This is a genomic window from Nocardiopsis alkaliphila YIM 80379 (genome assembly GCF_000341005.1).
GTDB classification, from domain to species: Bacteria; Actinomycetota; Actinomycetes; order Streptosporangiales; family Streptosporangiaceae; genus Nocardiopsis; species Nocardiopsis alkaliphila.
On sequence record NZ_ANBD01000058.1, the window covers coordinates 1 to 50563 of the forward strand.

A 50563-nucleotide genomic window follows, 5' to 3' on the forward strand; every position below is an offset into this window, starting at 1 on the left:
TTTGACATAGAAGCGTCATCGCGGAAGAGGGCGGAAGAAAAGACGCCGGGGGTGTCAGGGCCCAGGCCCAGGCCGATATCGGAGCCGGCCACGGCGGGGACGTGCCCGGCCACCCATCCCTACCTGGTCCGGGCTTGTCGTTGCTCTGCCGACGCCCACGGGGACGCGCCCACCGATTCCCACCAGACGGACGGGCAGGCATCCGGCCGCCCAGCGGCCGGACGGGGCCCGAAGGGGCCGGGCCAAGCCCAGAGGCCGGAAAGGGCCAGCCGAAGGCCGGCCCCGAAGGGCCCTGCCCCCCGACCACACCTTCCCCGTTTCCCGATAGCCGCCAACCCGCCGCCCGCACCGCATGAGTCAAGGCCACCAGCCCAGCGACCACAGCAACTCAACATCGCCTTGACGCGTGCGGGGCGGGCGGCCACCATCACGCGGCCGGGAAAGGGGGAAAACCCACCCCAAACCCGCCCGACAACCCCAACCCCCATCCCACCCAACGCGCCCCGACCCCACCTCCAGCCCCCTCGAACCCCACCCGAGGTGAGCGCACCCTCCTGTGTGGTCACGACTCAGGACAGGGCGTGGCCCGAGCGTGTACGGGCACGCCGAACGGCGGCCCGGAGGGGGTTTCCTCCGGGCCGCCGAGCGGGCCTTCGTTACGCGGGGATCAGCCGCCGTGCGGGCAGGAGTCCCGGTAGTCGGAGAAGTCGGTGCCGAAGCCGGTCCTGGGCGGCGGGCACAGGAACTGCTCGTAGCGTTCATCCTCGTCCACGAAGCGCTTCAGCCAGGAGATGCTGTACTTGGCGATGGTGGTGTTGGAGACGTTGGGCGCGAAGTGGCTCGCACCGCGCAGTTCCAGGTAGGCCCGGTCCAGCGAGCTGGGCAGACTCTCGTACATCGGAATGGAGTGCAAGCGGACCGACGCGGTCACGTCGTTCTCCGCACCGATGATCAGCGTGGGGGTCTGCAGGTTGGACCACCTCTTGCTGGTGTGCCACGGGGTGAGCGGGATCGCCGCACGGAGTTCGGGGCGAGCGTCGGCCGCGGCGAGCGTGCCGCCACCGCCCATGGAGTGGCCCATGACGGCCAGACGGTCGCCGTCCACACGGTCGGTGACGCTGCTGTCCTCTACCAGGTAGTCGAGCGCCGCCTCGATCTGACGGCCACGGCTGTTCGGCTGGTCGTAACGGGTGTTGGTGTCGATGGTGAACACCACGAAGCCCTGGGAGGCGATGCGGTGTCCGTACCAGGACATGGACGACTGGCTCGCCGTGTAACCGGGGGCGATGACCACACCACCGAAGGTGCCTTCACTGGTGTCGGTCGGGTAGTAGATCGTTCCGCCGCCGAAGCCACGAGCCCTCAGTGACGAGACGCTGGTGGTGTCCGTATCGAAGTGCCCACGGATCGCGGTGACACTGCGCTCGGTCGGGTCCGGACCGCGCTCGTAGGGGCTGGAGGCCTGGGCGGGGGCGACGGTGGCGCCCGCGCCGAACAGGGCCAGACCCACCACCAGGGCGGATTTCACGGCGACCGCGGACACCCAGGAGCGAGCCCGGGATCCAGAGCGGGTCCGCTCAGCGGGGATGGGGGACGGGGGAGAGTCGGTTCGCACGTCTTTTCCCTTTCTCGTGCAGCGGGAATCCGCGTTCCTTGGGGAGGTCGCGGATCGGGGGTTTCCCGGGAAAAGGACTTTCGGGGAAATCGGCCTTCCCTTTGTCACTCTTCGGGACGTGGGTTCGACTATGAGGTCGAATGTGTGAACGCGCATCCGTTGAACCACCAGTGTCCGCGTATGCCCAGTTGAATGGCTTTGTCGTGTTTCCAAAGGTCGAGCTTCGGGCATGGCGGAACACGACAGGGACCACCCGGCGGAGAGCTCATCAACGGGGGTGAGGACGATGCCAGGATCAAGCGAGCTTCCGGACACGCTGCGTCGGTCGCCGAAAAAGGCCCAGCGCACCTGGATCAAGGCGCATGACAGCGCCGTCGACCAGTACGGGGAGGGGGAACGCGCCCACCGGGTCGCCTTCTCCGCGCTCAAGCACGAGTTCGAGAAGGTCGGTGACCATTGGGAGGCCAAGGAGTCCAAGGGCCCCTCGGACGCTCAGGCGAAGAACCCGAGCGCCGGCCGTCGACCGGGGCCGGAGCGGCCCACGGCCGGTGGGGTCGACGCCAACGCCAGCAAGGAGCACCTCTACAAGCGTGCCCAACAACTGGACATTCCCGGACGTTCGCGGATGAACAAGGATGAATTGGTGGATGCGCTGAAGAAGGAGAGCCGGACCCGGACCTCACGGGCCCGGAGCTCCCACTGAGCTCGTCCGACAAGGTAAAGGGCGGCGCACGACTCTCTCCGTGCGCCGCCCTTTACCGTGCGTGCGTCCACCGGTGTGGGCGTCAGCTGCCCTGGATCTCGCCCCCGGTCGGAGTGAGGACCTCGCCCGTGTAGTAGGACGAGAGTCGGTCGCTCGCGAAGAACACGTACGAGGGTGCGATCTCGTCCGGGTCGGCGGCTCGCCCCATGGGCGCCTGCTTCCCGAACCCTTCCGCGCCCTTCTCCCCGAGTGTGGAAGGGATCAGCGGAGTCCACACCGGCCCCGGGGCCACACAGTTGACCCTGATGTCGCGCCCTCTCAACGCCTGGGACAGTGACAAGGACAGGTTCATGACGGCCGACTTGCTCGCGGCGTAGTCGGTCATGGTGTCGTTGCCCCGCAGGCCATTGATGGACCCCGTGATGATGATCGAGCCCCCGTTCGGCATGTGCGGGAGTGCCTCACGAACGGTCCAGAACACTCCCATCACGTTGACGTCGAAGGTCCGCCGCAACTGTTCGGTGGTCAGGTCGGTGAATTCCTCGACCGGTCGCTGCGTGGCGGCGTGCTCCACCAGGACGTCGATACCGCCGAGCCGTTCGACGGCTCGCTCCACCAGATGAACGCAGTCCGCCTCCTTGGCCAGGTCGCCTCGGACCCCCAGGCCTTGGCGGCCCTCGGCCTGGATCAGGTCCGCCGTGTGCTGGGCCTCGGCGTCCTCGCTCAGATAGCCGAACACCACGTCGGCCCCCTCCTTGGCGAAGGCCACGGCCACGGCGCGACCGATTCCGGAGTCACCCCCGGTGATCAAGGCTCTGCGCCCCTGGAGCAGGCCCCTCCCCTCGTAGTCGCGCATCTCGTCGCGAGGCTGTGGGTCCATGGGCTCGGTTCGCCCGGGGTGCGGCTGACTCTGTGCCGGCGGTCGTGTGTCGTTCATGTCGCCTCCTCTCCATTGGGCGCCCTGCCCGATCGATGGGGGGAGCACACACGCGGACGATCTCCCCGGACCGATCCTTTGCCGTGGCGGAGCATTCCATGCCGGGTGTGTTTTTCTCTCGCCGGCGTTTCCGTATACGCGGCCTCGGTCAGGGCAGCACGTGGAGGAGGTACTCATGCGAGTCGGCTACAAGCTCTTCGCCGAGGGCTACGGGCCTCGGGAAATCGTGGAACAGGCGGTACGCGCCGAGCAGGTGGGTTTCGACTTCGTCGAGATCAGCGACCACTTCCACCCCTGGCTGTTCAGTCACCAGCATTCCGGGTTCGTGTGGTCCATGCTGGCCGCCATCGCCGAGCGGACCGAACGGATCGAGATCGTCACCGGTGTGACCTGCCCGTTTTTGCGGATCCATCCGGCGATCATCGCGCAGGCGGCCGCGACCACGGCGTTGCTCTGCGGTGAACGTTTCACCCTGGGGGTCGGGGCGGGGGAACGTCTCAACGAACACGTGGTGGGGCGTGGCTGGCCCAACGTGACCACACGCCACGAGATGTTGCGTGAAGCGATCGAGATCATGCGTCTGCTGTGGTCCGGTGGCTACCACTCCTACAAGGGCGAACACCTGGTTCTGGAGGACGCCCGGGTGTTCGACCTTCCCGAGCGGCCACCGAAGGTGGTGGTGGCCGCCGGCGGGGAGAAATCGGCCCGCTTCGCCGCCCGGTACGGTGATGGGCTCTTTGGGACCGAACCCAGCACCACGCTCACCGAGACCTATCGTGCTCAGGGCGCCAACGGTCCTTGTTACGGGGAGGTGCCCTTGGCCTGGGCGGCCGACGACGGCACGGCGCTGGAATCGGCGCGGGAGATGTTCCGTTTCGCCCTCACCGGTTGGAAGGTCCAGTCGGAGCTGCCCAACCCGGTGAACTTCGAGGCGGCGACCGCCCTGTTCAGCCGGGACGCCATGGCCGACGTGTTCGGCTACGGCCCTGATCCGGGGCGTCACCTGGAGGTGGTCCGTCAGTTCGTCTCGGCCGGCTTCGACCACTTGGCCCTCATCAACGCCGGCCCCGATCCGGAGGGTTTCTTCACCTTCTTCGAGAACGAGCTGGCCGATCCCATTCGCAACATGACGCCGGTGCCCGAGGCCCCTTGAGAGGCTTTTCGCCGGTCCCGCTATCGCTGTCGGCATCATCCGGCCCGGCGGCCCCACCTCCTGGCGGGGCCGCCTCACCGATGCAGCCCGCGCCACCAGCTGAGCAGGCGCCCGAGCAGGTCCTCGGGGGGTTCTTCCTCCTCCGCCAGGGCCGGGACCTGTTCCATCTGCCTTTCCTGTGGGGGAAGCGGGTCGTGGGTACGGCCAGGTCGGAAGGCGACCGGTAGTTCCCGCAGCCCTCGCAGGAACGGTGAACTCACCAGTCGAAGCTCCTCCGGTGGCACGGCCAGGCGTAGGCCGCTGAGCCGCTCTTGGAGCACGCTCACCCCGGTCGACGCGATCAAACGACCCAGTGAACGGGCGGGGCAACTGTGCGGTCCCGCCCCGAACACCAGGTGGGCGCGGCGTCCGCTGGCCAGCCCGGTGTCGGGGTCGGAATGCCCCCGCACGGCCGGGTCACGGTGTGCCGCGTCGATCCCCACGAACAGGGCGTCCCCGGTACGGATCCGTGCGCCACCGATCCGCATGTCCTGGAGAGCGATCCGGCCGGCCAAGACCTGGAAGGGCGTGTCGGTCCACATGACGTGATCGAGAAGGTCTTGAGTGGACAGGAGCGCGTCGGTGTGGGTGGAGCGAATGCGGTCGTCGGTGAGCAACGTGCGCATGGTGTTGCCGATGAGGTGGGTAGTGGGTATGTGGCCGGCGCTGATGATGAGGGCGGCCGTGTAGGCGACCTCGCTCGGGCTCAGTTCCGAGGAATGCCTGAGCATCCAGGTGGCCAGATCGTGGCCGGGGTTCTCCGCTTTGCGTGCGACCAGACCGGCGAAGTACTGCTGCATGCGTTCGAGCGCTTCCTCGGCGCGCGCGGCGTTCTCCCCGAAGACGGTCGCGGTGAGGTCCCCGAGCATGTGACCGTAACCGTCGGGCAGGCCGAAGAGGCGGTTGATCACCAGGACCGGAAGCGGGCCGGCGAACTCGGCGACCAGATCGGTTTCGCCCCGGGTCACGAACGTGTCGACCAGTTCGTCGGCGATCCCACGCACGGTCCGGGCCATGGCGGTCATGTCGATCCTGGCCACGCCGTCCATGATGGGTGCGCGCAGCCGGGCGTGTTCCTCACCGTCGGCGAACAGCGCGCTGGGCAGCCAGGACATCATCGGGAGGGTCTTGGCCAGATCGACACGTCCCTCCACGGCCTCCCGCCAGCGCCGGGTGTCTCGGGAGAACAGGTGCGTCTGTTGGAGGGCGGTGAGATTCTCCTGGTAGTCGAGCAGGAGCCAGGCGCGGACCCCGGGTTCGAGTTCGACCGGGGCGATGGGGCCGTGCCGTTCACGGAGCCGTCCCCACAGGTCGTCCCGCCCTCTGGGCGTGGTCCCGTACAGGCGGACGACGTCGTCCGGGTGGTCTTGGTCGGGAGGGGAGACGGTGTTCTCCCCGTCGGATCGGATCGTGGTCATCAGGGGCGCGGACTACCGGGAATGAGGGTTCACGGGCCGCTTCCCTCCCTTCGAGAAGACGTGATGCTGCCGTGGTGATGTGAAGGGGAGGCGGGCCCTGCGGGAAAGGGGAAGTGCTCGGGGATGGGTCACCGCGGTTGTGGCATTCTAGTTCCGATCCCGATCTTTTTTCAACAGCACGATATTCTTTCGCCCTTTTGATAATGGAAAGGGGGAAAGAATATTCGGTTGGGTGATTCCGCCGTTTTCGGCTCGCTGAGCCGCTCCGGTGGTGGGTACGAGCGCCCCCCCGGGAGCCCCGGAGGCCCTCGGATTGTCACCGGTGCTCCCTAGTGTTCTCTTTGTGAGCGATCGATGGAGTACCGACGAAGTCTGGGCTCTGGCGCCTGACCCCTCTTCCCGTAAGGCCGCCTTGAAGGTGGCCAAGATCGGTTCCTGGCCCGAGCGCGGCACGATCCCCGCCGAGGGCGGCGGCGACTCCGCCGTCTGGGGTGAGTGCAAGGGGAGTGGAGCCAAGCCATACCTGGCCGCCGTACACCTGGACGGAGGTCGAGGGCCTGCCTATAAGTGCAGCTGTCCCAGCCGCAAGATCCCCTGTAAGCACGTCTTGGCGCTGCTCGTCCTGTGGGCTCAGGACTCGGTCTCCGAACGCGAGGACCGGCCGGAATGGGTCACCAAGTGGCTCTTTGGGCGCCAGGCCCGCGCCGAACGCGCCGCCACCGGTGCCCCCGCCGCCGTCGACCCGGAAAAGGCCGCGGCCACCCTGCGAGCCAGGGAGGAGTCGGTGGGCAGGGGGGTCGAGGAACTACGGGTGTGGCTCCACGATCAGGTCGACGCCGGTCTGGCCGAAGTGCCCCGACTGGGCTACGAACACTGGGACCGGATGGCCAAACGCCTGGTGGACGCCAAGGCCGCCGGAGCGGCCACCCTGGTCACCCAGCTGCCCCAACGGGGCGGCGACGACCACTGGCCCGACCTCCTCCTGGAGCGCCTCGCCATGCTCCACCTACTGGTCGACGGCTATCTCGCCAGGGACGAGGTCGACGAGCGGACCCGCGCCGTGCTGCGTTCCCGGGTCGGTATCAGCATCCGATCGGAGGAGGTCCTCGCCTCCGGTGAACGGGTCCGTGATACCTGGCGGGTCCTGGGTCATCGGGACGGTCTCACCCCCGACGGCATGCGCGTGCGCAGGACGTGGCTGCGCGGAATCGACACCGGACGCCCGGCCCTGTCCCTGACCTACGCCCAACCCTCCCAGACTCCACAGAGCCCGTTCCGCTCCGGAACCGAGGTCGAGGGGGAGCTCGCCTTCCACCCCGACGGACGAAGGGCGGTCCGGGCCGGACGAATGACCGAACGTCCCCTCTCCCGGCCGGCGGGCGAAACCATCGCCCAGGCCTTGGACACCTACGCCGAGGCCTTGGCCATCGACCCGTGGCTGGACACCTGGCCCGTGGTGCTGGCCGACGCCGTTCCCGCCCGTGATGGCGGCTGGTACCTGGCCGACCGCGATGGGGCCGCACTGCCCCTGGAGCCCGGTGACCTGTGGCGGCTGCTCGCGATTACCGGCGGCGGGCCCACCACCGTGATCGCCGAATGGTCTCCCAGGACCGGCCTGGCCCCCATGACGCTGTGGGACGACGAAGGAAAGGCCATCACCCTGTGACCCCCCACGAGCCCACCGACCGAGCCCCTCAATGGGAGCGGTTGGTGTCCACCGCCCTGGTCGGCACCGCCCGACGAACCATCACCACCCCTCCCGGTCTGCCCGAACGCACGGAGAGCGCCGCAGCGCTGCTCGACCTGGCCGCCTTGGACACGGTCCGGACCCGAGCCGGATACACCGAGCACACCGCGACCCCCATCGCCTCGGATGAGCCCGACCCTCGCCCCGAGGTCGGTGAGGCCGCCACCCACCGGCTCGACCTCGTCCTCGACCACCGGTCCGAACTCCTGCCCGAATGGCTGGGCCTGGTCGTGCGCAGTGGCCGCAGGGTGCCCCACAGCAGGCTCCCCGACCTGCTCGAACGTGCCGCTCGGGACAGTGTTCTACGACCCGCGGTGGCCGCGGCCACGGGGACACGGGCCACCTGGCTGGCCGGTTTCAACAAGGCGTGGGCCTTCGTGACCGCCGAACCCCTGCCGGGCGACGTCTTCGTCGACGAGGATTGGGAGAAGGGCACCTTCGGGCAGCGCCGTCGCGCCCTGTTCGCCCTGCGCGCCCAGAACCCCGCCAAGGCCCACGAACTACTGGCCAAGACCTGGCCGCACGAAAGAAAGGGTGAGGTTCGACGCGGGCTCTTGGACGCCCTCGAACCCCATTTGGAGGTCGAGGACGCGCCCCTGCTCGACACCGCCCTCGACGATCGCAACGCCAACGTTCGCGGCAGAGCCCTGGCACTGATCACCCGCCTGTCCGACAGCGCACACGCGCACCGGCTCCGTGCCCACCTGCGGGAACACCTGCGCGTCGCCCCCGACGCCCCACGGCCGATCGGTGTCGATTACCTGGACACCACCCGGGCCGACCTCCTGCGTGACCTCGCCCTGGCCACACCCGAGCAGGGGGTACGTCCGGACATCGAGCGCTGGGAACGCACCAAGGTCTTGGTGGTCCACGCTCCGTTGGACGTGTGGACCGACCGCTTCGACACCGACCCGGCGGGTGTCCTCGACCTGGTCGAGGACCACCCCGAGCTGCGTGACGCGCTCGTGGAATCCGTCTGCCTGCACCAGGACGCCGAGTGGGCGCGGGCCGTGCTCGACCACGCCGAGCTCGGGCTGCCCCACATGTTCCAGGCGAGCGTCCACAAGCTGAACCGGCCACGGATTCGGTCGCTCCTGGCCACGCTGCCCCCCGCCGAGCGGTGCGAGCGGATGCTCGCCGCCCTCGAACAGGTGAAGAAACACCGCACCCTGGGCCACGCGCTCATGGCCGCCGAGACCCCTTGGACCAGAGAACTCTCCGAGGCCGTCATCGGCAGGCTCCTGGACCCCCTCGACCTCACCGTGCCGGTGAACGTTCCGGACCACCGGGCCCTGGCCGAGGCCATCACCGCGTACATGCCCCCCGAACACCTCGACCTTCTTCCGGAGCAGCCGCCCTACGAGGAAGAGGCCCACACCTACCTCCGCCTACGCGACGCCCTCCGATTCCGCCTCGACATGCACAAGGAGCTTTCGTGACCACCTCCACCACCACCCCCGCCTCCAGCGCCCTGCGTCCTCACGCCGAGCAGACCTACGCCGCCGAACTCGACGCGCTGGCCAAGGTCGACGACCGCCGGCGTCCCCCGGGCTGGAACCTGTCCCCGTGGGCGGTCACGCGATACCTGCTCGGCACCACCCTCGACGACGGCACCGAGATCACCCCCAAGTACATCGGTTCGCGTCGGATCGTGGAGGTCGCCGTGGCCACCCTGGCCACCGACCGCGCCCTACTGCTCATCGGTGTCCCCGGCACGGCCAAGACCTGGCTGTCCGAACACCTGGCCGCCGCGATCGCCGGTGACTCCACCCTGCTGGTCCAGGGAACCGCCGGCACGTCCGAGGAAGCCGTCCGGTACGGATGGAACTACGCCCGCCTGCTGGCCGAGGGCCCCTCCGAGGCGGCGATGGTACCCAGTCCCGTCATGACCGCCATGGCACGCGGCTCCATCGGACGCATCGAGGAACTCACCCGTATGCCCTCCGACGTGCAGGACGGCCTCATCACCGTGCTATCGGAGAAGTCGCTGCCCGTGGCCGAACTCGGCATCGAGGTGCAGGCCCAGCGTGGTTTCAACATCATCGCCACCGCCAACGACCGCGACCGAGGCGTCAACGACCTGTCCAGTGCCCTGCGACGCCGATTCAACACCGTGGTGCTGCCGGTCCCGGACAGCGCCGAGGACGAGGTCCGCATCGTCACCCAGCGAGTGGAACAGCTAGGTCGAGCGCTGGAGCTGCCGGAGGTGCCCGCCGGGCTGACCGAGATCCAGCGCGTGGTCACCGTCTTCCGCGAATTGCGTTCCGGGGTCACCGAGGACAACACCACCAAGGTCAAGTCACCCAGTGGCACCCTGAGCACCGCCGAGGCGATCTCGGTGATCACCAACGGCATCGCCCTGGCCGCGCACTTCGGTGATGGGACGCTGCGCCCCGCCGACGTCGCCGCCGGCATCCAAGGCGCCGTCGTCCAGGACCGGGTAGCCGATGGGGTCGTGTGGCGCGAGTACCTGGAGACCGTCGCCCGCGAGCGCGAGGGTTGGAGCGACTTCTACAAGGCCTGCCGTGAGGTGGGAGCCTGATGGGACGTCCCCGATCAAACACCTCCGAAAAGGTGAGTGTCCTGGGCGTACGCCACCACGGCCCGGGCTCGGCCCGGGCCGTGCGGGCCGCCCTGGAGGAGATCGAACCCGACCTCGTGCTCATCGAGGGACCGCCCGAGGCCGACGCCCTGACCTCGTTGGTGGATGGCCTGGAGCCACCGGTGGCGTTGTTGGTGCATCTGGCCCAGACCCCCGAGGCGGGCTCGGTACGCTCCCGAGAAGGCTGGTCCTTCTGGCCGTTCGCGAGCTTTTCACCCGAGTGGGTCGCTCTACGGCACGCTCACGACAATGACGTCCCGGTGCGTTTTTGCGACCTGCCCGCCGCGCACACGCTCGCCGAACGCATCGCCCTCGCCGAGGCGGAGGAAAAGGCCACCGAGGAGGAACCGGCTCCGTCCGCCGCCGACCCCGAGGCCTCCTCGGGCGAGGAAGAAAAGAGATCCGGAGAACCCGGCACCGTCGACACACCCCGGGTTCGGATGGATCCGCTCGGAGTGCTCGCCGAGGCCGCCGGTTACGACGACGCCGAACGCTGGTGGGACGACGTCGTCGAACAACGCCTCGATGGTGAACCCTCGCCCTTCCCCGCGATCGCCGACGCCATGGCGGCCGTGCGCGCCGAGACCGGTCCCGAGACCGGTCGGGACGCACGTCGTGAGGCCTACATGCGCCAGACCCTGCGCGCCGCCCTCAAGCAGGGTCATGAGCGGATCGCGGTGGTCTGCGGGGCCTGGCACGCCCCCGCCCTACGTGACCTGTCCGACCATTCGATCAAGAACGACACCGCCCTGCTCAAAGGGTTGCCCAAGGTCAAGACCACCGCCACCTGGGTGCCGTGGACCCATGGGCGGCTCGCCAACGCCAGTGGCTATGGCGCGGGGGTGACCTCCCCGGGTTGGTACCACCACCTGTTCACCGCCCCGGACCTGCCGGTGCATCGATGGCTCACCGAAGCCGCCCGCCTGCTTCGGGAGGAGGGCCAACAGGTCTCGTCCTCGCACGTCATCGAAGGCGTGCGCTTGGCCGAAAGCCTCGCGGTCCTGCGCGGTCGTCCCCTCGCGGGGCTCGACGAGGTCGCCGAGGCGGTCACCGCCGTCCTCTGTGAAGGAGAACCGACCCGAGCGGCACTGATCCATGAACGCATGAAGATCGGGGAACGTCTCGGCTCGATTCCGCCGGACACCCCCATGGTGCCGTTGCAGCGTGACCTCATGGCCCTCCAGAAACGGTTGAGGCTCAAGCCCGAGGCGTTCGATCGTGACCTCGACCTGGATCTGCGCAAGGAGAGCCAGCGCGAACGTAGCGTGCTGTTGCACCGGCTCCGGCTGATCGGAATCGAGTGGGGGTCGCCGCGCATCCCTGATGGTGGTCAGCGGGGCACCTTCCGGGAGAGTTGGCGACTGCGCTGGGAACCCGACATGGACGTGGCCCTGATCGAGGCCGCGCCTTGGGGAACCACCGTGGCTTCCGCCGCGTCCGCCCGTGTCGCGGAACTGGCCGCCGAAGCCGAACTACCCACCCTCACCGCGCTCACCGAACAGTGCCTGTTCGCCGAGCTGGGTGAGGCGCTGCCCGCCGTGCTCGCCCGGCTCACCGACCGGGCCGCCACCGATGGTGACATCACCCACCTGATGTCGGCGCTGCCGCCGCTGGCGCGCTCCACCCGTTACGGCGACGTGCGCGGGACCGACAGCGGTCATCTGCGCACCGTCGCCCAACAGATCCTGGCCCGGGTGCGCGCGGGTCTGGCCCCGGCCGTGCGTGGGCTGGACGACGACGCTGCGGCCGAGTTCGTCAAGGCGATCGACCGCACGCACAACGCGGCCACCCTCCTGGACGACGACCTGCCGGCCTGGCTCGACAGCCTCGCCGACCTGGCCGTTCGGGACGGCGTTCCCGGGCGGATCGCCGGGAGGATCAACCGGCTTCTGTCCGACGCCGGTCGGGTGGAGGCTCCGGAGCTGCGCCGACGGCTCGGGCTGGTGATGTCGGCGGGCACCGATCCCACTCGCGCGGTCGCCTGGCTGGAGGGGTTCCTTCAGGGGAGCGGGTTGATCCTCGTACACGACGACCAGTTGCTCGACCTGATCGACACCTGGCTCCTGGCCCTGCCCGAAGAGCGGTTCGTCGCGATCCTGCCACTGCTGCGGCGTACCTTCGGGGCCTTCGACTCCGGTGAACGCAAGGAAATCGGGGCGGCGGTGACCCGCAAGGACGGTGCCCGGATCACCGAAGGCCGTGCGCGGCGTCCCGTGGACGACGTACGTGCGGCTCCCGCCGTCGCGGCCGTGCTGGGACTACTCGAAAGGAGCGGTGCGTGAGCGCCACGACCCCCACCGAACGGGCTCGCCGCTGGCGATTGGTCCTCGGCGAGAGATCGGGCCGTGTGTCCCTGGCCGAGCGTGATCAGGCGATGGACACGGCTCTGGGCGCGCTGTACAACCGTGGCGAGGGTGCCGCCAGAAGGGGTGGCGGCACCGGTGACCGTGGGGCCGACCTCAGTGGTTCGGCGCCCAGGGTGGCCCGCTGGCTGGGGGACATCCGCGAGTACTTTCCGTCCTCCATCGTGCGGGTGATGCAGTCCGACGCGATGGACCGGCTCGGTCTGCACCAGCTGTTGCTGGAACCAGAGATGATGGAGTCGGTGGAGCCGGACGTGCACCTGGTGGGGACGTTGCTCTCGCTCAATCGGGTGATGCCGGCCGAGGCGCGTGAGAGCGCGCGGGCGATCGTGCGCAAGGTCGTGGAGGACTTGGAGAAACGGGTCGCGCAGAAGACCCGTTCCCAGATCAAGGGCGCGATCGACCGGTCGACCAAGACACACCGACCGCGTCGAGTGGCCGACATCGACTGGAACGCCACCATCCGGCGCAACCTGGCGCACTACCTGCCCGAGCACGACACGGTGATTCCGCAGACCCTCATCGGCCATGGGCGACGGAGCCAGGGGGTGCGAAAGGACGTGGTGCTGGCCATCGACCAGAGTGGTTCGATGGCGTCCTCGGTGGTCTACGCGAGTGTGTTCGGAGCCGTGTTGGCTTCGATGCGCACGCTCAAGACCTCGCTGGTGGTGTTCGACACCGCCGTGGTGGACCTGACCGAACAGCTCACCGATCCGGTGGAGGTGTTGTTCGGAACCCAGCTCGGCGGCGGTACCAACATCAACAAGGCCATCGGCTACGGCCAGACCTTGATCGATAGGCCCCAGGATTCGATCTTCGTGCTGATCAGCGACCTGTACGAGGGTGGCGTGCGCGAGGAGATGTTGAAGAGGGTGGCGACGATGAAGGCCGCCGGGGTGCAGGTGGTGGTGCTGCTGGCGTTGTCCGACGAAGGCGCGCCGTTCTATCACCGTGGGAACGCCGCCGCCTTGGCCGATATGGGGGTCCCGGCCTTCGCCTGTAGTCCGGACGTGTTCCCGGAGTTGATGGCGGCGGCGATCCAGGATCAGCCCTTGGATGCCTGGGTCGACAAGCACCTCGATGAATAGGTGAATCGGGTGGGGCCGACCCGGACGGCCCCACCCGCCGTCCGGGGCGCGATCGGACACGGCGTCGCTCACCGGCGTTTCAAACAATCGAGTGAACGGGTCTCGACCGATCCGACCCTGGTCGCAGGCCTGTCGATCCACCAAGGTGGGGTCGTTCCTCGGCACGGATCCGAACGCGTTTCCACGGGACTTCGCGGTGCTGTTCCGATTCGGTGAGGAGTCGTCGCGGGTCCGTGGCCGACAACCCATGCCGGCGCGGATGATGTGGTCGGAGGTCGAGGAGTCGACCAAGGGCGCTGAAGGGGTGGAGTTGATCGGCGAAAGGATCTGAGCCGACCCTTGAGGAGGGGAAGACCACGGGTCCCCTTGACCGTCTCCTCTGTCGGTGGGAGCCGGCGCTCCTCCGGGCATGATGAGGAGGGATGATCGGAGGACACATGACCGACTGGCCACCGGGCACCTTCATGTCCAGGATCGGATGCCACGCAGCGGAGCGCCTCCTCTGCCTGGCGGAACCTCGTTACCTGGCGGCCAACCGGATCCTCATCTCCCAAGGCGATGACAGTGAACAGGTCATGCTCCTGGGACCACCGGCGGAAGGTGAAACCTCGGACGCGGCCTGCGCGAAGGTCACCTCGGTCCTGCGCAACGGCACGGAGGCGATGTTCGGGATCCGGTTGCGTGGGGACCTGGTCGGTGAGCTCAGCATGTTCCGCGATGCCCCGGCGGTGGCCACGGTCACCTCCTGCGCCCCACTGTCGGTGCGGGTCTTTTCGCACTCGGTGTTCGAGTCCTTCCTGACCGAACACCCCGAAGCATGGCGTGCGCTGATGGCGATGCTGGCCGAGCGTTTGGAGTGGTCCGACCGTCACCGGGCCGAATTCGTCGGTTACGAGGTCGAAGCCCGCCTGGCACGGGTCCTGGTCGACCTCGCCGAACGCCACGGCGTCCCCACCCGGGAAGGGACCGCCCTGGGAGTTCGGCTCTCCCACACCGATCTGGGAAAACTGATCGGGGCCCGTACCGACGCGGTCGGTAACGCCATCCGCCGCTTCCGTTCCGAGGGTTTGCTGGTGTCGGGCTACCGGCACGTGGTGATCGTGGACATGGAACGGTTGAACGGGGTCTACGAGAACGCGTGAGCGGCTCGGCACGTGTTCAGGGCGTGGATTGCCGACTGGTCGGTGGTCCTGTGGTCTTGAAAGGGACAGAATCGCACTCGGGCATCGCGTCCCCTCGTTCCGCCCTGGCGGCGCTCAGTCCTCCGGCGCATCACCTTCGGGCGGGATATAAGAGTGATCATGGCCGCCGGAAGTGGTGAGGACGGCACCACCGCCGGCGGCCTCCCCCTTGTCGGCTCACCCTCCTTCCGGGATCGACGAGGTGCGTCGATCCGGCCTGGAGACACCGTCGCAGTGGTCAGGGTCCGCCGTGGCTACGACGCGGCAACGCTCCACCACTTCGAAGACCGTCGAGGCCGGCGTCCAGGACCTGGAGTCCCGAGCGGACTGGAAGCGGCGGGCAGCGCCCGGCCGGGCCGGTGAGGCCTTCATCACGGTCCGTCGACGAGAGTGCACGAAAAGTTCATCGAACCACTCCATGGGTAGTAGCGGTCCGGATACGAAAAGTGCTTCGGGAGGGTGCCCATGATCGCTGAATGGCTGCGGCGAGGGACCATCCGCGCCTACCGCAGACGAGGTTTCGAGCGCGAGACCGCAGTCCTCATCCTCAAATCCGCCTTGGCCGCCACACTCGCCTACGTGGTGGCCTATCTCATGGGGGAGTCCACCCAGATCGGCTTCGCCCCCTTCACCGCGCTGCTGATCGTGCAGCCCAGTGTCTACGGGTCGATGCTCCAGTCCGGACGCTACGTCGCGGCCGTGTTCGTCGGTGCCCTGTTGGCGGGGCTCACCGGTCTGACCGTCGGGCCCGAGGTCTGGGCGTTCGCCCTGGTCGTTCTGGTCGCCTTGGTGGTGGGCCAGTCGAGGTTCTTCGGAGGGCAGGGCACACAGATTCCGGTGGTGGCGGCGTTCGCGCTGGCCGGTGGTACCGCCACCAACGCCGAGGACTTGGGGTCGCTGCTGTTGATGGTCTGTGTGGGGGCGGCCAGCGCCCTGCTGGTCAACCTCGCCTTGGCCCCCGCGATTCGATTCCGGGACGCCGAGAACGCGGTCCTGGACTTCGCCGATGGCCTGCGCTCTTTGACCGAGGAGATGGCGGTGGGATTGCGTCAGGGCGAGGAAGGGCTGGACCTGGACCACTGGACCAGGGCGGCGGACGGGTTCGACGGCACCATGCGCAACGCCCTGGAATCGGTCTACCGGCAAAAGGACCGCTTCAGATGGAACCCTCGCAGGCTCCTGTCCCGAAGAGAGATCTCGGTGGAGCAGTTGGAGAACTATCGAGACTGGATCTACGCCCTGAGCCGTGCCTCCCGCCACGTGCAGTCGCTGGTACGCACCCTGCGCACCACCTTCCGTTCCAGTTCGCGTCTGCCGGCGCCCGATGAAGCCTTCCTGAAGGAGTTCGCCCCCCTGTTGGAACGAGCCTCGGAAGTCTTCGGAACCGTGCACGACTCCGAGGAACCGGACCACCAAGCGGTCTCCGAGGACCTGCGTGGATTGGTGCGGGCCGCACTCGACGAAGTGGACGCCGAGCGTGAGCGCATGAGCCAGGTGTGGAGTAGCGAGCATTGGCCCGTCTACAGCGCACTGCTCACCGACGTCGCACGTCTCTTGGAGGAGGTCTGTGAGGGTCAGGAGTACACCGGAGGTTCCCAGGATCGGTGAGGGTCACCGGAGGGGGAGTGGCCGGCGCCCGAGTGGGCAGGGTCGTGACATGGCACACCGACCCCTGCGCACCGGAAAGAACGGGAGCACCGCACACGCCCTCGCGCTCCTGAGTACCATCGCCCTCCTCCTCACCTCTTGTTCCAGCAATGGTGCCGAGGAGACGGGCGGCCGGGTCGAGGACGGAGCGACGGACTCGAACGAGGCCGGCCCTCCCGACCTCGGCGAACCCCAGGACCTGGTCACCGACCTCGAAGTGCCGTGGGGAATCGACTTCCTCCCAGACGGTTCGGCGCTGGTGGCCCAACGCGACTCCGCGGAGGTGGTCCTCGTGGCCCCCGACGGAACCACGTCCGGGGCGGGCACGGTCGAGGGCGTCTCGCATGGTGGTGAGGGCGGTCTCCTGGGTTTGGCGTTGGACCCGGACTTCCCCGAGGAGCCCTACGCCTACGCGTACTTCACCTCCGACTCCGACAACCGGGTCGCCCGCATCCGCTACGACGAGGAAGCGGGAGAACTCGGCGAGGCCGAAGTGATCCTGGAAGGTATCCCCGCCGCCGATACCCACAACGGGGGGCGGATCGCCTTCGGTCCCGACGGGCACCTGTACGTGGCCACCGGTGACGCCCAGAACCCGGACGACGCGCAGGACACCGACTCCCTGGCCGGTAAGATCCTGCGGATGACCACCAGCGGGGAGCCCGCCCCGGGCAACCCCTTCGATGACCACGTCTACTCCTACGGCCACCGCAACGTGCAAGGACTGGCCTGGGACGGCGAGGGCGACCTCTACGCCACCGAGTTCGGCGCGGACGCCCTGGACGAGATCAACCTGATCGAGGCGGGCGACAACTACGGTTGGCCCATCACGGAAGGGCCCGGCGGTGGTGAGGAGTACACCGATCCACTGATCACCTGGGAACCCGCGGAGGCCTCACCGAGCGGTATGGCGATCGCGGGCGATTCCCTCTGGGTGGCGTCCTTGCGCGGCGCGCGACTGTGGGAGGTGCCCCTGATCGGTGAGGGAGAGGTCGGTGAACCGCGGGCCCACTTCGTCGACGAGTTCGGCAGATTGCGCACGGTCCTCGCCCATCCCGAGGGGGACGCCCTGTGGCTGAGCACGAGCAATCATGACGCCTGGGGTTCGCCGAACGACGGTGACGACCGCCTCATGAGGATCCCCCTGGAGTAAGGCTCTGGTACCTGTGGCACGGGTGGAGCGTCGAATTCGACCACAGGTACCGGACCACGGTGGATGAGGCCGCTCAGAGCGACCCTTCCGGCTACCGGATCAGCTCAGCAGGGCGCTCGGGAGGACGTCCTCGCCGAGGGCACGACGGATCTCGTCGTCTTCTCCGAGGTGCCCAGGGTGCTCGGTGTCCTCGCGTAGCCGGGCCCGGATCGCGGCCACGACCTCATCGCTGAGCAGGGCCTTCGCCAAAGGGGCGGCCTCGACGGACTCCCGCCAACGACGCAGCGCGTCCAGCCTGCCGTGTTCGATGGCTTCGCGGGTCATGTGGAAGAGGCCGTCGACGTTGCGCTCGTGGGCCTCCTCGTCCAAGAGATCGACGTCGATGATCGGTACCGGCAGGTGCCCGTCCCCTTCCGGTCGCAGGTGGTAGACCCGCCAGACCCGCCCGTTGGTGAGGAAGACCCACTCCGCTCCCTCTTGGGCCGCCACCCGTCGGGACATCTGGATGTTGCGCAGGTCCAGGTTCTGGCCGATCCGCCGAACCTCCACTGGGGCGAAGAGCTTGCCATCCAGAACGATCGCGTAGTCGATCGAGTCACCACTGGTGCGGTACTCGGTGGTCATGTCCTGGTACTTGCTGAAGTTCAGTCCGACGTCGAAGAAGTCGGCGACCAGCAGCCGGGTGTCACCATCGTTGGCGTCGCGTTCGGCCAGTTCCGCGAGGGGCCCGGAGAATCGATCCATGGCGGCCGCCACACGCCCCCGGACCGAGGTTTCCCAACTGAGGGTGGTGGTGAACTCACCGGTCCTGGTCATGACCTGGGTCTCTGCAGCGTCCATGCCGTCCGTTTCCGTGTTCGGGGCGAACCCGTCACACGGCCTTCTCCAGGGTGGAACGGGGCACGCGGACGGGGAGAATCCGCCACAAATGCTACCGCTCCGGGCCGTGAACCCTATCTCTGAGGGGGTTCACGAACATGATGTCAGTTAGTGGGAACCCTGGATCTCGCCCCCGGTGATCGACGTGAGCCGACCTTTGGACCATCTTCCAGGCCGTTCCTTCACCGGGCCACCAGAAGGACTCCGAGTGCCCTACCCGGGAGAACTCATGCGCGTGGCCACGGCCGGGAGGAGATCGCCCGTTCGACGTCTCGGGCCACGGCCAGGAGGAGACCGTCCTGGTGGTGTCGTGCGACCAGTTGCAGCCCCACGGGCAGGCCGTCCTCGGTGAAGCCGGCCGGCAGGCTCAGGGCCGGATGGCCGGTGAGGTTGAACAGCCAGGTGAAACCCACGCTCATGACTTCGCCCGGCCCGGAGTGAGGGTGGGGCGGGTTCGGTGTCGTGGGCGTGGCGAGCAGGTCCACCGAGCAGAAGAGCGCCTCCAACGCGGCCGTTCCGGCCTGCTCGATGGCCGGATCGGCTCCGGGGGAGTTCCGTGCTCGCCGAGTGTGCCAGGACTCCGCGGGATCGGTGAGGGCGATGTCGGGATCCACTACCGTGGCCCCGAAGTCCCGGGCCCAATACCGCAGCATTCGTTCGGCGACCGACACCACCTCGGGGTCCGGCCGGTTGTAACCGAGAGTCGCGGACCACGCCACACGCACGTGCGCGGGTGCCGTGACGGGGATACCTCCGAGTACGGCACTCCGGTACAGCTCGACGTCCGAGACCGTGCGCGTGATCGGTCCACCGACCGTCAGGCCGGCCCGGTCCCGGGCAGGAAGAAGTCCCGTGGTCGGCTTGTAACCGAGGACTCCGCACCACGCCGCCGGGATACGGGTGGACCCGGCGCCGTCGCTCGCGGTCGCCAACGGCACCGCTCCGGTGGTCACGGCCACGGCGGAACCGGCCGAGGAGCCACCCGGAACCCTATCGGTGCACCAGGGGTTGAGTGTGGGGCCTTCGTGCGTGCGTCCCCAGGTCTTCCACCGGGTCCCAGGCCCGGGCACCGACGTGGAACCGATGGGCACCGCACCGGCCGCGATCAGACGTCGAGCCTGGTGGGACCTCGTCCCCTCCGAAACCTTGACGGCCAACGGGACCCCGGCCAAGGGCAGACGGGCGCCGTCGGCGATCGCCGCGTCCACCTCCGCCGCGTGAGTCAGGGCCTGTCGTGGCCAGACCTCGACGAAGGCGCGCAGGTGCCTGATCCGGTCGATGGCGTCCAGGGCCGCTTGGACGGTATCGACCGCACTCACCACGGCTCGCCTCACACGGTCGGCCGTCTCACCGGCCGTCAGTGATCGTTCGTTCCTCATTCGAGTGAGATTAGATCGTCGAGCACCGGAGAACGGGAGTACGGGTTCCGGCCCTTGACGGCGATAGCACTCGGTCCTGGACCCCGTGGGTCCGCGATGTTCCCAGGGACGAGGGCGTACGGGTGGGGAGGATTCGCCACCGACGCCACTGCTCGGTGGGACGCGCCAGGATGCGCGGGGCCCACCGAGCAGTGGTTCGACTCAGGTCAGACGCGTCCGGGTTCGCCGCTCAGATGCCTCACGAAGGAGCGGTAGTCGCGCAGCGCCAGACGAAGGGTCTCGGTGTCTTCGATCCCAGCGCCCTCCCAGGTGGATCGCAGCTTCGTGCGGCGTTCCTCCAGTTCGGTGACCACGGCCTCGGCGACCTCGGCCGCCAAGGCGTCCGCCTCACGAATGGAGGTCTGCGGGTCGTCGACGAAGTCGCTCTGCACGTGGTTCCAGCGGTCGTGGACCTGGCCGGGCTTCAAGCCGTGCGGACGGAGCTCCCAGTGGGAATCGTTCTGTGTCCGTTCATTCGGGGAATCTTCCACGGGTGGTGTCGAAGCCTCTCGGTTCGCGGACACGGTGTCCCTCGCGGCGGACCGGGCCGGGGGGACGTTCGCGGACGTACCGTGACTCTGCTCGGCGGGTTCGCTCCAAGAGCGCTCACGTCGTCCAGCTTCCCGCGTTCCTCGTGCGGGTGGGGAGCCGGGGTCGGTCACCTCGGCGTTGACATCCTTCACGGAGGGGTCGACGTGATCGGGGGCGGGGACCCGCGTTCCACGACTCTCGGTTCGGATGCTGTCGGGGGAATCATCGGGCTGCTTGGAGAAGTCCATCTGCTGTGCCTCCTGATTCGTTCATCGGACTCGTGCGCGGCGTGAGCCCCGGGTCCGGGCGGCTCCACGCCCTCCACGTTCTCCTCGTTCGGTGGGACCGGGGACGGTCACCTGGTCTTTCCGGGCAGGACCGACTTCCACCGGCTCCCGGCGGAAGTCGACCGCTCCGGCGTGCCGTGGTCCGAGGGGCCACGAGGTGGGGGCGCTCCTTCGGTCCGAGAGGCATCGTCGCTCTGGGGTAGACCACCGAGAAGGGAGTCGGCCAGGCCGCGGTAGGCCACCAGGGCCTCACGCAGGCTCTCGGTCCGTTCCCGGTCGGCTCCGGTGAGGTGTCCGGCCGCGTGCGCGCGGTGGAAGGCGGAGACGGCGGAGGGGTGGTCCACCGACAACACCCTGGTCAGGCGCTCGAAGCCGTGGTCATCGGTGGTGCCGCCCGGGACATCGGGGTATCCGACGTCGCGCATGATGGCTTCGACCAGCCCACGGGCGTCGTGCACGGCACGGACCGGGGCGTCCACGAATTCCTGCTGGATCACGGTCCAGGTGTCGATGTGGGCCCTGCGTTCGGAGTCGGTGAGGTTGCGGAGCTCGAGGGTGTTCCTGTGCTCGAGCCGTTCGGTGAGGTCGCGTTCGGCCGTGGCGGTGTCGCCGTGGGTCGCCACGGCGCGTTCGTACTCTGGGCCGAAGCGCTGCTTGAGCCTGGCGGTGCGCCGGGCCGGAAGGATCGAGGATCGCGCGAAGTATGCGATACCTCCGGCGAGGACGACCGCGACCACGACCACCGTCGCGATGATGACTATGGTTTGGGTTTCCACGGGTACCTCCTTGGCGCCCTCCCTGCCCTTGAGTGGAATCGTGAAACGCCGTCCGAACACGAGTGCGGCGTTCGTGCTGGTGAGACGGCTAAAAGGGCAAAGAGGGCGCACCGGAGGTTTGTGGTCGGAGGTCACCCGGGCATGCGCGGGGCGGGCCCCGTTCGGAACCCGCCCCGTCACCTCGGATGGTGTCCTTGGGTCACTGCTCGACGGCGAAGGCCGTCACCCAGGCCAGCGTCGAGTTCCAGTTGATGGTCAGCTCATTGGTCGCGTACGAGTCGATGTGGTCGATGTAGCAGAACTGGGGTGCGCATCCGGTCAGGTTGGCCTGCGCGGTCGGGTCCCAGGTGCTGGTCTGGGAGTTCGGGCCACCGGCGAGGGAACCGGCGGGCGGGTTCGGCAGTGATGGGTCGAGTTGGTTGGCGTACCAGCGGCTGTGCTGGTTGACCGCGTCGTTGGTGCCGTGCCCGGTCACGTAGGACTGGTTGAGGGCGTTGCGGCCCAGGATGTAGTCCATGCCGGTGAGGACGGCCTCGGCGAAGTGGTCCTGCCCAGTGAGGTCGTGGGCCACGGACAGCACGACCAGGTTGTTCAGCACCAGGTTGTTGGAACCCCAGACGAACTCCCCGTGGGCGGGGGCGTAGGAGAGACCGTAGGGGTGCTCGTCGACGTTGGCCAGGTACTGCTGGGCGCCCTCGACCACGGTCTGCCGGATCTCCTCCACGCCTTCGACGCCCGCGGGGACGGTCGCCAACTGGAGCATTCCCAGGGGGGCCGTGTAACCCCAGTCGAAACCGTCGGCGGTGAAGATCTCGGGGTCGTTGTGCAGCTCGTAGTCGGTGAGGGCGTCCCAGTACTCGGAGCCGGCGGTGCTCAGGTACAGCTCGGCCGCGGCCCAGTAGAACTCGTCGGAGACGTCGTCGTCGTTGTAGGGGCCACCGCCGTCCCCGGTCGCGGAGGCGTACTCCTCCGGGTGGGCCAACGCGCCCTGCCAGGCGAGCTCGGCGGCGTCCAGGCAGGTGGCGGCGAAGTCGGCGTCGTATTCGGCGAAGACACGGGAGCACTGTGCGCCGGTAGCCGCGAGGTTGAGGGTCGCGGCGGTCGACGGCGGGTGCAGGTAACGCGGCTCGGGGTCATCGGCGGGCATCATCGGCATGGCCGTCCACGACTCGTCGTGCACCTTGTGGTGGACCATCCTGGCGAACGGCTCACCTTCGGGCACCTGCATGCTCAGCATGAACTCCATCTGCCAGCGGGCCTCGTCGAGCACGTCCGGGACGCCGTTGTCGGTCTCGGGGATGCGCAGGGTGGAGTCTCCCGCCCGGTCCGGGTTGCCGGTGGGCGCGGTGTGGGATCGCTCGTGGATGCTCATCAGCTGGTGGACGGAGATGCCACCGTTGACCACGTACTTGCCGTGGTCGCCCGCGTCGTACCAACCGCCGGAGACGTCGAGGGAGTAGTCGCAGGGGGTCGCGGGGTGACAGGTGACCTCGGTGTCGCCCTGGTTGGGCGCCGCACCCACGTGCCCGGCTTCGCGTTCGTAACCGGGGGCGATGGCGCCGTCGATCTCGATGCCGCTGCGCTGCGGATAGTAGAAGGACAGGGCGTCCGTGGCCAGATCCGCGTACAGGTCGGCGTCGATCGCGAAGGGGTGGCTCGTCTCCCCGTCGACGCTCAGCGTGTACCCCTGGCCGGACGCGGTGACTTCGGAGAACTCCACGGTGTGCACGTTCTCCCCGGACGTGTCGTCGATCCCTCGGGGTTCAGTGCCGCCCTCGGCGACGACCGCACCGTTGGCGTCGGTCAGTTCCCAGGGGAGCGGGCCCTGGGAGTCGGTGACCACGGTGGCGTGTTTGGGCCCGTCCGGCACATAGCCGACCTGGTTGACACGCACCGGGGGACCGGTGTCCGGTTCGTACACGGGTGGTTCGGCGCCGCCGAAGAGGGAGACCTCGTCCAGGCAGAACGTCCAGGGGTCGTCCGAGCCGCCGATCTGGAAGGCCAATTGGGCGTCCTCGCGACTCACCGACGAGGTGAACACGAAGGCGTGCTCTTCGGTGTCCTCGGTGAGGAAGACGCGTTCGTCCAGGTAAGTGCGATAGGGCTCGGTGGGTTCTTGGACCAGGGCGCGGATGGGGGCGTCACCGGAGGCGGTGAAGGTGAGCTCGTAGGATTCGTCTTCGATCAGGGGAATGTCGTTCTGGCCGACGATGACGTCCCACGCGGCGGAGGTGTCGCCGGGGACGTCGACGCACAGGACCTGATCGTCGGTGACGGTCAAATCCACTTCGGGGCTGCCCCACCAACCGGTGGTGCCATTGGAGAAGTCGCCGTTGACGACCTGGTCGACCGGGTCGTCGTCGGCTTGGGCGGGGAGGGCGGACAAGAGGCCGGTGGTGAGTGCGGCGGTCGCGGTGAGCGCGAGGGCCGATCTGACTCGGTTCATAGAGCGGGGGGTCCAATCGATGCGACTTGGGAGCGCTCCCAATAGTGCTACCAATGTTGTGTCAAGTGTCACAACCTGTCAATGGGGGTTCACACCACGAATTTTCGCTCTTTCTCCGAGCGGTGTCCCCGACGCGACCGGCGTCTCGCCCTCGACCGGACCGGGAGTGGATCAGGGGCGTGTGTAGAGGCCGACGTGGAAGGGGCTCGACGTGGTGAAGGGTTGCCCGTTCCACCCTCCCGAACGCTCGCCCAGACGAAGGTCGGCCGGCCTGGCCATGAGGTCCATCTCCGAGGGCCGCACCAGACGACAAGGGATGGGCGCCATACGGACGCCGTCGGTGCCGAGGCCGACGTGGTTCTCATCGAGCACCTGTGTGAAGTGGTCGTATCGGTCGACGTGGAGGATCACCGACCCTTGGCGACCGGGGCGGCACGGGTTCATCCGTGTCGACGGGCCAGCCGGGCACCCAGAGCGGGGCGGTCGATCTTGGCGTTGTGCCGACGATCCACCGGAAGGCGCCGTACCTCGACGAACTCGGTGAGACCCCGGGTGGCCTCGTGGGCCTCGGCGAGTTCTCGCAGTTCGGCGGCGATCACCGAAGCGTCACGGCGATCACCCGTGTCGCGTTCGACGCACACGACCGGGGCGATGCTGCCCGCGCGGGGCAGGGCCACCAACGCCGCGCGCCGCACGGCGGGGTGGGTGTTGATGACGGGCTCGACTCGCAACGGAAGGTAGATCCTCTCCCGTGTGATGACCCGGTGCGAACGGCGTCCGCCCAACCACAACCGGCCCTGTTCGTCGAGACGACCGACGTCGCCCAACCGGTGCCACACCGAACCGTCCGGGTCGGCGATCTTGTTCGCCGCGGTGGAGGCCGGGTCGTGAAAGTAGTCTTCGCTGATGTGCGGGCTCCGAGCGATCACCTCGCCGATCTCGCCCACGGGCAGGGCCTCGACGTCCGTGATGTTCGCGATGGGTTCCTCGGTCACCGGAATGATCCGCAACTCCACCCCGGGCAGTCCGGGGCCCACGCACAGGCCCTCACCGCGTTCGGTGCGTGCCCAGGTCTCCTCCAACACCGTCGTGCCATCGATCTCGCACAGCGGTAGTGCCTCGGTGGCGCCGTAGTTGGAGTACAGCTCGCCCTCGGGGCCGAGCATGTCCCGGACCGCCGCGTACAGCGGCCCTTGGACCTCGGCGCCGCCGGCGACGATGCGGCGCACGCTCTTCACCTCGATGGACTCACGGCGGGCGTGCTCCGACAGGTTCCGTAGCAGCGCGGGGGAGCCGAACATCGATCGGACGCCGCGTTCGGTGATGGTGCGCAAGAGTGCTGCGGGATCGGCGTCGCCGGGGCCCTTGGTGGTGAAGTCCATCGGCGGGACCACGACCTGCCCGCCCACCGAGAGCGCGATGATCCAGAACATGGGGAACGTGGGCATGTCGACCACGTCACCGCCGTCGCCGAGCGACCACTGGCTGGAGACCGACTCGACCATGGCGGCGAAGTTGCGTTGGCGCAGCACCGTGGGTTTGGGAGGGCCGGTACTGCCCGTGGTGAAGGCGATGACGGCCGGATCACCGGGCTCGACGTCGGCGGGCCTCGGTTCGTCGGGTGCTCGGCCCACGACCAGTTCGTCCATGGAACGCACACCGGGCCAGAACCCGTCCACCACGAACTCCTGTCGCAGTGTCCGCTTGCCCCAACCGAAGAGTCGCTTGGCCAGGTGCGCGCGTGGCGTACCGAAGAAGACCTCGGGACCGACGCGGTCGAGGCAGTGACCCACTCGCCCAAGGCCGTGGCTGTAGGGCTCGATGCCCACGAGAGTGGCACCGATCCGAAAGAGCGCCGTTCCGAGTACGAGCGCGTTGAAGCTCGGCGGCACCATGAACGAGCAGAGGGTGCCTTCGCGGATGCCCACCTCGCGCAGGCCCACGGCCAGGCGTTCGGCGCGGTCGGAAAGTTCGCCATAGGTCCACGTGCGATGGGTCAGGACACCGCCGCGTCGTTGCTCGGTCTGGACCATGGCGATACGACCGGGGTCGGTACGGGCGGTTTCCAGGACGCGGTCCGCGACCCGGATTCGGTCGGGGGCGGTGGGGTCCGGCTCGGTCATCCGCGAGTCTCCTGGTTCATGCGGTGTCGCGGAGTGTCGGCCAGGAAGGAACGGATCTCCTTGGTGACCCTCTCCGGTCGTTCCAGCATGGGCATGTGTCCGGCGTCGCGGATGAGCACGCGATGTTCGGAACGCAACAGGGCGTCGAGGCGGACCCCGGCGACCGGTGACAGGACCCGATTGCGGGCGCCCCAGATGGTGCACAGCGGGGGGCCGTCGGGGCCCCGCACGATGCGGTAGCTCCCGGGTAGGTCGGCGAGGACGTCGGCGAGGGCCGGTGTCTGCTCGTCGCGGAGCATGCAGGCGGTGAGTTCGGGGTCGCGGTGGAGCCCGGCACGGACACCGGCGGGGCCCAACTGGAAACGCAGGGCCAAGGGGGCGGCCGCGCGGGGGACGCGTATTCGACGCAGTGCCGCCCTGATCGGAGCGGTCACGGGTGTCCAGGCTTCGGTGGGGGCCATGAACATTCCGAGGCCACCACGGCGGAACGTCGCGTCGGTCAGGGGGTTGATCATGACCAGGGCGCGCACGTTCTTCGGGTGGCGTGCGGCGACACCGGCGGCGATGGCGGAACCCATGCAATTGCCGACCAGAGCCACCGAGAGCAGTTCGTCGTGCTCGATGAGTGCGGCGACCAGGTCGATGTGGGCCTTGATGTCGAGCGGTCGAGAGGGCATGGGTGAGGCGCCGAACCCTGGTAGGTCGATGGCGATCACCCGATGGTCGGCCGAGAGGTCGGTGATCTGGTGGCGCCAGATGGTGTGCGAGGTGCCGCCGTTGTGGAGCAGCAGTACGCCCGGGCCGCGATCTCCGCTGCGTCGTACCGCGACTTCGATCCCGTCGTGATGGAAGCGCTCCAACGGCGCCTCGTCCGTTCCCGTGTCGCTCACCGTGACCTCCCAGGAAGAATTTCGGCGAATGAACATTCGCCGAAAGCAGATTATCCGGGTGTGACGGACGCGACAACCCCTCATTCCCCAGGGACGGCGCCCCGTAGGAGCCAGCCCACCGATTCGACCAGTTGGGTCGGTGACACGGAGTCTTCGTCGATCAGGCGTTGCATGGCGTAGCCGTAGGCCATCGCCTGTACCGCGGAGGCGATCCGTTCGGCCAGCGCGGGGTCCGTAACCCCAGCGGAATCGACGATGTTGGTGGCGAGATTGCTTCGCACGTCGGCGAGGAGTTCGGCGACCGCCTCGCCATGCGGAGGATTGCGCAGCGCGTAGAGCCAGAACTCGGCCATGAGCAGTACGACGTCAGGGGCGCCATCGACCGTGCTGGTCCAGGTGGTGACCATACGTTCGATCAGCTCAACGGGATCGGAGGTCTTGTCGGCGGACCGCTGCCGGGAGGCCGCCCCCGCCTCCACGACCCGCCGCATCATGGCGAGGAAGAGTTGTTGTTTGCCGGTGAAGTTGGCGTAGATGGCGCCGGTGGACATGCCGGCCTCGCGTGCGATCCGTGGAACGGACGCGGCGGCGTAGCCGTGGCCGGCGAACACGGTCGCGGCGGCGTCGAGCAAAGCCTCACGGGTGCGCTGTTGGCGCTGCTGGCGAATCCCGACCACGTGGGAACCTTTCTCAAGTAGTCATCCTCGGCGAGCCCGGAATGGGCATCCAAGGAATCTTCCCCTGTGTGCGCCGAGCCGGAGACCGAAGGGCTCAGATGAGCCGAATCCACGCTCTCATCGAAGACTCCACGATGCGGTTCACGTTCGTCTCGAACGAGGAGGTCACAGCCCTGGCCGGCGCTTACTGCGTCGGCTCCTCACCGGAGGGCGGGGTGTTGGGGCGTAACTGATCGTCCTCGCCCTTCCGGGGCCCCTACGTCCCTTCGACGCCCTGGCCACCGCCGACGTGAGTGCTGTCCCGGTTCATGCTGGATGAGGGCATCAGGTTGATGACGGGTGGTTATCGGCCGATCCGCGCCCCGGGACTCGGGCCGGAGTTGGAGAGCCTGGGGCCACCTGGCGTACCAGGTAGGTCGAGTCGCAGGGTGTTATCCGCCACACCTTCCCCCTGGCTTTCGGGGGATTGTGAAAGCAATCTCCATCTCACTTCGAAGAGCCGTAGAAAAGGTTCTTTGCTTGACTTCCGTGTGTCCCCCTATGTGGCTTGTGCTCTCGCTTGGAAAGAGCGAGGCCCCGGCCCTTTCGTTCATGTGAGTTATTTTTGCCCACGCTCTCTGGTGTCGACAATCGGGGAGAGTGAGGGGAAGTCTGTATATGTGTTATTTGTGCACGAAAAATATGTTCAAGAGGGTTCGGGTGTCAGACTTGCTGTGCCTCTGAGCTGCTTTTATGTTGGCTTATTGGCCTGTAGCCTCTCTTCTTCAACCGACTGTGGGTCGACTGGCAAGCACGTGAAAACCTTTTCCCGCTCGTGCCGTCCCTGCTGTCGATCGCATATTGAATCTGTCGGCGTAGATCCATTCCAGCAGCCACAGAACGTGGAGAGTGTCCGTGAACCCCGACACCGAACAAACTAATCCTGGATCCCCCACCGATAAGAAGAAGTCCCTGTATGCCCGTTCCGCCCTGGTCGGATATTTCTTCCTGACCGGAGCGCTGTTGCCGGTGTGGGCGTCTCGTATCCCGGCGGTCAAGGAGGAGGCCGGCGTCGGCGCCGACCAGCTGGGACTCGCCCTCCTGTGCATGGGAGTAGGGGCGATGCTCACGGCGCGTATGGGCGGATCCCTGCTCGATCGGTGCGCGCCTCGGTTCGTCATCGTCCCGGCCGCGGTGGCCGCGTCCTCCTGCCTGGTACTGCCGGGCATGGCCGAGGGGCCTCACGAGTTGGCCTGCGCCCTGTTCACGCTGGGTGTCGCCCACTCCTTGCTCAACATCAGCGTCAATACCCACGCCGCACTGTTGCAGCGGCCACTGGGACGTTCGTTGATGTCCTCCTGCCACGCCTTCGTGTCACTGGGGTCGTGCTTCGGAGCGCTGTGCGGTCTGGCCACCGCCTACGTGGGGCTCGAACCGCTCCCCGCCTTCCAGATGGTGGGGGCGGTCCTGGCCTTGGCCGCATTGCTCCTCTCGGGAGCCTTGCTACGGTTCACGCCTGCTTCCCCGGTGCGTCCGCGTCGAGCCGCTGAGGGCGCTCGCCGGATCGAGCTGTCACCCTGTCTCCTCCTTCTGGGAGGGATGGCCCTGGCGGCCATGCTCACCGAGAGCGCGGTTCAGGACTGGAGCGCCCTCTACGCGCAGGAGAGCGTGGACGCCTCCGGGACGTTCGCCGCCTCGGTGTTCGCCGCCTTCACGGTCACCATGACCCTCGGTCGTCTGTTCGGGGACCGTCTGACCTTGGTGTTGGGCCGGGTGAAGCTTCTCCGTGCCGGTGCCCTGGTGGCGCTTTGTGGGTTCTCCCTCGCCCTCGGGTTCCCCTGGGCCTGGACGCTTTCGGTGGGCTTCGCCCTGATCGGTCTGGGTCTGTCATGTGCGGTGCCGCAACTCTTCAGCGCGGCGGCGGAGGTCGATCCCGACCGTGTCGGGAAGAACTTGGGGACGGTCGCCGCGATCGGCTACCTGGGCCCCCTGGTGGGAGCACCCGTGATCGGTTTCCTCGCCACCCAGGAGGGCGTCGGCACGGGCCTGCTGCTGCCCACGTTCCTGCTGTGCGTCCTCGCCTTGGGCGCTGGGGTGGCCAGGCCGCGCCGCGCCGGGCGCGTGGTTGATTCCGTGTGAATCCCAGAGGTGATGATCTACCCCCATACGCGCGGTGAACAGGAGCATGAGATCGCCGACCGGGTGGGGGCGAGGATGGCCGAGGAGTGAGATGAGGAGGGCGAGGTCCTGGCCCTGACCGACTCTCACCGGCCGGGGACCATGACGACTCTGGCCCCCGGGTACGCGAAAGGCCAGGAGTTCGAAACCTCTCGAACGACCTGGCCTTTCGCTCCGTGGAGGGGATGACGGGGATCGAACCGCCTACCGTGAGCGGCGTGACCTGACCGAACCCGAGAATTCGCAGGCAGTGGCGCCGGCCGTCACCGTCTCGCCCTGGATTCCTCCACGTTGCCTTGGCCCCCGTACACCCTCCGGGTGCACGACCCTTCGCCCGTGTGGTGCACCCCCGCGGACGCACACGAGGTAGAGGCTCAGCCGTGCGGGCGGCTCACCCCGTCGTTGTTGAACGGCCCCGCCCTGATCGGCCACGATGTCGACCAGAGGCCGGCCAGGGTGCGCCCACCGGTGGACCACGGGCCCCTCTGGGCTGCGACCACGGCGTGGGTCCCCGCCTCCGACAGGGTGATCAGCCGCAGCTCGGGGAAGACCGACCGGGTCTTGTCGTTTCCGGCGTGGCCGAAGTGGTCGGCGTTGGCTTGGGTGTCGGCCACGTCCAGGCCGGTGCCGTCCAGGGCCATGAGCCTTCGGGCACCGATCCAGGCCCCTGGGTGGTCAGCCGGGCCAAGGGGCACGCAAGGCGCGGCCGAACGGCTCGGCGAGCGGTTCGGGGCCCAGCCGCTTGCGGGCCTGGGCGATCGCGGAGGTGGTGGGTACCTTTCACCGTTGCTCCCAGGAGTCGGTCGAGCGCAGTGATCCGATCAGTTGGCGCATGACCGAGTCCGATCCCTGGCCGTGGTGCGGACTCCGGGCGATGGCGAAACGGACCATCACGCGGGCGGGCAGGGCGCGGGAGCGTTTCTCTTTGGTGCCGGTGCCGGCCACCACCTCGTCGATGAGGTGGTGGGGGTAGTGGGCGGCGAGTGCGGCCAGGCCGAGGTGGTCGGCCAACCGGTCGTCGGTGGCGGTGTTGCCGGGGGTGGGCACACGTGGCGGGTTGCCGGTCCAGGGGTCCTGCCCATGGAGGGGTGTTGTGACCAGAAGAAACACACAAACTTAGCGGTATTGGGCTCGGGGGTGTGTCCCTGCCGGCGGCAACACCCTAAAACAATGGTGTTGGAAGTGGGTAGTGGTATCACTCATGGATGGAGCCCGCTACAGCCGGATACGACCAGTTGTTCCGTGTCACGAAAACACCTCCGCGATCAATGGTCGCGGAGGTATTCGTATGTCAGTGGCCACCGGGAGGCATACCCTTGAAAGCTTTCGGGTCGTTACCTGCTGTATCCCTGGTTTCTTTGCTTGGTCTGCTGTTGGTCACGCTCATAGGCCGCGATGGTGTTCGGGTGCAACAGCTCCGCGTAGTGGCCGGGAGGTTTGGACGGCGTCTTCCTCAAGAGGTTCCGAGAACCCTGAGGACGATTCCCGTAACCATGAAGATCGTCATAGATTCCCCACTCGCGCCGATGCGCCGCCATCGGCTTGAAGTTCGGCACCGGCGTATCCCAGATCGCGCTGGAAGTCCTCGGCGTATCCTCACGGCCCATACCCGGGTGGCGCTTCGGGTTCTCTACGGAGCCACCAGACGTTTTCTGGGGCTCATGGCTGGGTTGGGGGGCCGCCTTGGAGTTCGGCCGTTCTCGGCCGGGGACCTTGGTGATCTTGTCGACTCCCGGCAGTACCCGTTTCGGGGCCGCCTTGGATTTCGGCTGTACCCGCGTAGGGACCACTTTGGCTCCCCGCCGTTCCCGCCTAGGGGCATTAGGAGTGACCGATTCGCTCTGGAATCGAGCCTCACGGTGGCCGCGCCGCAAGTTCGGGTCATTCCCGATCAAGCGATCTGCCAACATGGGAGCGGGCCCCTGAACATTATTATGCGCCTCCAGCAATTCGCCCCCGGGCCCCTGTTTCGTGTGGCGAATGTTCCCCGCGAGCTTTTCTCGCACCGCCTGATCGATGCCGGCAGCGGTGTCGTCCAGGGAGTACCCGTTGAGATAGTGGCGCAAACGCCGTCCAGCCTTGGCGTAAAAAAGGTAGTTTTTGTAGAGGTCCTCCAGTCGATCAGCGATCAGGGTGTATCTATCGACGGGATCCACGTCACCTTCAGGCTCTCCGAAAAGAGAACCATTGGAACTGCGAGAGCCACTGTCATCCAGAACGAACAGACGCGCGATATCGGATGGAAACCGCTCCTCATCGCGCAGGAGAGTAGCGAATCCGTTCCCGTACCCGTCGGCTACGATCAGCGGTTTTCCATGGGCGGCGTACTCATTCGCTACGAGCCCGTAGGCTTCACTCTCCGTGGCCACGAGCAGGGCATGGGACTCCCTGATGGATTTCCGTATGGCCGCCTCGTCGCTGGTGAACTCTTCCATGCTCACGAACGACTTCCACTGCCCTCCCCCGAACTGCTCATTAAGCCGCCTGATGAGATTATCGGCCTCTTCCGTGCCGACACCGCGCAATGTGAGGTGAATGTTCTCGTATCCGTTTTCGCGTAGGTCGTGCACGGCCAGCGCGGCGTCGACCGCGCCCTTGTTCGGGTCGCCCATGCGTCCGAGCATCAGCACGTTGAAGCGCTCTCCTCGCCGCCACCGCGTAGGAGCCTCCTCGACGGGCTCGATCCCAGGGACGAACTCATGGATGGGAGGCAAGGATGTGGCCCGCGACCACTCCGCCGCCAACTCCCGGGCATCCGAGGCCGACTTGGGACCGTGAGCCAAGATGATGTCGGATCGAGCCAGGACCTCCCTGTGATTCTCGATCCGATGGGCACCGAGTTCAGGGAGATCAACGGTCTTGAAGAACCCTTTCGGGTCCAGGGTGATGACCGTGGACACCTTCGCATGCGGGTAGTACGTGTCTTTGAGGTGCAGGGCCGCAGGGCCGGTGACGTCCCCGTAGCCAACGATCACGTCGAACGCGCCCGCACCGGTCGGCAACCCCACCCGCTCCGGGCCCTGCTCGTGCAGAATGGCTCGGATGGTCTTGGAGAACCGGTCCACGAAATAGCGGGTCTGCCGGATGTCGGCGGTGGCCTCCGGGGACAGGAGGTTCTCGTCCAACTCGACGACGTTGACCCCCGCACGCGCCTGCTCGCAGGGGCCGAGGGTGGCCAGGTGGACGTCGTTGCCACGGGCAAGCGCTTCCGACAGCCGGCGGTTGAGGATCAGACCCCCGTCACTGAGCTTCCCGGAGCTGGCCAGGAAGAGATAGCGCGTCATGCTTCAGCAGCCTCACGTGTGGTTGTTTCGGAGAGGAGACCTGGTTTCGAGGCGATCCAGGCCATCACAGGTTGAACAGGTGAGCGGTGACCTCAGCCGCCAGAGAGGAGAAGGTCTGGGTGTCGTAGCCGATCATGGCCGTGGCCCGGCCAGGCGCAAGCCGGGCAGCGGCCTCATCGAGCATCTCCGCCACGACGAACGTGGTGTCCTTGGAGATGGCCCGCCAACGGGGTTCACCACTCTTGGGAGGCTCGGCCACTTCCCGCTCACGCGGCACCCTCGGCAACGGAGACTCCTCGAACAGCTCCCTGCGGAACTGCTCGTTCTTGGTCGCGAAGGAGGCATCATGGCTGCCGGACATCAAGTCGTATCGGATGTCCATGGAGCCGCTTTCCCACCAGGGGGGAGGCTCCTCCCCGGCTAGGACCCGACGCAAGACCTCCGCCACTTGGGCGGTGTCCTTCCGCACTGAGCGGTCCCGTGTGGCAATGACCCGTTCCCGAGGCGGGATGTGGTCAGCGGCTGTCCAGGCCACCGAACGCAGTCGCTCCAACCGTGTGGCGTCCACCCCGGTGGTGAACGGCTCAGGAGTCGAGGCGATCCAGGGGACACCCCCAGGATGCGGGGTAGGTCCCTGGCCGGTGAACGCATTCCGAAGGTGATCAGCGATCTCGTGCAGGGTCATTGAAAGTCCTGCGGCCTCCGCACCGATCACATACCCGGGTCGTCCCGGAGCGAGGCGACGCTTGAGGTCGGCCGTGACCTCCGCCGCGGCCAGCACCCAGTGGCTGCTGACGATGACGCACGATCCGGGTTCGAAGGCCACATCCCCGTAGAGATCAGGATGGTCCAACAGCAGGGTCCCGGGGTGCTTGACCTGACGTCCCTCCTTGATTCGGGTCGACCAGTCACGGGCGGCCTCAGCCAGAGGAACGGGCCGATCGTCGGGAGCACGGCGCGTCAGCAGATGCCTCGTGGGATCAGAAGGCTCACCGGTTTCAACAGGGACCTGCGCGTCGGAGACCAGGACCTCCTCTAGGGCCTGCCAAGCTTCCCTTCGTTCCTCCGACCAGCCCTGTTTCCTCAGCCATGGATATTCCAGCCACATCATCCGCGCAGCGACAGAATAGACACGCTCGTACTCCACCACCATTTCTCCGCTGACCGACATGAAATAGTCCTCCGAATATTCACAAAAGAAGAGCTGAACCGACCTGGGTGAAAATCAGAAATCTCTGACGATACTACATATCGAACATCGCCGCTGACGCATAGCACCGGACGGTGCTCACTTGTCGAAGCAATAACTTTGGGTGGGTGCTCAGGGCCAACACCATTTTTTTTAGGGTGTTGTCGCCGGCAGGTATACACCCCAGAGCCGGTCAACGCGGTGGTGTTCGCGGCCATGGCCACCCGCGAGGTACTCGATGGTGTGACGAGCGCGGTTGATCGTGCCTCTTTTGGAGTGCTGACCCAAACCTTCGGCCCCGATCTGGTCGACATCGTGGCCGATCAGGGCGAGGCCGTTCAACAACGACGGGGTGAGCCGCCCGCCCGGCTGACCCTCTACCTCGTGCCGGCGTGGTCACCGCTTGGTGGACGGCCCCTGCCGGGAGGCGCCCGACACCGCCGCGAACCAGGCCGCCTTCGACGGCTCCACCGTCTGTGTGAGCAGGCCGTCGCTCGCGTCACCATTCGCGCAGGCGAGGATCCCGAACTTCGGGAAGCCGTGGTGTATCGGCTGCTACACCCGGCGCCCGACCCTGGCGAGGAACTTCTCTACCGGGTGGTGTGGGTGGCAGCCCTGCCATCTCCCATGTGCCGTTCAAGGCTTCCTGGATGAGACAACTGACCAACGGTGAGAGGTGGGCCAGGCAGGTTCGGCCCTCACGAGAGGCGCGCACGTGTTGCCGCCATCACGCAGGTGACCGGCATCAAGCTGCTCGGGTGGCCCGAACGCTGCTGCGCCGGTCGCGACGGGGCGGCGGGTCCACGGAGGAGATCTTCGAGCGTGCCGAACGGTTGGCAGAACGGAACGGCTACGGGCAGCGGGTGCGCGAGGCCGCTCTTAGCCTGTTGGACCCGGCCGATGGCATCATCGTCGCTCGGCAGGCCGGGGACGAGAAGCGTTTCTTGATCAACGGACAACACCGGGCACAGGCTCTGGTCGAAGCAGGGGCCCGACGAACGGTCGTGCTCACCGAGCGGTGAATCGGGCCAGGCCTTCGTGCCGGGGTGAGGGTTTCGCACGTATTGGGACCTAGCCGGAAGACACGGAGGTGCACCCCGGTGTGCCCATGGAACCGGGTGTATGACGGGAGCGGGGCGCGTCATCCGTGGCCCCGTGCACCCGCTGGTGCACGACCTTCGTCCATGTGGTGCACCCTCGCGGGTGCATTCGCCGATGACCGCAGAGCTTCCGTCGCCCCCGAGTCAGAGCTGGAGGCTGGAGTCGTGGGGTCCTTCTCGGCGTGACAGTGCGCCCCTCCCGCCGGCGGGGACGCTGGCATATTCCTCCACGATCCGCAGCTTGTGGTCGGGGGTGAAGGTTCGGCGCTTGGTTCGGTCGGCTCGTGGCCCCTGTTCGGTGGCCTGGAGGTCGTGGCCGGTCTTCGTCACCGTTGCTGCTGCCTGTTCTCACCCTACTGGTGTCAACTGGTGCAGTTTATGCCCTGGTGTCCCACTAGGCCCTGGCACAGAGGGCCAGATGGGGGCGATGACGAGGTCGCCGCGGCTCGGCGCTGCACTCGGCTGCTCTACCCGCTCTCCTCTCCCCTGGAGACAGCGATCGGTCGGCCTCACCGCCAGGTCGTGCCTTGTGCGTCCTGGCAATGCCGCATGGGAGCAACCTTTGGGCCGAAACGGAAGACATCGAAGCCACTCTGAGGTTGCTGGAGAAGGCCGCACCGGTAAGGGCACAGGGCCACCACGGTGCCTCCGTTCGGCTAGGCCTTGGGGGAGTGTCCGCACATCGATCTCGGCGCCGACAGGCGGCTCGCCCGGCACCCCAACGGATGCCTGCGGAAACGCGATCTCACGGATACGTCCCTGGCGCCGCCCGGGGATCCCGACCACGCGCAAGACTTTCTCGGATGACCACAGTCGGCGGGCGGAGCCCGCTCACGTGATCTTCTCGCGCGTGCGCCGCGAGGGGCCGGGGCGCGATCGGTTCCTTCGTGTGACCGACCACCCCCGAGCGCCTGGTCCTGGCCTTTGCCACCCCGACCCGGCTCAAAGTGGCATGGATCACAATTTTCCCGCTCGGGGCTCGCCCCATGCTGCAGATCGCGCAAAACACCAGCTCACGGGTGTTCGTGGACTCGGAGCGATTTCGGGCCTCGAAGTCGAAATGGTGAGAGGGGCATGGCCTTTTTCGGGCTTCCGTTACTTATCGTGGGCTTGCGGGGGGTGGTTGCGACTCTGTGGCCAGCCTTGACGTCGTGATTTGTTGATTGTCGAACGATCCTGGGTCGTTTCGAGAGAAAAAAACTACAGCATGTAGCCGAACTGGGTCTGAGTACTTTTCTTTGCGGGTTCTTTATAGGGTTCTCGTGGGTGTGGTAGCGTGCGCCGGTAGTTTTCCGTTAGCCTTCCTTTATCAAGGGTTGAAGTGGAAATTCAGTCATCCTGCCGCGAGCTTCATGACCAGGGATATGTCATAATCCCGAACCTCGGAAGCGTGGAAGAGGCCTCTGAAATAGTCCAATCTTTCGGAGACCTGATACCTCAGTATTCGGGTAAGGTCACGCACGAGATCACTTACCGCCCCGGAAACGAGAGCCGTTCGTACTCCCAGAGCACGAACACGATCCTGGCTCATACCGAGGCACCGGGCTGGCCGAGTAGCCCCGAGTTCATCGCCCTCTACTGCCACCGGCAGGCTCGCTGCGGCGGTGGCCACACCGACCTGCTTTCGGCCGACGAGCTTTTGCTGCACCTGGACCCCACCGACACCCGGCTCATGAAGAGCGTTCTGGACTTCCCGGGGCCTCCCGATCTTCCCGGCTTGAAGGCCCCCATGCTGGAGTACGACGATCAGGGGCGACCTCGACTTCGCTTCAGTTGCAACCTCTTGACGCACGGCGAATTCGACCCGGACCTGGGCGCCGCGACCGAGGAGCGCGCACTCCCACTCGGGGCCGAGGGTCGCAGGCTGGCCCAGCGCGTCAGCGAGATTTTCGAGAAACACCGCACCAGCGTGCTCATCCCCGACAACGCCCTGCTGATCTGGGATAACCGACGTCTCCTGCACGCCAGGTCCGAGTACGAAGACAAGGGGCGGCACTTCACCCGCTTCTGGTTCACTGATGGGAGCGCCGAATGACTGAAATGTCTTCTGATGACGGGTTCGTGCACATTCCGGGTTTGCCGTCCTTTAACCCGGACGATGAGGTCGAAAGTGCCGTAATCAGTCGTTTGGCCGGTAACTGGTATCGACGTGCGACGGTGAAACGGGACGAACCGGACCTCGACAGCCTCTTCGATGAATCCCGACCGGACTACCCTGAGGCGATCATTCCGTTCTCCGGCCACCCGATCTGGCAGGCATTGCCCGAAGAGAAACGTTCCCGCTTGCTCAGCTGGGCGTGGATCGCCTACAACCGTCACACCGTGCTCGCCGAACAGCGTGTGGCCAACCCGGCCTTCGCCCTGGTCATGGAGGGTGAATTCCCCTCCTTGGGCGGGCAGGAGATCGAGATCGCCCTGGCCCAGGCGATGGTGGACGAGCAGTACCACACGCTCATGCACATCAACGCGAACGCCATCACCCGTAAGCGGAGGAAGGACCCGTTCCCCGACGCGTTCCTGCCCGCATCCCACACGGCCCGGGAACACCAGCGTCTGAGGGACGCCTCGTCCGAACGCTGGCAGCGCAGCCTCACCACCCTGGCCTTCGCAACGGTCTCCGAGATCTCGATCAACGCCTACCTGGATCTCCTCGCCGATGACCAGGAGATCCAGGTCATCAACTCCACGACCGCCAAACTGCACAACCGCGACGAGTACTGCCACGCTTCGATCTCCGACGAACTGGCCAAGATGGTCTACGACGTCCTCGACGTGAACAAGCGCCGCTTCTTCCTGGAACGCATGGTCGCGGGGCTGGAGGCGTTCGTCGCCACGGACTACTCGACCTGGGAACGCATTCTGGAGGTCGAGCAGATCCCCGGGCGGGAACGCATGATCGCCGAGACCAAGGAGGACACCTCTCGTTCCCGGTTGGTCCGGGACTACAGCGGTCTCCACTCGCTCCTAACGGAGATGGACGTGCTGGGGGAGGTCGAGTTCGATTGGGGCACCTCGGTGATCGGTCGTTGAGACCGGACTCCGCCGGGATGCGATTGCGTCTCCACCTGGCGCGCACCGTGGACCACGACGTATGGCGCTCGGCTCGGGAAGCGATCCCCGAACACCGGGCGGTGGTCGTCGAGGTCCGGGCACGTGGTGAGTCGGGATGGGGGGAGGCCCCCGAATTCATGACCTCCGTCTACTCCTCGCGTCTGGCGACACTGATCGAACGGTTGCGAGGAGTCGAATCGATCCTGTACTCCTGTGATCCCGAACGTCCGGAGCTCACCTGGGCCAGGCTCGCCCCCCTGCTCACCGACTGCCCGTTCGCCCTCGGTGCGCTCGACGTGGCCTGCCACGATCTGGCCGCACGGCTGGCGGGGGTCCCGCTCTACGAACGTCTCGGATGCCCCGACCCCACAGGGCGGCGGTCCGCCTACAGCATCGGCCTGGACGAACCCGAGGCCATGGTCGCCAAGCTTCCCGAATCCTCCGACTGGCACATGTACAAGGTCAAACTCGGTAAGGCCGGTGACCTGGACGTACTGCGCCTGCTTCGGAAACGGACCGACGCCCCCTTCTGGCTGGACGGCAACGCGGGCTGGGCCCGCCAGGACTTGGAGGCCGTCCTCGGTGAGCTGCCCTCGTTGGGGGTGGCCGCGATCGAGCAACCGTTCCCCGTGGGAGATCGCCAGGCGCAACTACGAGCCCGTGAGGTGAGCCCGGTACCGATCTTCGCGGACGAGTCGGTGACCAACCGAGAGGAGTTCGAGCGTCACGCAGGGGACTTCGACGGGGTCAACGTCAAGATCCTCAAGGCGGGCGGAATCACCCCCAGCCTGGAAATCCTGCGGGCCTGTCGCGAGCGGGGCGTCTCCACCATGCTCGGATGCCTGCCGGAGTCCTCGATCGGCGCCAGCGCGGCGGCCCATCTCTCCGGGATGGTCGACCACGTGGACGTCGACACCATCGCACTGTTGGCCACCGACACCGGAACCGGTATCCGGCTCGACGGTTCGGGGCGGATCGGTCTGCCCGACCTGCCGGGGACCGGGTTCGTTCCCGACGCCGCATCCGAGGCGTGGGTCGTGGACCCCGAATCCGTGGTCGGACCGGTCGGGGCCGGTCTCCTGGGAGGAGTAACGGGATGAACGAGATCGACCACGCTCGCACCGACGAAGGCGGGATGGCCCCAGAGGGCGAACGTGCCCCGGAACGGGTGCGGACCGTCGTGACGGCGGCGCTGGCCTCCAGGGGCGTGCGCGACGCGAAGGAGGTCGCCGACCTGCTCGTGGAGACGTCGCTCCTAGGGATCCACACCCACGGCGTACGGATGCTCTCCGCCTACATCGACGAGCTGGACCGGGGCGTTGCCCGGCCGGACCCCTCCCCCCGGATCTTCAAGGACACCGGGCCCGTGGTGCAGGTGGACGCCGATGGGGCCCTGGGCGCCTCGGCTGCCCTGAACGGCACGCGGATCGCGGTGGAACGAGCCCGGGCCCACGGTGTGGGTGTGGTGGGCGTACGAGGATCCAACCACTTCGGGGCCGCAGGCGCCTACGCTCGACGCATCGCCGCAGAGGGGCTTTTGGGGTTCGTCACCACGTCGGCCGCCTCGAGGGTGGCCCCCTTCGGAGGAATCGAGGCGCTGTTCGGAACCAACCCGGTGGCGATCGCCTTCGGCCCGGATTTCTGCCTGGACATGGCCACCAGCCAGGTCTGTTTCGGTGAGATCAAGGAGCGCCGCCGGACCGGCCAGGACCTCGAGCCGGGCTGGGCACTGGACCCCACCGGAGACACGGCGATCCGTCCCGACGACGCGGGAGCCCTGAGCCCGCTCGGTGGTTACAAGGGTCACGGGCTCGCCATGGCGGTGTCCGTGTTGACGGCCGTGCTCGTCGGTGGCCCCCTCGACTTCCAAATGGCCCACATCGGCACGTCCGATGACGGGGCGGACCGTGGGGTGGCGCACCTGTTCATCGCGCTGGACCCCTCCGCGTTCGGAGGGCGTGAGGCCGCACGGGAGCGGATGAGCACCCTGGTGGACAGGGTACGCACCGCAGAGTCGCGAGACCCCGCCTCTCCGGTACTCGCGCCCGGTGATCCGCAACGGGAACACGAGGCGCGTCAGAGCGCCGGAGGGCTTGAACTGGACGGTGCCACCCTCGACCTCCTGCGCGTCCTGGAGGCCGAGATGACGGCGGGTGGACAAGGGCGGGAGGTGACCCGATGATCCTCATTCTCGTGAGTCCGCGCCAGCGGAAACTCGATCTACGGGCCGCGCTCGGCGAGGACCTGGGCCGGACCCTGCTCATCACGGGTGGCCCGTCGCCGGCCGGGGCCGAGGGCACGGAGCTCACCGTGCCTGTGTCTGAGTACGAAACCGAGGCGATCGTGGCGGCGGGGCTGCGCCTGGCGGAGCGGTACCCGATCGAGCGGGTGGTCTCCTACGCGGAGTCGGACGTCATCGCGGCGGCCCGGCTGCGGGAACTGCTCGGGCTGGTGGGGCAGACGCCCGCCAGTGCCGTGGCCTACCGGGACAAGGCACTCATGCGTCGCCACGCCGCCGTGGCGGGCCTGCCCGGCCCACGCTCCTGGTGTGTGGAGAAGTCCTCGCAGGTACGAGCCTTCGTCCATGCGTACGGGATCCCCGTCGTGGTGAAGCCGAGGATGGCATCGGGCAGTGTCGGTGTGCGTGTCCTGGACAGCCACAGGGCGGTCGAAGAACTGCCCGAGACGCTGCCGAACCACATCGTCGAGGAGTACGTTCCCGGGACCGTGGTCCACGTGGACGGCCTCATGGTCGGAGGCGAACCCGTGTTCGCCCTGCCGGCGGTCTACACCGAACTGGGGTGTCTGGCGCATTTGGCCGACCAAGGCGGCGGAAGCAGTCTGCTGCCTCCGGAACATCCGTGGTCCGCACCCCTGGTCGAGGAACTGTGGAACGTCGTTCGAACCCTGCCCCCGGCCGACGACCTCCTCCTGCACGCCGAATTCTTCGTGTCGGAGGGAGGGGCCCCGGTCCTGTGCGAAATCGCCTCACGACTGCCGGGCCACCCCATCCCACCCATGCTCGACCGTGCCTTGGGCACCAGCCTGCAACGAGTGTGGACGCGTGTGGCTGCGGGGTTGGAGTGCGACACCGAGGCACTCACGAAGCGGGCCGCCGAAGGGCGGTTGGTCGCCAACTACGGGCTCCCGCCCCGACTGGGCGCTCTGGCGGCCCTGCCGGAAGAACCACCGTCGGAATGCGCACCATGGGTGCACGACCTGGACTTCGGTGACGGGAACGTGTGGGACGCGGACCGTTACGCCCGACGCAAGTCGGGTGACTTCGTCCTGACGTGGACCGTCACCGCCCCCGACGCCGACACCCTCCAGGAGCGCTTGATTCGGTCGGCGGAACTGTTGGAGGAGCAGGTCAGGTGGGAGCCTCCGCACCGGGGCGGGGGACGCGAGGAGGCCGCGATGAGGGTGGGTGTCGGATGAACGTTCGCACGCGTATCGGATCCGCTGTGCGCTGGGCGGTCACCGAACTGTCCGACGCCACCGCACGAACGGACCTGGACACCTGGGAGGATCCCGTCGGACGAACCCGCGTCTGGTCCCGCCCGGACTTTCGTCGTGCGGCAGAGGAGTTGCCGCCCCATCGGGCGCTTCAGCTCGTGGCCTTCGACCATCGGGGCCCTCGTATGTTCGTGCCGCTGCTCCTCACCGAGCGCGCGGGAGGTCTGCTCTTCTACGACGTACCGGCCATGGCCGGAGACGAGCGCGCTTTCGGGGACTCCGCACGGTTGGTCGAGGACGAACGCCCGAACGTGACCGACACGGAAATGGTCTCGGCCAGGGAGGTCGCCTACCCCAGCCTCGCGGTGGGAAGCTACGGCGCCTACCACGGGATCCTGGCCCACCCCACAGGCGACCCCGAGGAGCGCGCGTCACTCCTGGAAAGTCTGCCCACCGCCGTCGCCGAAGCCGCCGAGGAGTTGCGGTGCGCGAGCCACGCGCTCCTGTACCTCACCCCCGAACTACTGCGTGCCATGGGTTCCTCGGCCTCCGAGTACCGAACCGCCGTCCTGGGGGCGGAGAGCGTCCTGGAGTGTTCAGGGGAGTCCTGGGAGGACTACCTGGCCTCCCTCTCGACCCGACGCCGCTCCCGTGTGGCCCGTGAACGTCGCGCCTACGAGCAGAGCGAGATCGTCAGCGAGATCCGCACCGGACCGGACGCTCTGGGCGAGGACCTCATCGAGATGCGGGCCAACCTCCGCGTTCGTCATGGGATGCCACCGGACCGAGAGCGTTCCGCCGCCGAGTTCGCGTCCTTGGCACGCTGGTGCGGTGATCGTGTGATCGTCAACCGGGCCTGGCGCGACGGGGCGGTCGTCGGGTTCGTCGTCCTGCTCCTCGACGGGGACACCGTCTACGCCCGCACCGCGGGGTTCGACTACGAAAGGCTCACCACCCACCACTACTGCTACTTCAACCTCGTCTACTACGACGTATTGGAGTGGGGTCTGCCCCGAGGCGTTCGGCGCCTGGAACTGGGCCTGGCCGCCTACCCGGCCAAACGCACCCGGGGATGCGGCTTCGAGCCCCGGTTCGGGTTGTTCTCGTTCGGTCCCGACAACCCCCTGGAACGGGCCCTCGTCGCGCAGGACACCGGTGAACGAAGGCGACTGGTGCAGGAGTGCGGTTCCGGCATGGCGCGGGCCGACCTCGACGTCACGGAAGGAACAGCATGGATGTGACAACCGAAGCCGTCTGGATGGACGGCGAGATCGTGTCGGGCCCCGAGGCGATGGTCCACGTCATGACGCCGAGCCTGCACTACGGCTGGGGTGCCTATGAGGGCATTCGCTTCTATTCCTCGGACGACCCGGAACGGCCCGGACCCCTCATTTTCCGCCTGGCCGAACACCTGCGTCGTTTGGAGGCGTCCTCCGACGCCTTGGGGATGAGCCTGCCCCACAGCCAAGAGGAACTGATCGCCGCGTGCATCGAACTGGTGCGGCGTAGCGGACTCTCCGAGGGTTACCTCCGGCCCTTGGTGATGCTCAGGGCCGGGGCGATGTCGGTCGCGGGCCAGATCGACGACGTCAGCGTCGTGATCGGCTGCTGGACCTGGTCGGGCTATGTCAGCGACGCGGACAGCGGTATCTCCGTGCGTACCAGCTCCTGGGTGCGGTGCGCAGCCTCGCAGATTCCACCCAGCGTGAAGTCGACCGGGGGTTATCTCAATCCTTCCCTGGCACGGCTGGAGGCCGTGCGCGGTGGTGACCACGAGGCGATCCTGCTGAACCAGGCGGGTCGGGTCGCCGAGGCGTCCGCGGCCAACGTCTTCGTGGTCGTCGACGGCACGCTCCTCACCCCGCCCTTGGACGAGGGAATCCTGCCCGGGATCACCAGAGACGCCGTTCTCACCTTGGCCGAGGACCACGGGATGCCGACGCTGTGCCGCCCGATCGAACCACGAGAACTGTCCGGAGCCGAGGAGATCATGCTCGCCGGAACCGCCATGGAGTTGGCCCCGGTCGTTCGAATCGACGGGCGCCAGGTGGGTCGGGGCCGTCCCGGCCCCTGGTACACCAGGTTGCGCGCCGCGCTCGACGACGCCTTCCACGGCCGGTGCGCGGACCACCGGGATTGGTCCACGGACTGTGCACCGGACGCCGTGGCACCGAGCCCGCTCGCCTCGGGTAGCCGGGTCTCCAGGTCATGAGGCTCGATGGCCTGCTCAAGGCCTATCTGCCCAACACCCGGTCGGGCAGGATCCTTTCGTGCGGTGCGGCGCTCGACTCCCTGGGGACTGGCCTGTTCCTGAGCCTTCTTCCGGTCTTCCTGGTCCGTTCTTTGGGCGTGGAACCCTTCTACGTCGGCCTGATCGTGGGGTTGGCCAACCTCATCGCGTTGTTCGCCTCGATCCCCACGGGCTGGCTGTGCGACCTTCTGGGCGCGGGCTTCGTCTGGAAGACACTCGTGGTCATCCGAATGGTCGGCTACACGGGGTTCTTGTTCGTGGACTCCTTCCTGGCCTACGCCCTTCTCACCTGTCTGCTCGTGCCCTTGGACCGGGGGAGCGGGACCGCTCAGCAGGCGTTCGTGGTACGCAGCGAACCACCGGGAGAGCGCAGTCGATCGATGGCCGGGGTGCGCACCGCGCGCAACGTCGGGATGAGTGTCGGGTTGTTGCTCACCGGTGTGGTGCTGGGAGTGGGCACGGACTGGGCCTTCCAGTTCGGTTTCCTGGTGAACGCCCTCTCCTACGGAGCGCTGTTGGCCGCCGTGGTGGCGGTCGCCAAAAGCGGCGCGGTCATGAAGAGCGGCGAACAGGGGGAGCGCCCCTCGTCCGGCCAGGGATCCTCGGAGCAAGAGGTCGAGGAAGGTCCGTCCCCGTTTCGGAACCGCCGCTATCTCACCTTGGTCGCCGGGGACACCTTGGTATTGTTCCACGACTCACTGCTGTTCACGCTCTTTCCCCTATGGCTGGTCAGCCGCACCGAGATCCCCGATGCCATGGTCGGGCCCCTCCTCGCGCTCAACACCGTGTTGACCGTGCTCCTCCAGGTCCCCTTCACCCGCTGGGCCAAGGATCACGACGGCGCCCGCAGGACGGTCATCGCGGCCGTGGGTCCCCTGCTCGCCTGCTGTCTGCTCTTCGCGGCGGCGGAAATGAACTCGGGCGTCGTGGTCGCCACCACGCTCGCGGTGCTGGCGATCCTGTCCCTCACCGTGGGCGAGAACCTGCATTCGGTGGGCTCGTTCGAGCTCTCCCACCGAATGGCGCCGCCCGCACTCATCGGTCGGTACCTGGGAGTGTTCAACCTGGGCAACTCCGTGCAGTTGACCATCGGTCCGCCGCTCATGACCGCGGTGGTATTGCGGGGCCCTGCCGGGTGGATCGTACTCGCCGGAGCCTTCACCCTGGGCACGCTGCTCATGGCCGCGGGCGCGCGTCGTTCCGGTGAAAGCGCCACGGCCCGAAAGGAGAAGATTTCGTGACGACCACCGAGCATGTGCTGGTGGTGGGCGGTGGGATGGAGATCCCTGGCCTGCTCCGAGCACACGTTCCGGGTCTTCGGACCTCGGTGATGTGCCAGATGTACGTGTTGCCCAGGCTTCGTGACGTCGACCAGCACGCCAGGGTCCTGGCCTTCCAGAGCGACAGCCCCGACACCGAGTGGATCGGCGCCGCTCTGGGTATCCACCGCGACGATCCCTTCACCCGGATCGCGGCCTTCTCGGAGCGCGACCAGCTCCGAGCGGCGCGTTTGGCGGAGGCACTCGGGCTGGCCTGGCACCCGGTCGAGCTGGTCAGGGCCGTATACGACAAGGAACTCACACGTCGCATCCTGGCCGAAACGGGTGTGGAGAAGGTCGTCGCGCGGCGATGCGCCAGTGGTGACGAGGCCGCTGACTGGGTGGCCGGCAACCCCGGGCGGTGGGTCCTCAAACCGGTGGACGGCACCGGCAGCGCCGGCGTCTCGGTGGTCTCCACCCCCGAGGAGGCTCGGCAGGCCTACGACCGATGCTCCAAGGCGGAGCATTCAGGGGACATCGATCGTGCCCACGTCCTGCTGGAGGAGTACCTCACCGGGCCGCAGATCAGCGTCGAGTCGTTCTCCGAGGATGGCGAACACTGCGTGGTGGCGGCCACCGGCAAGTTCTCCCATCCCGGTTCCCTGGTGGAGATCGGCCACGTCGTCCCGGCCCTCATCTCCGAGAGTCAGAGGGAGGAGGTGTGGCGCTATCTGCCCGAGGTACTGGACGCCCTAGGCGTACGGAACGGCACCTGCCACACCGAGCTGGTCCTGACCGACGCCGGACCGCGGCTCATCGAGACCCATCTGCGCCTGGGTGGAGACGACATCCCCGCACTGGTCAAGGGGGCGACCGGGGTCGACCTCGTGGACGCCATCGTCCGTCAGACGGTGGGCGAACGGGTGCTTGCGCAGATCCGCGAGCGGCTCGAACATCGGCCGGAGCAGGCCCAGGCGATCTGGTTCGGCTCCTCGCCCTGCGAGGGCAGAGTCGTACGAGTCGAGGGGTTGGAAGGGCTGAAAGCCCAGGACGGATTCGACGTCGAGTCCTATGTGGGAGCGGAGGACGACGTCCGGACCCTGGAAGATTCGCATACCCGGATCCTCCAGGTCAGGGCTCACGCACCCACCCCGGAGGAGGCCGTACGCAAGGCGTACGAAGCGGTCTCCTCGTGTCGATTGGTCCTCTCGGTTCCGCTTGTGGGGGGCACCGCACCCGACGAAGCCGTGTGAACGTGTGAGGAGTGGCGAGGGCCCACCGTCGCCCAAGGTGCGGTGATGGTGGCCAGGCATGGCGTGGTAGCGCCTGTCCGTCGGGCCCGGAGTGCGGCCCCTGGTGTGCGAAGGATCTTCGCAGGCCAGGGGCCGTCTTTCGTATGGAGCGGTTGACGGGAATCGAACCGCCCAGCGTGAGTGGCGTGACCTGCCCGAATACGAGAACCCGCAGGCAGTGGCGCTGACCATCACTCTGTTGCCCCTGGTTCTCCCACGTTGTGCCGACCCCTGTGCACCCTCCGGGTGCACGACCTTCGTCGTTTTGGTGCACCCTCACGGGTGCACCGGGGGTTGAATCGAACGCTGCCCGGGCGCCGCCCGGAGCGGGAAGGTGGGCAGCGGCAGTCTCACTTAAGTCATCAGCTTGGGAATTCGAGGCCACGGAAACCGGCTGATCTGCGGACCCCTGACATGCGCCGCTGCGGGTGATCAGCGTCTGAGTGCCCGCGAGTCCCCCTCTGTCGCCTCCCTGACGGGCACGTAGCGGGCACGGGCATGCCTACGAGTAGAAGCCGTCCCAGTAGCCGTCGAGGTTCACCGCGAACTCGTCGGGGCGGGTGTCGCGAAGGTACTCGAAGCGTTCGCCCAAGGCCTCGATGGTGTCACGCATGGACAGCGGACCGAACTCTTTCCTGATCGCCTGGGCGGCCTGGATCGTGCGCCCGGTGAGAATCAGTGCGTCGACGTGGTCCCACGGCTCGGGCACGGTCTCCCCCTGGTGTTCGGATGGGATGAGGGCGGGTGCTGCGGCCTGATCGTTCAGGCCTTCGCTTGCCACAACTCCAGCAACCCCAACGGCGGGCAACCACGGTATCGGTCCCGCATGTGGTTCTGGCGCGATCGGTCTGCACCCCCGCACGTCCGGTGGCGCGCCAGGTTCCATGCGGGCTCGGGGGGTCCAGGGGGCACGGCCCCTTGGTACCACCAGTCCTTGACCAGGGTCCGCTGATCGCGTGCGGTCGCTTCGTGCAGCCAGGAGGACATGGCTGGCGCCCGAGCGAGGGACCGGGCGGCAGCCCGCAGCCCTCGCCGGGCGGCGAGCCGCTGCGACGGCGCTCGCGCCGTCGCCTTGAAGCGGCACGAACCCCCGAACGTTCGGCAACGGAAAGGGCTGCCTGATGGCGACCAAGAAGACCCGTCCGACCGGCCGTCTGCTGACTGTGGCGCAAGCGGCCGAACTCCTCAACACCTCCGAGCGCTACCCCCGTCGCCTGATCGAAGAACGGCGCATCACCTTCGTTCGCATCGGGCGTCACGTGCGCATCCCCGAAAGCGCGCTTGAAGAGTTCATCACCGCTGGTGTCGTGGAACCGCTGCGACTGCACCTGAGGAGGGTCGCCTAATGGCTCCGAAGAAGCGACGGTTCGGCCGTATCCGCAAGCTCTCCTCTGGGCGTCACCAAGCCCGCTATCCGGGACCTGACGGGACCGACCACCCTGCCCCGCACACCTTCGCGACGAAGAAGGAGGCGGACCGGTGGCTCACTCTCAAGGAAGCGGAGATCAACCGTGACGGCTGGTGGGATCCGAACGCGGGTGATGACCTCTTCGGCGAGTACGCGGCTGAGTGGGTGGCCGACCGCGAACTCACCCCGAAGAGTCGGCGGACCTACGAGGACCTTCTTCGCCTCCACCTGAACCCCACGTTCGGCAACATGAGGCTGAAGGACATCCAAGAGGCCGACATCCGGAAGTGGCGGGCGGCCAAGCGTCGTAAGGCCCGGGGCAGGTCGCAGATCCCCAAGGCGTACCGGCTCATGCGGGCCGTCCTCAACACCGCCGTCAAGGACAAGCTGATCCGGGAGAACCCCTGTCAGATCGACGGAGCGGGCCAGGAGGAGAGCGAAGAGCGGCCGGTGTTGTCCGTCGCCGAGGTGTTCAAGCTGGCTGATGCCATCAACCCCCGCTACCGGGCTCTGGTTCTGCTGGCGACGTTCGGCAGTCTGCGGTGGGGCGAGCTGGCCGGGCTCCGGCGCCGTCACCTCGACCTGGACAAGCGGACCGTGACCGTGCGGGAGACCGTCTACGACATCGGCGCCCTGGAGAAGGGCAAGCCCAAGTCCAAGGCCGGTGCCCGTACCGTGCGACTTCCCTCGCTCATCGTCGCCGACCTGCGGCATCACCTGGAGACCTACGCCGCTCCGGGGTCGAACGGGTTCGTGTTCGTCGGGGTCAAGGGCAACCAGCTACGGCGGAGCAACTTCACGAAGTACTGGGCGGACGCCTGTGACGGGGTCGGCCTGGAGGGCGTTCACCTCCATGACCTGAGGCACACGGGGAACACCTTCGCGGCTGAGGCCGGGGCGTCCCTCCGAGAACTCATGAACCGGATGGGTCACTCCAGTGCCCGGGCGGCGATGATCTACCTCCACGCGCGTGACGAACGTGCTCAGGAGTTGGCGGACCGCTTGGGGGAGAGGGCGGCCGAGGAGCTGCGCAAGTCCCGGGAGGACGGGGACGATGACCCGCCGTTGGCGGGCGCTCCGATCTGAGGATCGGGCACGTAACGGGCACGCGGCCCGTATGACCCTCTAGAAACACGTTAGGCCAGGTGTTCGGTTTTCGCCGATCTACCTGGCCGTTTGTGTGTCTGGAGCGGATGACGGGAATCGAACCCGCGTTATCAGCTTGGGAAGCTGAAGTTCTACCATTGAACTACATCCGCGTGGTCTCGCCTGATGCGGCGGCCAACGCTGATCATCCTAGCCCAACTCTGGACCTGGTGGGCAAGTCGGCGGTTCGGGAAGAGGCCGATGGGCTGCTCGTCCACGAGGTAGGTTCGGGAACGTGTTGCTCTCCGACCGTGACCTCAACAAGCAGATCGACGCCGGGCGCGTCCGGATCGACCCCTTCGACCCCTCTTTGATCCAGCCGTCGAGTATCGACGTGCGTCTCGACCGGTTCTTCCGGGTCTTCGAGAATCACAAGTATCCGCACATCGACCCCTCGGTGGAACAGCCGGATCTGACCCGGTTGGTGGAGACAGACGGGAACGAGGCCTTCATCCTGCACCCGGGCGAGTTCGTGTTGGCCTCCACCTACGAGATGGTGACCCTGCCGGACGACATCGCCTCACGGCTGGAGGGAAAGAGTTCCCTGGGCCGCCTGGGATTGCTCACACACTCGACCGCCGGATTCATCGATCCCGGCTTCTCCGGGCACGTCACCCTGGAGCTGTCCAACGTGGCGACCCTGCCGATCAAGCTGTACCCGGGCATGAAGATCGGGCAGCTGTGCATGTTCCAGCTGACCTCGCCGGCCGAACGCCCCTATGGTTCCGCGGCCTACGGATCCCGATACCAGGGTCAGCGCGGTCCCACCCCGTCACGCTCGCATCAGAACTTCGTTCGGACCCGGATCGTCGGTACGGAAGGCTGATCCTGGAAGTCGGAGGGTCCTTACAGTACGATCATGAGTTGACACGTAACGTCGTCTTGTGCGCCTGTCACGCAATTGTGACCGATCTCTCCCTGGTATAGACGGTGGTATAGATCACATCTGGGCGCTTTCGGGGCTCGACACCCCGCTTCGCAAGTCGACGGACGGCTTTTATGTCGGTTAAACATGTTATTTGCTGGTGACATGCCGCCTGACCTGTGCGTTCATACCTCGGTAAGGTGGCGCCCCGACGTGAACCAGGTGGTGGTTCGGCCCGTTAGCGGGCGCACACGGGGGCTTTGCGTGGACTGACCACCTGCGGAAACCGCGGGCCGGCGGTGGGGTTCGTGCCTCGACTCGCCTTCGCGGCAGGGAACAGCCCCCATGAGGAGACCGTGTCAGCAGTACGCGCAGACCACTTGTACAAGGTGTTCGGTAGACAGTCACAGGCCGCCGTGGAACGGCTCCCCC

At 67.1% G+C, this 50563-nt stretch carries 44 protein-coding genes and 1 tRNA gene; 26 read left to right on the top strand and 19 right to left on the bottom strand.

The genetic code is table 11. The annotated features are described in order from the left end of the window. Positions 1-667: 667 nt before the first annotated feature. A complete protein-coding gene (locus D472_RS0109505; protein ID WP_449406497.1) occupies positions 668-1513 on the bottom strand; it encodes an alpha/beta hydrolase family protein in 846 nt (281 codons plus the stop codon). A gap of 388 nt (positions 1514-1901) precedes the next feature. Here D472_RS0109505 and D472_RS0109510 point away from each other — a divergent pair, with 388 nt between their 5' ends. Continuing rightward, positions 1902-2318 carry a ChaB family protein gene (locus tag D472_RS0109510; protein ID WP_017604250.1) on the top strand — a complete coding sequence of 139 codons (417 nt, stop codon included), beginning with the start codon at positions 1902-1904 and terminating at the stop codon, positions 2316-2318. A gap of 82 nt (positions 2319-2400) precedes the next feature. Here the strand turns inward: D472_RS0109510 and D472_RS0109515 are convergent, their stop codons facing one another. After that, positions 2401-3255, bottom strand: coding sequence for an SDR family oxidoreductase (locus tag D472_RS0109515; RefSeq protein ID WP_017604251.1), 855 nt, complete (start codon positions 3253-3255; stop codon positions 2401-2403). Between the two features lie 175 nt (positions 3256-3430). Between D472_RS0109515 and D472_RS0109520 the strand changes: the two genes are divergently transcribed. Next, positions 3431-4408: a TIGR03557 family F420-dependent LLM class oxidoreductase gene (locus tag D472_RS0109520; RefSeq protein ID WP_017604252.1), complete on the top strand. Its 978-nt coding sequence runs from the start codon at positions 3431-3433 to the stop codon at positions 4406-4408. A gap of 74 nt (positions 4409-4482) precedes the next feature. Here D472_RS0109520 and D472_RS0109525 read toward each other — a convergent pair whose 3' ends face one another. Beyond that, positions 4483-5865, bottom strand: coding sequence for a cytochrome P450 family protein (locus D472_RS0109525; RefSeq protein ID WP_017604253.1), 1383 nt, complete (start codon positions 5863-5865; stop codon positions 4483-4485). A 418-nt stretch (positions 5866-6283) separates the two neighbouring features. On the opposite strand from D472_RS0109525, the gene D472_RS0109530 reads away from it, so the two are divergent. The 9 genes from D472_RS0109530 to D472_RS0109570 all read left to right on the top strand — a co-directional run bounded on the left by D472_RS0109530 (position 6284) and on the right by D472_RS0109570 (position 17646). Next, the gene (locus D472_RS0109530; protein WP_026117535.1) at positions 6284-7531 is read left to right on the top strand and encodes an SWIM zinc finger family protein; all 1248 of its coding nucleotides are present in this window, start codon (positions 6284-6286) and stop codon (positions 7529-7531) included. Next, positions 7528-9051, top strand: a complete 1524-nt coding sequence (locus D472_RS0109535; RefSeq protein ID WP_017604255.1) for a DUF5691 domain-containing protein — start codon at positions 7528-7530, stop codon at positions 9049-9051. The genes D472_RS0109530 and D472_RS0109535 overlap by 4 nt, the downstream gene beginning before the upstream one ends. Then, positions 9048-10154 (top strand): ATP-binding protein, encoded by a 1107-nt coding sequence (locus D472_RS0109540; protein ID WP_017604256.1) that lies wholly within the window; start codon positions 9048-9050, stop codon positions 10152-10154. The genes D472_RS0109535 and D472_RS0109540 overlap by 4 nt, the downstream gene beginning before the upstream one ends. Continuing rightward, positions 10154-12496 (top strand): DUF5682 family protein, encoded by a 2343-nt coding sequence (locus tag D472_RS0109545; RefSeq protein ID WP_017604257.1) that lies wholly within the window; start codon positions 10154-10156, stop codon positions 12494-12496. The genes D472_RS0109540 and D472_RS0109545 overlap by 1 nt, the downstream gene beginning before the upstream one ends. Beyond that, entirely contained in the window at positions 12493-13665 is a 1173-nt protein-coding gene (locus D472_RS0109550; protein ID WP_017604258.1) for a VWA domain-containing protein, read from the top strand. The genes D472_RS0109545 and D472_RS0109550 overlap by 4 nt, the downstream gene beginning before the upstream one ends. 91 nt (positions 13666-13756) lie before the next feature. After that, entirely contained in the window at positions 13757-13996 is a 240-nt protein-coding gene (locus D472_RS28825) for a hypothetical protein (RefSeq protein ID WP_017604259.1), read from the top strand. Between the two features lie 106 nt (positions 13997-14102). Next, positions 14103-14807: a Crp/Fnr family transcriptional regulator gene (locus D472_RS0109560; protein WP_017604260.1), complete on the top strand. Its 705-nt coding sequence runs from the start codon at positions 14103-14105 to the stop codon at positions 14805-14807. A 504-nt stretch (positions 14808-15311) separates the two neighbouring features. After that, positions 15312-16454, top strand: a complete 1143-nt coding sequence (locus D472_RS0109565) for an FUSC family protein (protein WP_017604261.1) — start codon at positions 15312-15314, stop codon at positions 16452-16454. Positions 16455-16503: 49 nt separating this feature from the next. Further along, positions 16504-17646 carry a PQQ-dependent sugar dehydrogenase gene (locus tag D472_RS0109570; protein WP_017604262.1) on the top strand — a complete coding sequence of 381 codons (1143 nt, stop codon included), beginning with the start codon at positions 16504-16506 and terminating at the stop codon, positions 17644-17646. 99 nt (positions 17647-17745) lie between these two features. On the opposite strand, the gene D472_RS0109575 is transcribed toward D472_RS0109570, so the two are convergent. The 9 genes from D472_RS0109575 to D472_RS0109615 all read right to left on the bottom strand — a co-directional run bounded on the left by D472_RS0109575 (position 17746) and on the right by D472_RS0109615 (position 27673). Beyond that, positions 17746-18486 carry a hypothetical protein gene (locus tag D472_RS0109575; RefSeq protein ID WP_017604263.1) on the bottom strand — a complete coding sequence of 247 codons (741 nt, stop codon included), beginning with the start codon at positions 18484-18486 and terminating at the stop codon, positions 17746-17748. Between the two features lie 266 nt (positions 18487-18752). Then, positions 18753-19904 (bottom strand): amidase, encoded by a 1152-nt coding sequence (locus D472_RS0109580; protein WP_017604264.1) that lies wholly within the window; start codon positions 19902-19904, stop codon positions 18753-18755. A gap of 206 nt (positions 19905-20110) precedes the next feature. After that, positions 20111-20434: a hypothetical protein gene (locus tag D472_RS28135; RefSeq protein ID WP_152447924.1), complete on the bottom strand. Its 324-nt coding sequence runs from the start codon at positions 20432-20434 to the stop codon at positions 20111-20113. A 395-nt stretch (positions 20435-20829) separates the two neighbouring features. Beyond that, a complete protein-coding gene (locus tag D472_RS25180; protein ID WP_051045989.1) occupies positions 20830-21537 on the bottom strand; it encodes a hypothetical protein in 708 nt (235 codons plus the stop codon). Positions 21538-21736: 199 nt separating this feature from the next. Beyond that, positions 21737-23983, bottom strand: a complete 2247-nt coding sequence (locus D472_RS0109595) for a glycoside hydrolase family 9 protein (protein ID WP_017604267.1) — start codon at positions 23981-23983, stop codon at positions 21737-21739. Between the two features lie 171 nt (positions 23984-24154). Next, positions 24155-24394 (bottom strand): hypothetical protein, encoded by a 240-nt coding sequence (locus D472_RS0109600; protein WP_017604268.1) that lies wholly within the window; start codon positions 24392-24394, stop codon positions 24155-24157. Positions 24395-24423: 29 nt separating this feature from the next. Next, a complete protein-coding gene (locus D472_RS0109605) occupies positions 24424-26106 on the bottom strand; it encodes a fatty acid CoA ligase family protein (protein WP_017604269.1) in 1683 nt (560 codons plus the stop codon). Next, positions 26103-26996 (bottom strand): alpha/beta fold hydrolase, encoded by an 894-nt coding sequence (locus D472_RS0109610; protein ID WP_017604270.1) that lies wholly within the window; start codon positions 26994-26996, stop codon positions 26103-26105. Before D472_RS0109610 ends, D472_RS0109605 begins: the two co-directional genes overlap by 4 nt. Positions 26997-27076: 80 nt before the next feature. After that, positions 27077-27673 carry a TetR/AcrR family transcriptional regulator gene (locus D472_RS0109615; RefSeq protein WP_017604271.1) on the bottom strand — a complete coding sequence of 199 codons (597 nt, stop codon included), beginning with the start codon at positions 27671-27673 and terminating at the stop codon, positions 27077-27079. Positions 27674-27771: 98 nt separating this feature from the next. Between D472_RS0109615 and D472_RS29290 the strand changes: the two genes are divergently transcribed. Next, entirely contained in the window at positions 27772-27906 is a 135-nt protein-coding gene (locus tag D472_RS29290; RefSeq protein WP_017604272.1) for a hypothetical protein, read from the top strand. A gap of 661 nt (positions 27907-28567) precedes the next feature. Next, entirely contained in the window at positions 28568-29791 is a 1224-nt protein-coding gene (locus D472_RS25185) for an MFS transporter (RefSeq protein ID WP_017604273.1), read from the top strand. Positions 29792-30204: 413 nt separating this feature from the next. Here the strand turns inward: D472_RS25185 and D472_RS27120 are convergent, their stop codons facing one another. The 4 genes from D472_RS27120 to D472_RS0109650 form a co-directional block, all read right to left on the bottom strand. Then, a complete protein-coding gene (locus D472_RS27120) occupies positions 30205-30471 on the bottom strand; it encodes a hypothetical protein (protein WP_026117536.1) in 267 nt (88 codons plus the stop codon). A gap of 139 nt (positions 30472-30610) precedes the next feature. Next, the gene (locus D472_RS29030) at positions 30611-30877 is read right to left on the bottom strand and encodes a transposase domain-containing protein (protein WP_017604274.1); all 267 of its coding nucleotides are present in this window, start codon (positions 30875-30877) and stop codon (positions 30611-30613) included. A 287-nt stretch (positions 30878-31164) separates the two neighbouring features. Further along, positions 31165-33114, bottom strand: a complete 1950-nt coding sequence (locus tag D472_RS0109645; protein ID WP_017604275.1) for a glycosyltransferase family 4 protein — start codon at positions 33112-33114, stop codon at positions 31165-31167. 64 nt (positions 33115-33178) lie between these two features. Continuing rightward, the gene (locus D472_RS0109650) at positions 33179-34285 is read right to left on the bottom strand and encodes a hypothetical protein (protein ID WP_017604276.1); all 1107 of its coding nucleotides are present in this window, start codon (positions 34283-34285) and stop codon (positions 33179-33181) included. Positions 34286-35061: 776 nt separating this feature from the next. Between D472_RS0109650 and D472_RS0109660 the strand changes: the two genes are divergently transcribed. Then, a complete protein-coding gene (locus D472_RS0109660) occupies positions 35062-35325 on the top strand; it encodes a hypothetical protein (protein ID WP_017604278.1) in 264 nt (87 codons plus the stop codon). A gap of 222 nt (positions 35326-35547) precedes the next feature. Here the strand turns inward: D472_RS0109660 and D472_RS25195 are convergent, their stop codons facing one another. After that, positions 35548-35733: a hypothetical protein gene (locus D472_RS25195; protein WP_017604279.1), complete on the bottom strand. Its 186-nt coding sequence runs from the start codon at positions 35731-35733 to the stop codon at positions 35548-35550. Positions 35734-36724: 991 nt separating this feature from the next. On the opposite strand from D472_RS25195, the gene D472_RS0109670 reads away from it, so the two are divergent. The 9 genes from D472_RS0109670 to D472_RS0109710 are packed head-to-tail and all read left to right on the top strand — an operon-like array spanning position 36725 to position 46673. Beyond that, complete coding sequence (locus D472_RS0109670) at positions 36725-37438, top strand: TauD/TfdA family dioxygenase (protein WP_017604280.1); 714 nt, start codon at positions 36725-36727, stop codon at positions 37436-37438. Positions 37439-37443: 5 nt separating this feature from the next. Then, positions 37444-38433, top strand: a complete 990-nt coding sequence (locus tag D472_RS0109675; RefSeq protein ID WP_275040596.1) for an AurF N-oxygenase family protein — start codon at positions 37444-37446, stop codon at positions 38431-38433. A 17-nt stretch (positions 38434-38450) separates the two neighbouring features. Further along, the gene (locus tag D472_RS25200) at positions 38451-39554 is read left to right on the top strand and encodes an enolase C-terminal domain-like protein (protein WP_051045987.1); all 1104 of its coding nucleotides are present in this window, start codon (positions 38451-38453) and stop codon (positions 39552-39554) included. Next, positions 39551-40636: an Ldh family oxidoreductase gene (locus D472_RS25205; protein WP_017604283.1), complete on the top strand. Its 1086-nt coding sequence runs from the start codon at positions 39551-39553 to the stop codon at positions 40634-40636. The genes D472_RS25200 and D472_RS25205 overlap by 4 nt, the downstream gene beginning before the upstream one ends. After that, positions 40633-41892, top strand: coding sequence for an ATP-grasp domain-containing protein (locus D472_RS25210; protein WP_017604284.1), 1260 nt, complete (start codon positions 40633-40635; stop codon positions 41890-41892). The genes D472_RS25205 and D472_RS25210 overlap by 4 nt, the downstream gene beginning before the upstream one ends. Beyond that, entirely contained in the window at positions 41889-43151 is a 1263-nt protein-coding gene (locus D472_RS0109695) for a GNAT family N-acetyltransferase (RefSeq protein ID WP_017604285.1), read from the top strand. Before D472_RS25210 ends, D472_RS0109695 begins: the two co-directional genes overlap by 4 nt. Beyond that, on the top strand, positions 43142-44122 hold the full coding sequence (locus tag D472_RS25215; protein WP_017604286.1) for a branched-chain amino acid transaminase: 981 nt from the start codon (positions 43142-43144) through the stop codon (positions 44120-44122). The genes D472_RS0109695 and D472_RS25215 overlap by 10 nt, the downstream gene beginning before the upstream one ends. Further along, entirely contained in the window at positions 44119-45402 is a 1284-nt protein-coding gene (locus D472_RS0109705) for an MFS transporter (protein ID WP_017604287.1), read from the top strand. The genes D472_RS25215 and D472_RS0109705 overlap by 4 nt, the downstream gene beginning before the upstream one ends. Continuing rightward, positions 45399-46673, top strand: a complete 1275-nt coding sequence (locus D472_RS0109710; RefSeq protein ID WP_017604288.1) for an ATP-grasp domain-containing protein — start codon at positions 45399-45401, stop codon at positions 46671-46673. Before D472_RS0109705 ends, D472_RS0109710 begins: the two co-directional genes overlap by 4 nt. 541 nt (positions 46674-47214) lie before the next feature. Here D472_RS0109710 and D472_RS0109715 read toward each other — a convergent pair. Further along, a complete protein-coding gene (locus D472_RS0109715) occupies positions 47215-47493 on the bottom strand; it encodes a hypothetical protein (RefSeq protein ID WP_017604289.1) in 279 nt (92 codons plus the stop codon). A 340-nt stretch (positions 47494-47833) separates the two neighbouring features. On the opposite strand from D472_RS0109715, the gene D472_RS0109720 reads away from it, so the two are divergent. Both D472_RS0109720 and D472_RS0109725 read left to right on the top strand, forming a co-directional pair. Further along, entirely contained in the window at positions 47834-48058 is a 225-nt protein-coding gene (locus D472_RS0109720) for a helix-turn-helix domain-containing protein (RefSeq protein ID WP_017604290.1), read from the top strand. Beyond that, positions 48058-49206 carry a tyrosine-type recombinase/integrase gene (locus D472_RS0109725; protein ID WP_017604291.1) on the top strand — a complete coding sequence of 383 codons (1149 nt, stop codon included), beginning with the start codon at positions 48058-48060 and terminating at the stop codon, positions 49204-49206. Before D472_RS0109720 ends, D472_RS0109725 begins: the two co-directional genes overlap by 1 nt. Before the next feature lie 99 nt (positions 49207-49305). On the opposite strand, the gene D472_RS0109730 is transcribed toward D472_RS0109725, so the two are convergent. Continuing rightward, positions 49306-49379 (bottom strand) — tRNA-Gly (locus tag D472_RS0109730). A gap of 122 nt (positions 49380-49501) precedes the next feature. Between D472_RS0109730 and dcd the strand changes: the two genes are divergently transcribed. Continuing rightward, positions 49502-50092 carry a dCTP deaminase gene (dcd, locus tag D472_RS0109735; RefSeq protein ID WP_017604292.1) on the top strand — a complete coding sequence of 197 codons (591 nt, stop codon included), beginning with the start codon at positions 49502-49504 and terminating at the stop codon, positions 50090-50092. Positions 50093-50563 lie beyond the last annotated feature (471 nt).

What these genes read in the sequence shown, in the direction of transcription:
- D472_RS0109520 (WP_017604252.1), top strand. Translation starts at nt 3,431, where the DNA reads ATGCGAGTCGGCTACAAGCTCTTCGCCGAGGGCTACGGGCCTCGGGAA.
- D472_RS0109545 (WP_017604257.1), top strand. Translation starts at nt 10,154, where the DNA reads ATGGGACGTCCCCGATCAAACACCTCCGAAAAGGTGAGTGTCCTGGGC.
- D472_RS0109595 (WP_017604267.1), bottom strand. Translation starts at nt 23,983, where the DNA reads ATGAACCGAGTCAGATCGGCCCTCGCGCTCACCGCGACCGCCGCACTC.
- D472_RS0109650 (WP_017604276.1), bottom strand. Translation starts at nt 34,285, where the DNA reads ATGTCGGTCAGCGGAGAAATGGTGGTGGAGTACGAGCGTGTCTATTCT.
- D472_RS0109565 (WP_017604261.1), top strand. Translation starts at nt 15,312, where the DNA reads ATGATCGCTGAATGGCTGCGGCGAGGGACCATCCGCGCCTACCGCAGA.
- D472_RS0109705 (WP_017604287.1), top strand. Translation starts at nt 44,119, where the DNA reads ATGAGGCTCGATGGCCTGCTCAAGGCCTATCTGCCCAACACCCGGTCG.
- D472_RS25210 (WP_017604284.1), top strand. Translation starts at nt 40,633, where the DNA reads ATGATCCTCATTCTCGTGAGTCCGCGCCAGCGGAAACTCGATCTACGG.
- D472_RS0109570 (WP_017604262.1), top strand. Translation starts at nt 16,504, where the DNA reads ATGGCACACCGACCCCTGCGCACCGGAAAGAACGGGAGCACCGCACAC.
- D472_RS0109675 (WP_275040596.1), top strand. Translation starts at nt 37,444, where the DNA reads ATGTCTTCTGATGACGGGTTCGTGCACATTCCGGGTTTGCCGTCCTTT.
- D472_RS0109510 (WP_017604250.1), top strand. Translation starts at nt 1,902, where the DNA reads ATGCCAGGATCAAGCGAGCTTCCGGACACGCTGCGTCGGTCGCCGAAA.
- D472_RS0109695 (WP_017604285.1), top strand. Translation starts at nt 41,889, where the DNA reads ATGAACGTTCGCACGCGTATCGGATCCGCTGTGCGCTGGGCGGTCACC.
- D472_RS0109580 (WP_017604264.1), bottom strand. Translation starts at nt 19,904, where the DNA reads ATGAGGAACGAACGATCACTGACGGCCGGTGAGACGGCCGACCGTGTG.
- D472_RS25205 (WP_017604283.1), top strand. Translation starts at nt 39,551, where the DNA reads ATGAACGAGATCGACCACGCTCGCACCGACGAAGGCGGGATGGCCCCA.
- D472_RS25200 (WP_051045987.1), top strand. Translation starts at nt 38,451, where the DNA reads ATGCGATTGCGTCTCCACCTGGCGCGCACCGTGGACCACGACGTATGG.
- D472_RS25215 (WP_017604286.1), top strand. Translation starts at nt 43,142, where the DNA reads ATGGATGTGACAACCGAAGCCGTCTGGATGGACGGCGAGATCGTGTCG.
- D472_RS29290 (WP_017604272.1), top strand. Translation starts at nt 27,772, where the DNA reads ATGAGCCGAATCCACGCTCTCATCGAAGACTCCACGATGCGGTTCACG.
- D472_RS0109525 (WP_017604253.1), bottom strand. Translation starts at nt 5,865, where the DNA reads ATGACCACGATCCGATCCGACGGGGAGAACACCGTCTCCCCTCCCGAC.
- D472_RS27120 (WP_026117536.1), bottom strand. Translation starts at nt 30,471, where the DNA reads ATGGCCCTGGACGGCACCGGCCTGGACGTGGCCGACACCCAAGCCAAC.
- D472_RS0109645 (WP_017604275.1), bottom strand. Translation starts at nt 33,114, where the DNA reads ATGACGCGCTATCTCTTCCTGGCCAGCTCCGGGAAGCTCAGTGACGGG.
- D472_RS0109720 (WP_017604290.1), top strand. Translation starts at nt 47,834, where the DNA reads ATGGCGACCAAGAAGACCCGTCCGACCGGCCGTCTGCTGACTGTGGCG.
- D472_RS0109725 (WP_017604291.1), top strand. Translation starts at nt 48,058, where the DNA reads ATGGCTCCGAAGAAGCGACGGTTCGGCCGTATCCGCAAGCTCTCCTCT.
- D472_RS0109605 (WP_017604269.1), bottom strand. Translation starts at nt 26,106, where the DNA reads ATGACCGAGCCGGACCCCACCGCCCCCGACCGAATCCGGGTCGCGGAC.
- D472_RS0109560 (WP_017604260.1), top strand. Translation starts at nt 14,103, where the DNA reads ATGACCGACTGGCCACCGGGCACCTTCATGTCCAGGATCGGATGCCAC.
- D472_RS0109515 (WP_017604251.1), bottom strand. Translation starts at nt 3,255, where the DNA reads ATGAACGACACACGACCGCCGGCACAGAGTCAGCCGCACCCCGGGCGA.
- D472_RS0109575 (WP_017604263.1), bottom strand. Translation starts at nt 18,486, where the DNA reads ATGGACGCTGCAGAGACCCAGGTCATGACCAGGACCGGTGAGTTCACC.